Source organism: Candidatus Polarisedimenticolaceae bacterium (genome assembly GCA_036376135.1).
Taxonomy (GTDB): domain Bacteria; phylum Acidobacteriota; class Polarisedimenticolia; order Polarisedimenticolales; family DASRJG01; genus DASVAW01.
On record DASVAW010000044.1, the window covers coordinates 1 to 57109 of the forward strand.

Annotated in this window: 47 protein-coding genes (1 of these 47 cut by a window edge); 19 read left to right on the forward strand and 28 right to left on the reverse strand. The window is 71.6% G+C overall.

Going from position 1 to position 57109, the window contains the following annotated elements:
• On the reverse strand, positions 1–725 hold a 725-nt coding region (locus VF139_03620; GenBank protein ID HEX6850469.1), incomplete at its 3' end, for a hypothetical protein.
• Between the two features lie 53 nt (positions 726–778).
• Between VF139_03620 and VF139_03625 the strand changes: the two genes are divergently transcribed.
• Positions 779–2953, forward strand: a complete 2175-nt coding sequence (locus tag VF139_03625; GenBank protein ID HEX6850470.1) for a DUF5916 domain-containing protein — start codon at positions 779–781, stop codon at positions 2951–2953.
• Here the strand turns inward: VF139_03625 and VF139_03630 are convergent, their stop codons facing one another.
• Both VF139_03630 and VF139_03635 read right to left on the reverse strand, forming a co-directional pair.
• The gene (locus tag VF139_03630; protein HEX6850471.1) at positions 2954–4021 is read right to left on the reverse strand and encodes an alanine--glyoxylate aminotransferase family protein; all 1068 of its coding nucleotides are present in this window, start codon (positions 4019–4021) and stop codon (positions 2954–2956) included.
• A 22-nt stretch (positions 4022–4043) separates the two neighbouring features.
• Positions 4044–4886, reverse strand: a complete 843-nt coding sequence (locus VF139_03635) for a thioredoxin fold domain-containing protein (GenBank protein ID HEX6850472.1) — start codon at positions 4884–4886, stop codon at positions 4044–4046.
• A 14-nt stretch (positions 4887–4900) separates the two neighbouring features.
• Here VF139_03635 and VF139_03640 point away from each other — a divergent pair, with 14 nt between their 5' ends.
• Positions 4901–5758 carry a M23 family metallopeptidase gene (locus tag VF139_03640; protein HEX6850473.1) on the forward strand — a complete coding sequence of 286 codons (858 nt, stop codon included), beginning with the start codon at positions 4901–4903 and terminating at the stop codon, positions 5756–5758.
• Between the two features lie 13 nt (positions 5759–5771).
• Here VF139_03640 and VF139_03645 read toward each other — a convergent pair whose 3' ends face one another.
• The 4 genes from VF139_03645 to VF139_03660 form a co-directional block, all read right to left on the reverse strand.
• Complete coding sequence (locus tag VF139_03645) at positions 5772–6962, reverse strand: HEXXH motif-containing putative peptide modification protein (protein HEX6850474.1); 1191 nt, start codon at positions 6960–6962, stop codon at positions 5772–5774.
• Positions 6963–6967: 5 nt separating this feature from the next.
• Positions 6968–9331, reverse strand: a complete 2364-nt coding sequence (locus tag VF139_03650; protein ID HEX6850475.1) for a hypothetical protein — start codon at positions 9329–9331, stop codon at positions 6968–6970.
• A gap of 3 nt (positions 9332–9334) precedes the next feature.
• Positions 9335–10537 (reverse strand): pyridoxal phosphate-dependent aminotransferase, encoded by a 1203-nt coding sequence (locus tag VF139_03655; GenBank protein HEX6850476.1) that lies wholly within the window; start codon positions 10535–10537, stop codon positions 9335–9337.
• A 121-nt stretch (positions 10538–10658) separates the two neighbouring features.
• On the reverse strand, positions 10659–11714 hold the full coding sequence (locus VF139_03660) for a PDZ domain-containing protein (protein HEX6850477.1): 1056 nt from the start codon (positions 11712–11714) through the stop codon (positions 10659–10661).
• Positions 11715–11776: 62 nt separating this feature from the next.
• Between VF139_03660 and VF139_03665 the strand changes: the two genes are divergently transcribed.
• The 3 genes from VF139_03665 to VF139_03675 all read left to right on the forward strand — a co-directional run bounded on the left by VF139_03665 (position 11777) and on the right by VF139_03675 (position 14583).
• A complete protein-coding gene (locus tag VF139_03665) occupies positions 11777–12595 on the forward strand; it encodes an SDR family oxidoreductase (GenBank protein HEX6850478.1) in 819 nt (272 codons plus the stop codon).
• Complete coding sequence (gene ggt / locus VF139_03670) at positions 12592–14286, forward strand: gamma-glutamyltransferase (GenBank protein ID HEX6850479.1); 1695 nt, start codon at positions 12592–12594, stop codon at positions 14284–14286. The genes VF139_03665 and ggt overlap by 4 nt, the downstream gene beginning before the upstream one ends.
• Before the next feature lie 78 nt (positions 14287–14364).
• Positions 14365–14583, forward strand: a complete 219-nt coding sequence (locus VF139_03675) for a hypothetical protein (protein ID HEX6850480.1) — start codon at positions 14365–14367, stop codon at positions 14581–14583.
• Here the strand turns inward: VF139_03675 and VF139_03680 are convergent.
• The 5 genes from VF139_03680 to VF139_03700 are packed head-to-tail and all read right to left on the reverse strand — an operon-like array spanning position 14546 to position 20727.
• Positions 14546–16336, reverse strand: coding sequence for a TRAP transporter large permease subunit (locus tag VF139_03680; protein ID HEX6850481.1), 1791 nt, complete (start codon positions 16334–16336; stop codon positions 14546–14548). The two genes, VF139_03675 and VF139_03680, sit on opposite strands and share 38 nt — an antisense overlap.
• Positions 16333–17343: a TRAP transporter substrate-binding protein DctP gene (dctP, locus tag VF139_03685; GenBank protein ID HEX6850482.1), complete on the reverse strand. Its 1011-nt coding sequence runs from the start codon at positions 17341–17343 to the stop codon at positions 16333–16335. Before dctP ends, VF139_03680 begins: the two co-directional genes overlap by 4 nt.
• Positions 17344–17354: 11 nt before the next feature.
• Positions 17355–18215, reverse strand: coding sequence for a TRAP transporter TatT component family protein (locus tag VF139_03690; GenBank protein HEX6850483.1), 861 nt, complete (start codon positions 18213–18215; stop codon positions 17355–17357).
• Positions 18197–18712, reverse strand: coding sequence for a superoxide dismutase family protein (locus tag VF139_03695; GenBank protein ID HEX6850484.1), 516 nt, complete (start codon positions 18710–18712; stop codon positions 18197–18199). Before VF139_03695 ends, VF139_03690 begins: the two co-directional genes overlap by 19 nt.
• On the reverse strand, positions 18709–20727 hold the full coding sequence (locus VF139_03700; protein ID HEX6850485.1) for a urocanate hydratase: 2019 nt from the start codon (positions 20725–20727) through the stop codon (positions 18709–18711). The genes VF139_03695 and VF139_03700 overlap by 4 nt, the downstream gene beginning before the upstream one ends.
• 107 nt (positions 20728–20834) lie before the next feature.
• Here VF139_03700 and hemN point away from each other — a divergent pair, with 107 nt between their 5' ends.
• Entirely contained in the window at positions 20835–22226 is a 1392-nt protein-coding gene (gene hemN / locus VF139_03705) for an oxygen-independent coproporphyrinogen III oxidase (protein ID HEX6850486.1), read from the forward strand.
• Positions 22227–22252: 26 nt separating this feature from the next.
• On the opposite strand, the gene VF139_03710 is transcribed toward hemN, so the two are convergent.
• Positions 22253–23494: an insulinase family protein gene (locus VF139_03710; protein ID HEX6850487.1), complete on the reverse strand. Its 1242-nt coding sequence runs from the start codon at positions 23492–23494 to the stop codon at positions 22253–22255.
• Positions 23494–24819, reverse strand: a complete 1326-nt coding sequence (locus tag VF139_03715) for a pitrilysin family protein (GenBank protein HEX6850488.1) — start codon at positions 24817–24819, stop codon at positions 23494–23496. Before VF139_03715 ends, VF139_03710 begins: the two co-directional genes overlap by 1 nt.
• Positions 24820–24857: 38 nt before the next feature.
• On the opposite strand from VF139_03715, the gene VF139_03720 reads away from it, so the two are divergent.
• Positions 24858–25331: a hypothetical protein gene (locus VF139_03720; protein ID HEX6850489.1), complete on the forward strand. Its 474-nt coding sequence runs from the start codon at positions 24858–24860 to the stop codon at positions 25329–25331.
• Here VF139_03720 and VF139_03725 read toward each other — a convergent pair.
• Genes VF139_03725 through VF139_03740 form a run of 4 tightly spaced genes read right to left on the reverse strand, consistent with a single transcriptional unit; the run spans position 25328 to position 29199 of the window.
• Complete coding sequence (locus VF139_03725; GenBank protein HEX6850490.1) at positions 25328–26665, reverse strand: TIGR01777 family oxidoreductase; 1338 nt, start codon at positions 26663–26665, stop codon at positions 25328–25330. The two genes, VF139_03720 and VF139_03725, sit on opposite strands and share 4 nt — an antisense overlap.
• Before the next feature lie 2 nt (positions 26666–26667).
• On the reverse strand, positions 26668–27267 hold the full coding sequence (locus VF139_03730) for a pyridoxamine 5'-phosphate oxidase family protein (protein ID HEX6850491.1): 600 nt from the start codon (positions 27265–27267) through the stop codon (positions 26668–26670).
• A 10-nt stretch (positions 27268–27277) separates the two neighbouring features.
• Positions 27278–28078: a M48 family metallopeptidase gene (locus VF139_03735; protein HEX6850492.1), complete on the reverse strand. Its 801-nt coding sequence runs from the start codon at positions 28076–28078 to the stop codon at positions 27278–27280.
• Between the two features lie 23 nt (positions 28079–28101).
• Positions 28102–29199: a lipocalin-like domain-containing protein gene (locus VF139_03740; GenBank protein ID HEX6850493.1), complete on the reverse strand. Its 1098-nt coding sequence runs from the start codon at positions 29197–29199 to the stop codon at positions 28102–28104.
• A gap of 98 nt (positions 29200–29297) precedes the next feature.
• Here VF139_03740 and VF139_03745 point away from each other — a divergent pair, with 98 nt between their 5' ends.
• Positions 29298–31340 (forward strand): sulfatase-like hydrolase/transferase, encoded by a 2043-nt coding sequence (locus tag VF139_03745; GenBank protein HEX6850494.1) that lies wholly within the window; start codon positions 29298–29300, stop codon positions 31338–31340.
• A 951-nt stretch (positions 31341–32291) separates the two neighbouring features.
• Here VF139_03745 and VF139_03750 read toward each other — a convergent pair.
• Together VF139_03750 and VF139_03755 are read right to left on the reverse strand one after the other, a co-directional pair.
• On the reverse strand, positions 32292–34520 hold the full coding sequence (locus VF139_03750) for a sulfatase-like hydrolase/transferase (protein ID HEX6850495.1): 2229 nt from the start codon (positions 34518–34520) through the stop codon (positions 32292–32294).
• A 50-nt stretch (positions 34521–34570) separates the two neighbouring features.
• Positions 34571–37519: a carboxypeptidase regulatory-like domain-containing protein gene (locus tag VF139_03755; GenBank protein ID HEX6850496.1), complete on the reverse strand. Its 2949-nt coding sequence runs from the start codon at positions 37517–37519 to the stop codon at positions 34571–34573.
• Between the two features lie 214 nt (positions 37520–37733).
• Here VF139_03755 and VF139_03760 point away from each other — a divergent pair, with 214 nt between their 5' ends.
• The 3 genes from VF139_03760 to VF139_03770 are packed head-to-tail and all read left to right on the forward strand — an operon-like array spanning position 37734 to position 41970.
• A complete protein-coding gene (locus VF139_03760; GenBank protein ID HEX6850497.1) occupies positions 37734–39755 on the forward strand; it encodes a sulfatase-like hydrolase/transferase in 2022 nt (673 codons plus the stop codon).
• The gene (locus VF139_03765; GenBank protein ID HEX6850498.1) at positions 39752–40324 is read left to right on the forward strand and encodes a hypothetical protein; all 573 of its coding nucleotides are present in this window, start codon (positions 39752–39754) and stop codon (positions 40322–40324) included. Before VF139_03760 ends, VF139_03765 begins: the two co-directional genes overlap by 4 nt.
• Complete coding sequence (locus tag VF139_03770) at positions 40321–41970, forward strand: VWA domain-containing protein (GenBank protein ID HEX6850499.1); 1650 nt, start codon at positions 40321–40323, stop codon at positions 41968–41970. Before VF139_03765 ends, VF139_03770 begins: the two co-directional genes overlap by 4 nt.
• Here the strand turns inward: VF139_03770 and VF139_03775 are convergent.
• The 3 genes from VF139_03775 to VF139_03785 are packed head-to-tail and all read right to left on the reverse strand — an operon-like array spanning position 41965 to position 45974.
• The gene (locus tag VF139_03775) at positions 41965–44496 is read right to left on the reverse strand and encodes an FtsX-like permease family protein (GenBank protein HEX6850500.1); all 2532 of its coding nucleotides are present in this window, start codon (positions 44494–44496) and stop codon (positions 41965–41967) included. The two genes, VF139_03770 and VF139_03775, sit on opposite strands and share 6 nt — an antisense overlap.
• A 1-nt stretch (position 44497) precedes the next feature.
• On the reverse strand, positions 44498–45181 hold the full coding sequence (locus VF139_03780; protein HEX6850501.1) for an ABC transporter ATP-binding protein: 684 nt from the start codon (positions 45179–45181) through the stop codon (positions 44498–44500).
• A 40-nt stretch (positions 45182–45221) separates the two neighbouring features.
• Positions 45222–45974 carry a DUF4328 domain-containing protein gene (locus tag VF139_03785; protein HEX6850502.1) on the reverse strand — a complete coding sequence of 251 codons (753 nt, stop codon included), beginning with the start codon at positions 45972–45974 and terminating at the stop codon, positions 45222–45224.
• Between the two features lie 65 nt (positions 45975–46039).
• Between VF139_03785 and VF139_03790 the strand changes: the two genes are divergently transcribed.
• Genes VF139_03790 through VF139_03800 form a run of 3 tightly spaced genes read left to right on the forward strand, consistent with a single transcriptional unit; the run spans position 46040 to position 49422 of the window.
• Entirely contained in the window at positions 46040–46717 is a 678-nt protein-coding gene (locus VF139_03790; protein HEX6850503.1) for a succinate dehydrogenase cytochrome b subunit, read from the forward strand.
• 12 nt (positions 46718–46729) lie between these two features.
• A complete protein-coding gene (locus VF139_03795) occupies positions 46730–48643 on the forward strand; it encodes a fumarate reductase/succinate dehydrogenase flavoprotein subunit (GenBank protein HEX6850504.1) in 1914 nt (637 codons plus the stop codon).
• The gene (locus VF139_03800) at positions 48643–49422 is read left to right on the forward strand and encodes a succinate dehydrogenase/fumarate reductase iron-sulfur subunit (GenBank protein HEX6850505.1); all 780 of its coding nucleotides are present in this window, start codon (positions 48643–48645) and stop codon (positions 49420–49422) included. The genes VF139_03795 and VF139_03800 overlap by 1 nt, the downstream gene beginning before the upstream one ends.
• Before the next feature lie 7 nt (positions 49423–49429).
• On the opposite strand, the gene VF139_03805 is transcribed toward VF139_03800, so the two are convergent.
• Positions 49430–50929 (reverse strand): radical SAM protein, encoded by a 1500-nt coding sequence (locus tag VF139_03805; protein ID HEX6850506.1) that lies wholly within the window; start codon positions 50927–50929, stop codon positions 49430–49432.
• 75 nt (positions 50930–51004) lie between these two features.
• Here VF139_03805 and VF139_03810 point away from each other — a divergent pair, with 75 nt between their 5' ends.
• Positions 51005–51478 carry a GNAT family N-acetyltransferase gene (locus VF139_03810; protein ID HEX6850507.1) on the forward strand — a complete coding sequence of 158 codons (474 nt, stop codon included), beginning with the start codon at positions 51005–51007 and terminating at the stop codon, positions 51476–51478.
• Here the strand turns inward: VF139_03810 and VF139_03815 are convergent, their stop codons facing one another.
• The gene (locus tag VF139_03815) at positions 51479–51889 is read right to left on the reverse strand and encodes a type II toxin-antitoxin system VapC family toxin (protein ID HEX6850508.1); all 411 of its coding nucleotides are present in this window, start codon (positions 51887–51889) and stop codon (positions 51479–51481) included.
• Positions 51886–52137, reverse strand: coding sequence for a hypothetical protein (locus VF139_03820; GenBank protein HEX6850509.1), 252 nt, complete (start codon positions 52135–52137; stop codon positions 51886–51888). The genes VF139_03815 and VF139_03820 overlap by 4 nt, the downstream gene beginning before the upstream one ends.
• Positions 52138–52240: 103 nt before the next feature.
• Between VF139_03820 and VF139_03825 the strand changes: the two genes are divergently transcribed.
• A complete protein-coding gene (locus tag VF139_03825; protein ID HEX6850510.1) occupies positions 52241–53056 on the forward strand; it encodes an AraC family transcriptional regulator in 816 nt (271 codons plus the stop codon).
• Between the two features lie 46 nt (positions 53057–53102).
• Positions 53103–53555, forward strand: coding sequence for a nuclear transport factor 2 family protein (locus tag VF139_03830; GenBank protein ID HEX6850511.1), 453 nt, complete (start codon positions 53103–53105; stop codon positions 53553–53555).
• On the opposite strand, the gene VF139_03835 is transcribed toward VF139_03830, so the two are convergent.
• Positions 53552–54382 carry an amidohydrolase family protein gene (locus tag VF139_03835; protein HEX6850512.1) on the reverse strand — a complete coding sequence of 277 codons (831 nt, stop codon included), beginning with the start codon at positions 54380–54382 and terminating at the stop codon, positions 53552–53554. The two genes, VF139_03830 and VF139_03835, sit on opposite strands and share 4 nt — an antisense overlap.
• Positions 54379–55239: a 3-hydroxyacyl-CoA dehydrogenase family protein gene (locus tag VF139_03840; protein ID HEX6850513.1), complete on the reverse strand. Its 861-nt coding sequence runs from the start codon at positions 55237–55239 to the stop codon at positions 54379–54381. The genes VF139_03835 and VF139_03840 overlap by 4 nt, the downstream gene beginning before the upstream one ends.
• Before the next feature lie 44 nt (positions 55240–55283).
• On the opposite strand from VF139_03840, the gene VF139_03845 reads away from it, so the two are divergent.
• Positions 55284–55586 carry a hypothetical protein gene (locus tag VF139_03845; protein ID HEX6850514.1) on the forward strand — a complete coding sequence of 101 codons (303 nt, stop codon included), beginning with the start codon at positions 55284–55286 and terminating at the stop codon, positions 55584–55586.
• Positions 55583–57109 carry the 5' portion of a protein kinase gene (locus VF139_03850; protein HEX6850515.1) on the forward strand. The gene runs 96 nt beyond the window's last position, so 1527 of the gene's 1623 nt are visible here — the first part of the coding sequence; its start codon is at positions 55583–55585; the stop codon falls past the right edge of the window. The genes VF139_03845 and VF139_03850 overlap by 4 nt, the downstream gene beginning before the upstream one ends.

The window sequence follows — 57109 nt, forward strand, 5'->3', positions numbered from 1 at the left end:
GACAGGCGCCGCACGAACCTCCGCGTGGCCCGCGTGGGCACGCCGGCCATCGACACGAGGATGCAGCTCGACTTCTGCCAGAACTTGTGGCTCTGCAGGCGCTGGAACATGCCGCCCGTCTCGATGCACAGGATGAACTTCGCGCTGGTCTCGAAGGTGAGGTGCTCCACGAGCGACGGGATCGAATAGGCCCCCGACCCGAACCGCGTGCAGTCGATCGTCTCGACGCGGCCGGTCTCGAGGTCCTGGTCGTAGACGATGAGCTCCCCCGCCACCGCGCCGCCGTGCTCGTCGGGGATGTAGCGCAGCTGCTCGCGGCTCACCCCGTGGGTGGAGAACATCGCCTCGATGTCGTCCATGACCATGTCCGACTCGCCCTGCTCGTCGAACTTCGCCTCGCCCCAGTTCTTCGACTGGTAATACGCATCTCGCTTGGTGGCGAAGTCGTTGGTCTCCACGAGCTCCTTCGACAGCGCCATCATTTTCAGCGTCTGCGCGAAGGTCTTCGCCGTGTTGACCGTGAGGGTGCGGATCGACTTCCCCTTGCCGATCTCGAACCAGCCCTTCCTGGGGTCGTAGCGGACGTTCGAGAGGGACCGCACCGGGAACGCGACCTCGGGCTTCCCGTGTTTTTCGACGCGCTTCTCGATGCCGTCGGCGACCGATCGGATCGCCTCGACGGTGACCTTGTCCAGCCGGGCCTTCTCGGCTTTCGGCGACTTCATCGCTGCAGTTCCTCCGGACGAACGCGGGGCGGGAAGATACCATGCGCGGCTCGATGATCGCGGCCGCCCTCCTCCTCGCCACGACCCTCGCCGCCTCCCGCCCGGAGGTCGTCATCCCGCGCGTTCCCCGCGAGCCGGGGCTCGAGGAATTCGCCGCGATGGAGCCTCCCGCGGACCTCCGCGACCACCTGCTGCGCATCGACGGGTTCGTGCAGCGTTACCCCGACGACGGCGCCCCGTCGACCAAACGCACCGACGTCTGGCTGGGGTACGACGACGCGAACCTCTACGCCGTCTTCGTGGCGTTCGACCCGGAGCCCGAGAAGATCCGCGCCCGCTGGTCGCGTCGGGAGCAGATCTTCGGCGACGACATCGTCCAGATCATGGTCGACACCTTCCGGGACGAGCGGCGGGCGTATTCGTTCATCTGCAATCCGCTCGGCGTCCAGTTCGACGCCATCTGGACCGAGCAGGCCGAGTTCGACGACTCCTTCGACACCGTCTGGCGATCGGAGGGACGCCTCACCGACGCCGGCTACGTCGTGAAGATGGCGATCCCGTTCCGGAGCCTGCGGTTCCCCGCGACGCAGGAGCAGACCTGGGGTCTGCTCCTCAACCGGGACATCCCGCGGGACAACGAGGAGACCTTCTTCCCCCGCTACACCCCGAAGATCCAGGGTCGCCTCAACCAGACGGCGACCCTGAAGGGGCTCGCGGGGATCTCGCCGGGGCGCAACTTCCAGTTCATCCCCTACGCCACCGCGCGGCGTTACCGCGTCCTCGACGAGGACCAGGCGGCCTTCGTCGAGGACCGCGGCGACCTGGATGGAGGGGTCGACGCGAAGTTCGTCGTCCGGGACGCCCTCGTCTTCGACGTGACCGCGAACCCCGACTTCAGCCAGGTCGAGTCCGACGCCCCGCAGATCACCGCGAACCGTCGCTTCGAGGTCTTCTACCCCGAGAAGCGTCCCTTCTTCCTCGAGAACGCCGACGCCTTCGACACCCCGCTCGACCTGGTCTTCACGCGGCGCATCGCCGATCCCTCGTGGGGCGGGCGGGCCACCGGCAAACGCGACCGGTTCGGGTACGGCGCCCTCGTCACCGACGACGACGCCCCCGACGCGAGGACCCGGGCCGTGATCGCCCGCGCGAGGCGCGACCTGGGCCGTCAGTCGAGCGTGGGACTGCTGGTGACGGACCGGGTCGAGGGGGACGCCCGCAATACCGTGGTCGCCGTCGATTCGCGCATCAAGTGGAACGACGCGTGGGTCGCGGACCTCCAGGCCGTGCGCTCCGACGACGCGGCGAGCGACGAGGCCTTCCTCGTCGACGTGAGGCGCGGGGCGGAGCCGTTCCTCCTGCGCCTGCGCGCGAAGGACATCGGCCCCGAGTTCGTCACCCGGATGGGGTTCGTCCCGCGCGTGGACGTGCGGGAGGGGCTCGCGAACGGCGAGTGGGTCTTCCGCCCGGGAACCCGCCTGCTCTCCGTCACGCCGCAGGTCGGGTTCTGGGGCGTGGAGGACCACGAGGGGCTCCGGCTCGACCGGACGACGACGGCGGGGATCGAGCTCGAGTTCCCGCGTCAGACGCGCCTCGAGGTCTTCGCCGACCGCGGCCGCACGCGGCTTCGCCCCGTCGACTTCCCCGCCCTCGATGCTCCCGCCGACTTCCCCACCTCCTGGAACTTCCTCGAGATCGCCTCCGAGCCCTCGCCCCGGGGGAACTTCGAGGTCTCGTGGCAGTTCGGCGACGGGGTCAACTACGTGCCCCCGGAGGGGGTTCCCCCCTCTTCGGCGCGTTACGACGAGCTCTCCGCGTTCGCGCGGTTCTACCCGAGCCGCAAGCTGCGTTTCGACGTGACGTGGCTCGACTCGACCCTCGACGACGCCGCCACCGGGGAGCGGGTCTTCTCGAACCGGATCGTCCGGCTGAAGGGGAACCTGCAGCTCGACGCGCGCCTGTCGCTCCGCCTGATCGCGCAGCGCGACACGCTCCGGCCGAACGCCGCGCGCACGTCCCTCGAGCCGCTGCGGAAGACCAACGTCGACCTGCTCGCGAGCTACATCGTCAACCCCTGGACCGCGCTCTACGTCGGCTGGAACTCCGACTGGGAGAACGTGGCGCTCGAGGACGGCGGCTCGGGCCCGACGGTGGTCCGCACCCCCACGGGCACGCGCAACGACGGCCGGCAGCTGTTCGTGAAGCTCTCGTACCTGATCCGGCCCTGATCAGCCGCACGCGATCCGGTCGATCACCTCGAGCAGGCCCCGGACCTCCCACTCCTGCGTGTCGCCCATGTGCGCGATGCGGAAGGTCTTCTCCTTCAGATCCCCGTAGCCGTTGGAGATGGCGACCCACTGCCGCCCGAGCTCCCGGTTGAGCTCCGCGACCGAGATGCCGCGCGTGTTCGCGACGCAGGTCACCGTCGGCGAGTGGAACCCCTCCTCGGAGAACAGCGCGAAGCGTTCACGCGCCCACTCCTGCACGATCGCGGCGAGCGCGGCGTGTCGCGCGTAGCGCGCCTCGAGCCCCTCCGCGGCGATGGAGTCCAGCTGCGCGTCGAGGGCCTGGATCTGCGGGGTCGCCGGCGTCGCGGGGGTCTGCCCCTTGTCGTGGTGTTTTTTCATCTCGAGGAAGTCGAAGTAGTAGCCCCGGTTCGGGACCGAACGCGCCTTCTCGAGCGCCCGCTCCGAGACCGCGGCGATCGCGAGCCCCGGCGGGAGCGCGAACGCCTTCTGCGTCCCCGAGAGGCAGACGTCGATCCCCCACGCGTCGAACGGAATCGGCGTCGCCGACATCGACGAGACCGCGTCGACGAGGAGCGTCACCCCCGGATGGCGACGCACCACCCCGGCGATCGCGCCGAGGTCGTTCATCACCCCGGTCGAGGTCTCGTTGTGGACGACGGTGACCGCGTCGTAACGTCCGCCGGCGAGCGCCGCGTCCACGGCCTCGGGGCGGATCGCCTTCCCCCACGGCACGCGCAGGGCGTCCGCGGCCTTCCCGTTGCGTCCGGCGACCTCGAACCAACGGTCGGAGAAGGCGCCTTGCATGCAGCACAACACCCGGTCGCGCACCGCGTTGCGGATCGCCGCCTCCCAGACCCCGGTGGAGGAGCAGGTGAACAGGAAGACCGGGGCGGTCGTGCCGAGCATCCCCTGCAGGCGGGCGACCACGCGGCGGTGCAGCTCCGCGTATTCGGGGGAGCGGTGGCCGATCTGGGGTCGGGCGAGGGCGGCGAGGTTCTCGGCCGCGACCTCGACGGGTCCGGGTACGAACAGGCGCTTGTGCGGCATCGGCTCCCTCGGGCCGCGCAGTTTACGCCTTGCCCCCCGCGGCGGGCTTCCCCGACTTCGATTCGAGCTGATCGAGCCACTCGAGGAACCCGCGCGGTCCGCGGAAGCCGCGCATCCGCGCCACGACGTTTCCGTCCCCGTCGAGGGCGATCACCGTCGGGTAGGTCTGCACGTCGTACTTCTCGCCGAGGTCGAGCCCCTTGACGCCGTGGCGCTCGACCTCCTCCTCGGCGTCGACCTTGACCGGGATGAAGTCCTTGAACCGCTCGACCACCCGCGGGTCGCGGAACGTCACGCGGTCCAGCTCCTTGCACGGGCCGCACCACGTCGCGTAGAAGTCGGCGACGACGATCTTCCCCTCGGCCTTCGCCTTCTCGAGGCCGGGCCTGAAGTCGTGCCACTCGACGTTCGTCGCGCCCGACGCCGGGGACGAGGCGCGCACCGGCGCGGAGGCGACGTTCACGCCGACCATCGTGAGCATGGCGCCGGCGGCGCCGACCGCGAGGACACGGCCGGACCAGACGCGCAGCGGTCCTTCGTACGCGAGCGGGAGGAACCGTCCCGTCGGAGGGATCAGCAGCAGGACGAAGAGGAGGACGCAGGCGAGCAATCCGACGAGTCCCAAGACCCCTCCGCGGAAATGCAGCTCGAGGCACCCCAGCGAGGCGAGGACCGCCCCCGCGAGGCCGGCCCACCGCGCCCACGACCGACGCAGGCAAAGCCCCCCGGCAAGGCACAGGGAAAGGAGCAGGAGCGCGGCGGCGCTCCACCGGACGTCCGGCGCCGGGACGGCGAGCAGGCGCCACGAGACCCAAGGGACCACGATCCCGAAGGTGAGCATCCCGAACACGGCGCCGAAGGGCATGGTACGGTTTCTCCGTGAAGCGACCGACTATTCGTACCGCGCGGATCCTCCTCCCGCAAGCGCTCCTGCTCCTTCACGCCTCGACCGCCGCGGCCTTCGAGGTGAAGGTCCACGCAAGGGAAGTCGCTCCCGGAGAGCCGATTCGGGTCGTGGTGGCCGGCGTCGACGCCGCGCCGACCGGGTCCTTCCGCGGCGCGCCGGTCGCCTTTTCCCGGGGCGAGGCGGGCTGGGTCGGCTGGGCGGCGGTTCCCCTGGACGCGAAGGCCGGGCCCGTCGCGCTCGAGGTGCGCTCCGGCGGGGCCACCGAGCGGAAGGAGCTCCGGATCACGGCGAAGAAGTTCCCCGAGCAACGCCTGAAGGTGGAGGAGAAATACGTCTCCCCCTCGAAGGCGCAGCAGGAGCGGATCGCCCGGGAGAAAAAGCGCCTGGACGCGATCTACGCCAGACGCACCGACGCCCCAGCCCCGTCCGATCCGTTCGTCCGTCCGGTACCCGGAGAGCCGACGTCCGCCTTCGGACTGAGACGTCTGTTCAACGGGCAGCCCCGCGCCCCGCACGCCGGCCTCGACCTCAAGGCCGCGACGGGGACCCCCGTGCGCAACGCCGGCGCCGGTCTCGTCGTCCTCGCCGACGACCTCTATTTCGCCGGCAAGACCGTCATCGTCGATCACGGAGCGGGACTCTTCACGATCTACGCCCACCTCTCCCGGATCGACGTGAAGGAAGGGGACGAGGTCGCGGCGGGGAACGTCGTCGGCCTTTCGGGGGCGACCGGACGCGTCACCGGCCCGCACCTCCACTGGGGAGCGCGGGTGGGCGAGACGATCTTCGATCCGCGCGCCCTCCTGGACGCGCGACTGTTCGGCCGGTGAGAAGGGTCCCGGGTCAGTCCCAGTTCCAGCGCACGGGTCGGGCCGCGAGCCGCCCGCGAAGGCGTTCGTAGCGGGCGAGTTGCGCGCGGCCCGCGGGGGTGGCCTCGAGCGTGCGCGCCGCACGCGCCGCCGCGCCCCGCAACGCCCGATGCTCCCGCTCGATCGCCGACGCGACGCGGCGCCCCGCCGCGGTGAACCACTTCGCCCGCCCCGCCGCCCGGAGGACCGGAAGCGACGACGCCACCATCGCCTGCTCCTCGAGAAGGCGGCGCGCCAACCAGAGGCGGCGCGCGGCGGGAAACGCCTCGTCCGAGGCGAGCATCCGCTCGAAGAAGCGCGCGCCGACGGTGAACGTCGTGCACGCGTGCAGCAGGCCGCGCAACGGCCGCCACTCCCGACGCCAGGGGGAATAGAAACGGGGACCGTCCTCGGCGAGCGCCTTCGCCGCGAGCAGGGGGTGCACCGCCTCGATCTCGTGGAGGCGCACGTGGGAGGTCTCGTGGACGAGGTCCTCCGCCACGCGCACGAGCGGGGACGAGTCGACGTGGATGTAGACGATCCCGGGCTTGCGCGGCGACGAGTAGGAGACCGTCGCCCACTCCGCGACCGGCACCACGCACCACACCCGGCCCGCGAGCAGGTTCCGCCCTTCCGGCCACGCCCTCGCGAGCAGCTCGAGCGCCGAGGCCACCCTCGTCTCGAACGTCGCGACGGGTCGACCGATCCGGACCTCGAGCCCCTTGGATTCGAGCAGACGACCCACCACGATCGGCGCGTGCTCGACGGGGTCGCCGAGGCGGCGTCCCCGGTCGGCGTCGTCGTCGAGGTGGACCGCGTCGATCCCCAGGATCCGCCGCAGGGACCGGCTGGCGCGCTTAAGCTCCTCCCGGACCGCCTTGCGGACGCGATCGGGGAAGTTCCTCGGAATCCGCCCCGTCGGCGCGAGGCGCGCGAGCCATCCCGCGTCCGCGACCTTCTCCACGAGCGCCGACTTGGGCCCGATGGTCGCCCGCTCGAGGTCGAGGGCGTCCTCGACCGACGCGAGCCACGTGCGGAAGTCCCCGGAGGCGAGGATCTCGGGAGGGACGTCGGAGACCTTTCCCGCGATCCGGCGCAGTCTCGACGCGGCGTCCCTCGCGATCGCCCTGCGGAGCGGAGCGTCGACGTGGGGGTCGGGCGGAACGAGCCGGTCGAGGTAACGCAAGGAGATCAGGCGAGCGCCCCCGCCGCCTCCTTCAGCCGCGCGATGCGGCGGTCGCGCTCGCGGACGAATCTCTCGATCCCCTCGAGGATGTGTTGGGTCCCCAGTCGAGCCTCGTCGATGACCTCGTCGACGGTCCCGCCGGTCCTCCAGCGCTCGTCCCAGTCGGCCGCGAGCGAATACTCCTTGGCCCACGGGTGCGCGATCCACTCCTTCATCCAGCGGATCGAGCGGTTGGTGATCGCCATGGAGTCCCAGCGGTCGGCCGAGGAGACGATCGACGCCTGCACGTCCGCGTCCTGGAGCCGGAACAGCTGCGGGCTGATCACGGCGACGATCTTGACGTTGAGCCCGGCCCGGTCGAGCTCGGGGAGGACCTTGACGAGGTTGGCCGTGGGCATCGTCCCCTGGACGAAGACGCAGCCGCCCTTCGGCCTTCCGGGAGCATAGTCGCGCAGGACGTAACACCCGCGGGCCGCCTCGAAGTGGGACGCCATCCCCAGCGCCGCGCGATCTGGGATCTCGACGGCGGGACGGGTGAGGTGAAGCGCGACGATCGGAGCCTGAGCCCGCAGCGCCGCCGCGAGGACGACGGGAACCTCGTTGTACTCCCAGGGGTGCAGGTCGATGACGTATCCCTCGGGGAACAGCTGCGTGACCGCGGTCTCGAAGATCCCGAAGTGCGTCCGCGAGTCCTCGGCGGTCTCGGGCCCGGAGTGTCCCGCGACCCAGAGGACCTTGCCGAGCTTGAGCTGGCAGTCCTGCGCGAGCTGGCTGAACAGCCGCATCGCGCCGTACTTGAGGTACGAGAACGACCCGTAGGTCGAGCACGCCCCCCAGAACCCGTTGAACGTCCGCATCGGGTCGTCGGCGAGGTTGACCGAGGCCATGCCCACCATCAGCCCCGCGTTGGTGAACTCGGTGATCTCTTGGGGAAGGAGCGTGCCGCGCGGGTTCGTCGTCCGGTGGTACCAGCCCCAGCCGGTCTCGCCGCCGAAGTCCTTGGCGAAACCGGCGATGTTGGTCGACTCCGCGAGGTCGGCGGAGCACGCGACGAACAGCGGACGCCCGTACTTCCGCTTCGCGGTCGTGTTGATCCACGCGCCCCACGTCGCGAGCGCCGCGCGGTTGGGTTGCTTGTCCCCGGGTTTTCTCCACATCGACTCGGGATAGGCCTTCGCGTCGAGAAGCTCCGGGTCGCCGAAGACCGCGGCGCCCTTGCCGCCGAGGTTGAATCCGGGAACCGACTCGGGCACCTCCTCGGCGATCTCGACGAGGCGCGTGGCGATCGCGTCGGCGAGCGCGGGATCGCGCGCCAGAACCGACATCGCCGCCTCGAAGTTGGCGCGCGCCTGCTGCAGGCGCTCCGCGTCGCCCGCCGGCGCCGCGGCGTCGACGCCGACGTACTGGACGCCGTATTTCTCCATGAACGCCTTGCGGACCGCCCAGAACTCGGGGGCGTTCATCGGCCACGGCGTGCCGTGCGACTTCTCGTCGTATTTGCCGTACCCGCGCCCCTTGCGCGTCTTGAACCACGCCATGGTCGGGAGCTTGCCGAGGTTCTCGCCGCGCGCGGCCTCGAGCGCCACGCGCGTGACCTCCGCCCAGTCCATCCCCTGCTCCGTGCCGACGACCCGCCAGCCGTACGGCTCGAACCAGTCGCGGGGCGTCCCGTGCACGACCGACGAACAGGCGTTCACGTCGATGCCGTAGTCGTTCCAGTCGATCAGGAAGACGAGGTTGGAGAGACCCAGTCCCCAGGCGGAGTTCTTGGTCTCGTGGGAGGCCCCGGGGGTGAGGCCGCCCTCCCCTTCGACGACGAAGACCTTGACCTCCTCGCAGCCGGCCATCTTGAGCGCGAGGGCCTGCCCCGCGGCGGGCGGCATCCCGTGCCCCGACGGACCGGTGTTCCACTTGAGGAACAGCGTCTTCCCCTCCATCTCGGCGTGGCCCGCGAGCCCGTGGCGGCGGCGAAGGACCAGGAGGTCCTCCCACGTCACGGCCCACTTCCCGCCGTCGGGGAAGGCGAAACGCTGCTCCCCTCCCGCCGCGTGGCGGACGCGCATCGACTCGTTGAGCACGGCGAGGATCGAGTAGATGAGGGGCACCGTGTGCCCCGCCGAGAGCACGAACCGGTCGGAGAACGGGCGCCACGGCCGCAGCAGGTCCCATCGCATCGCGCCGGACAGGAGGGTCGCGAGCGTGAGGTGAGCCTTCGACCGGGATCCGCCGGGGTGGCCGCTCTGCCGGTAGTTCAGGCTGAGGTCGATCACCTCGTCGACGAGGTCCTTCACGACCTCCCAGTGGGGGAACTGCTTCTCGGCGGAGGCCAGGAGGGCGGCGACGTCCGCGACGTTGGTCTTCGTGCTCAACGGCTACCTCGTGTTCTTCTTCATGAAATCGGCGATCCGCGCCAGACCCTCGTCGATGGCCTCGAACGAGGAGGCGTACGAGAAGCGGACGTGTTGCCCCTCGCCGGGGATGAGGCTCCCGAAGTGGACGTCGGAGAGCGTCGCCACGCCGGCGTCGTACAGCAGGCGCTTGCGGAGGTCCTCGCTGTCCGGCGAGCCGACCATCCGGCACGCCTCGTCGACGTTCGGCCAGACGTAGAAGGCGCCCCCCGGCTTCAGGCAGCGGAAGCCCGGGATCGCGTTCAGTCCGGCGACGATCCTGTCGCGCCGCTTCAGGAAGATCTCGCGCATGTCCTCCGCGGGCTTCTGGCTGGAGTTGAGCGCCTCGACGACCGCCCACTGGTTCGGGTGCGGCGGGCACGAGTCGGTGTTGGTGACCCAACGGGTGAACGCGGGCGCGAGCGCCTTGTTCGCCGCATAACCGATCCGCCAGCCGGTCATCGCGTAGGTCTTCGAGGCCGAGTCCGCGAGGATGGTCCGGTCCTGCATGCCGGCGCAGGCGGCGATCGAGGCGAACGCACCGTCGTAGACCAGCGCGGAGTACACCTCGTCGGAGTAGATCCAGAGGTTCTCGTAGTCCGATGCGATGCGGGCGATCTCCTGCAGCTCCTCGCGGCTCAGGAGATTCCCCGTCGGGTTCCCGGGGCTGCACAGGATCAGCAGGCGCGTGTGCTTGGTGATCTTCCTCCGCAGCTCGTCGACGTCGAAGTTGTACCCGCGCGCCTCGCGCAGCGGGAGCGGAACGGGCACGGCCCCGTGGGCCTTGATCTGCGCCTCGTAGATCGGGAACCCCGGGTTGGGATAGATCACCTCGTGGCCGGCGCCGTAGTCGGTGACCGACAACACGCTGTAGCCGATGAACGGCTTCCCGCCGCAGCCGCAGACGACGTCGTCCGGGGCCACTTCGATGCCGCGCGTGCGGGTGAAGTAGCGGGCGACCGCCTCGCGCAGCGGCGCGATTCCCGGGGACGGCGTGTAGCCGTGTTTCCCCTCGTCGATGGCGCGTTTGGCGGCCTCCTGGATGTGCGTCGGGGTCGGGAAATCGGGCTGGCCGATGCAAAAGGACACGACCCGCTTGCCCGCGGCCTCGAGCTTGGCGACCTCCGCGAGGACGACGAACGCGTTTTCGGTTCCGAGGTTTCGTGCGCGGTCGGAGATGGGAAGCATGGTCCCCCGCTTTCCGGCGCTGGTGAGGATCAAAGGACGCCGGAAAGCGGATTGTAGGAGGCGGGCGACGAAACGGGCAAGGGGCCGGAAGGCGAGCTTCCGGCCCCGCGATAGGCAAAGGTCAGATCGAGCTCCAGGACGACGCCCGGATCGCCGGTGCGGGCGCCCCGGGCGGCAGCGGCGCCACGGGCGGAACCGGCGGCACGGGCGGAACCGCCAGCCGGTAGGCGCGCGGCCCGGCCGCCTCGTCCTCCTCGATCTTCGGGAGGTCGGCGCGCAGCTTCACGACCTTGCGGTCGCGCACGACCTCGAGGTCGATGCTCTGGCCGGACTTGCCTCCGATCGCCTCGAGGATCTCGCCCGCCGAGGAGACCTCCGATCCGTCCACGCGCGTGATCACGTCGCCGACCTTGACCCCGGCCTTCTCCGCGACGCTGCCGGGGAGGACCTTGCCGACGAGAACGCCGTGTTCCTCGGGGGCGCCGAGGTGCTCGCGCAGCTCGGGGGTCGTGCGCACGAGCTCGACGCCCAGGCGCGGGCCTCCGCCGGCGAGTCGGATCCTCAGATGATCGAGCTGCGGCAGTCGCTCGAGCTCGAGCTGGCGGTACTGCTCGGCCATCGCGCGCGCGTCCTCCGCCATCGCGCGCGCGTCCTCCGCCGCCGCCCACGAGCCCTCGAATCCGGGGGCGAGCACGCGGAACTTGTTCTTGCGCTCGGCGAGCTGCGCCGAGAGGGTCTGCTTCTGCCCGTCCCGCAGGACGTCGAACCTCACGGTGTCGCCGGCCTTCGAGGCATGGATCATCTCGGTCAACGTCGCGGGACCGTGCACCTTGTCGCCGTTCATGGCGACCACGACGTCGCCTTTCTTCAGGCCGGCCTTCTCGGCCGGGGAGTCCTTGATGACGCTCGTGACCTTCGCGCCGCTCCCGGCCTCCTGCCCGGCGAGCGTCACGCCCAGCCACGGGCCGATCGTGACCGCGATCGCTTCGGGCGCCTCGGAGTCGCCGTCCCACTCGAAGACCTGCACCGGCTCGTCGCCCTGCTGGATCACGATCTTCCGCTTCTCGGCCTTGGGGGCCTCCTGCTCGGCGGCCCAGGTGATTCCCGCGACGAGCGCCGAGAACGCGAGCCCCGCGATCCCGACCCCGCGCAGCCACCGATTCGAGTCCATCTTCATCGTTTCGATCCTCCGCCCCCTGCTACGCCCGGGGGTGCGCGAAAGTCGACTACCATCCCGCCGTGATCGACGAACACGCCTTCCGCGGCCGGATCGCCCTCGTCACCGGCGGGGGGACGGGGCTCGGCCTCGAGATCTCCCGCTCCCTCGCCCGGCGCGGGGCGAAAGTCACCCTCGCGAGCCGGAGCGCGGAGCATCTGGAGGCGGGGCGGCGGACCCTGGCCGAGGGCGGCGCCGAGGCCGCCGCCATCCCGTGCGACGTGCGCGACCCCCATGCGGTGCGTCGCCTCGTCGCCGCGGTCCGGGAGCGCTTCGGCGGACTCGACGTCGTCGTGAACAACGCCGCGGGGAACTTCGTCCGCCCCGCCGAGCGCCTCCCCGAAAAGGCGTTCGCCAACGTCGTGGACATCGTCCTCAACGGGACCTTCAACGTCTCCCGCGCCGCCGGGAACGCGATGATCGCGCAGGGACGCGGCGGGGTCATCCTGAACGTCGTCGCGACCTACGCCTGGACGGGAGGCCCCGGCACCGTCCACTCCGCGTGCGCGAAGGCGGGCGTCCTCGCGATGACCCGGACCCTGGCCGTCGAGTGGGCGCGTCACGGGATCCGCGTCGTCGCGGTCGCCCCGGGACCGTTCGACTCGTCGGGGGCGGCGGACCGGTTGTGGCCGTCGTCGGAGCTCGAGGAGCGGGTCCGCGCCGCGATCCCCCTCGGGCGATTCGCGAAACGGGAGGAGGTCGCGGAGGCCGCCGCCTGGTTGTGCTCCGACTCCGCCGCGTACGTCACGGGCGATTGCCTGACGATCGACGGCGGCGCCTGGCTGGGGCGAGGAATCCTCGGCGCGGACGAGCCGATCCCGGTGGTGAGGAGGCGGCGATGAAACGGGCCCTGGTCCTGGCGGCGGCGCTCGCGACGATCCCGGGGAGCCATGCCTCCCGCGGAGAAGGAAAGATGTTCGCCACGCGCTCGGTGGTGCACGCCCGTCACGGAATGGTCGCCTCGTCCCATCCCCTGGCGACGCAGATCGGCCTCGACGTCCTGAAGGCCGGAGGAACCGCCGTCGATGCGGCGATCGCGGTGAACGCGGCGCTGGGGTTTCTCGAGCCGGTCGCCTGCGGCATCGGGGGCGATCTCTTCGCCCTCGTGTGGGACGCGAAGACCGGGACCCTGCACGGGCTCAACGCCTCCGGTCGCGCCCCCGCCGCCGTCCGTGCGGACGCGATCCCCGCGGAACCCGACGGCACGATTCCGCTCTTCTCCCCCTACGCCTGGACGGTCCCCGGAGCCGTGGACGGCTGGTTCGCCCTGCACGCGAAGTTCGGCCGCCTTCCGATGAAGGAGGTCCTCGCCGGACCGATCCGCTCCGCGCGCGAAGGGGAGCCGGTTCCGCAGGTGATCGCCGCCGCCTGGGCGCGCGGCGGCGCGCTGCACCGGGACAAGCCGGGGTTCGCGGCGGTCTTCCTTCCCGAGGGGCGCGCCCCGCGCGACGGGGAGGTCTTCCGGAATCCCGCGCTCGCGAAGGCTTACGAGCTTCTCGCGGAACAGGGACGCGACGGGTATTACCGCGGCCCGATCGCCGACGCGCTCGACGCGTATTCCCGGGAGGTCGGCGGGTTCCTGCGCAAGGAGGACCTCGCCGCCAACCGTCCGACCTGGGTCGAGCCGATCGCGACGACCTATCGCGGGGTCACCCTCTACGAGATCCCGCCCAACGGGCAGGGGCTCGCCGCCCTCGAGATGCTCAACCTCCTCGAGGGATTCGACCTCGCGTCGATGGGGCGCGACTCTGCGGAGTTCTGGCACGTGATGATCGAGGCGAAGAAGCTCGCCTTCGAGGACCGCGCCCGTTTCATCGCCGATCCGGAGTTCGCGAAGGTGCCGATCGAGGGGCTCCTCTCGAAAGCGTACGCCCGGGAGCGCGCGAAGCTCCTCGACCGCAAGCGCGCCACGGCGCGTCTCGAGCCGGGCTCGCCGCGATTCGGCTCGGGGGACACGACGATCCTCGTGACCGCGGACGCCGCGGGGAACATGGTCTCCCTCATCCAGAGCAACTACGCCGGGTTCGGCTCGGGGTACGCGCTCGCCCCCTACGGCTTCGGCCTGCACAACCGCGGCGCGCAGTTCGACCTGAAGCCCGGGCGCGCCAACTCCCTGCAGCCCGGCAAGCGCCCCTTCCACACGATCATCCCCGCGTTCGCGATGCGCGACGGGAAGCCCTGGCTCGCCTTCGGTCTCATGGGGGGCGACATGCAGCCCCAGGGGCACGTGCAGGTCCTCGTGAACCTCGTCGACTTCGGGATGAACCTGCAGGAGGCGGGCGACGCGCCGCGCTTCTACCATACCGACTCGTCGGAGCCGACGGGCACGCTCATGACCGACGGCGGCGTGCTCGCCCTCGAGCCCGGGGTCCCCGCCGAGGTGCGGCGCGAGCTCGCCCGGCGCGGGCACAGGATCCAGGAGCAACCCGCGGGGGCGTTCGGCGGGTACCAGGCGATCGCGCGGGACCCCGCGACCGGGATCCTCTCGGGGGCCAGCGAGTCCCGGAAGGACGGGTGCGCGGCCGGGTATTAGGGGCGAGTGGACGCGGAGTTCACGAGGACCTAACTTCGGGGGCGTACATTCGAGAACGTAAGTAAGGATGGGTCCCCGATGACGAAGTTCGTGTTCCTCACCGACGAGCCCGAGAAAGTACGCCGCGCCTGGGGCGCCGCATGCGAATGGACCGTGACCGCCTTCGAGTCCGCGGCCGACGCGTTGTTCTGGGAGCGCCAGATGTGCCGCGCCGGTGCCGTGGCGCTCGAGGGCCAGGGCTTCCACTTCGGCGTGGTCGCTATCGCAGCGCCGACGTCAACCACGGGACGTAGGTGATCAGCAGCACCGACGCCAGCAGGACCGCCAGCATCGGCACCGTCGCCCGGTAGACCTCCGGCAGGGGCTTCTCGAACCGGTACGAGGCCAGGAAGAGGTTCATTCCGACGGGCGGGGTGAGGTAGCCGAGCTCCATGTTCGCGAGGAAGATCACGCCGAGGTGGACGGGATCGATCCCGTACGCCGCACCGATCGGCGCGATCAGGGGCACGACCACGACGATCGCCGAGAAGATGTCCATCAGGCAGCCGACCACGAGCAGGAAGGCGTTGAGCAGGAGCAGGAACATCGCCGGCGACGCGACGATCCCCTGGACCCACGCGACGCCGCGGGTCGGGATCTCCGCGTCGATCAGGTAGTTGGTGAAGCCGAGGGCGACGCCGAGGATCAGCAGGACGCCCCCCATCAACACGCCGCACTTCGCCGCGACCCGACGCAGGTCCCCGCGCACCCTCAGGTCGCGGTAGACGAACGTCTCGACGACGAAGGCGTACAGCGCCGTCGCGGCGGCGACCTCGACGAGGGTCGCGAAGCCGCCGAACAACCCGACCAGGACCACGACCGGGAGGGCAAGCTCCCACTTCGCCTGCCACACCGCGTCCGCCGCGGCGCGCGGATCGAACGGCGGCCGCGAGGCGGCCCCTCCGCCCTGCAGGATCACGCCGAACACCCCGGCGAAGCCGAGCATCACGAAGCCCGGGAGCAGGCCCCCGAGGAACATCTCGTCGACGGGGGTCTTCGCGGTGATGCCGTACAGGATCACGGGGAGGCTCGGCGGGAAGAGCAGTCCCAGCGACCCCGCTCCCGTCAGAAGCCCGAGGGCCCTTCGCTCCGAGTACCGCGCCGCGACGAGGACCGGCATCAGCAGTCCGCCCAGGGCGAGGATCGTCACCCCCGAGGCCCCGGTGAACGACGTGAAGAAGGCGCAGACGAGCACGGTCGCGATCGCGGGGCCGCCGCGCATCCATCCGGTGAGCTCCTGGAACACGCGGACGAGGCGCTGCGACGCGCCCCCCTCCGCGAGGAAGTACCCCGCGAGGGTGAAGAGCGGAATCGTGGGGAGCATCGCCTGACGCGTCATCCGGTACGTCTCGACCGGAACCGCGGCGATCGGGACGTCGGCCTGGCGGAACAGCAGCAGCGCCGCCCCGCCGAGCGTCGTGAAGACCGGGGCGCCGAGCGCGGTCGCGATCGCGAGCGTCGCCATCCCCGGCCAGAAGAGCGTCGTCGGGGAGGCCCGGAGGAGCGCGACGAAGACGCCGATCCCGATCCCCGCGGCGAGGAGCCGACCCCGCGTCGACTCCGAGGCGCCGGTCGCGAGGCGCACCGCGACGATCGCGAAGCCGGTCGGGAGGGCGAGCTGGACGACCCAGACGGGAACTCCGAAGGCGACGATGGCGGGCGAGCCTCGCTCCGCCAGGACGACGTCCGCCGCCGCGCGGGCGAGCGCCGCCGAGATCCCCGCGGCGACGCCGCCCGCGATCCCGTTCGCGGTCGCGCGGGCGCGCGGGGGAAACAGGTCCACCCCCGTCGACAGCGACAGCAGCTTTCCTTCGCGGGCGGCGAGGGCGCCGCCGAACATGGCGGCGACGAGGGTGAGATGCTGCACGATCGGCGTCGCGCCCGTGATCCCGGTCCCCGTGGCCTTGCGAAGGACGATCTCCGCGAGGGGAATCGCGGCCATCAGGAGCAGGCACGCCGCGACGAGGCCGTCCTCGAAGGCGTGAAGCGCGCGCAGGACCCTCGCGATCATCGAGCGTTCGCGCGATACGCCTCGACGTCCTTGCGCACGGCGTCGAAGACGTCGGCGGGGACGATCCTCCCGCGGATGTCCCCCCAGTTCGCCTCGGCGATCGCCTGCCACGCCGCGAGGTCCGCCGCCGACGGGGTCACGACCTTGAGACCTCGTTCCTTCATGCGCGCGATCGCCTCCTCGTTCGACCCGCGGATCTCGGCCTTCAGCCTCTCCCCCGCCTCGCGGGCCGCCTCGAGCAGCGCGGGCTTCGCCGCCTCGGGGATCTGGTCCCACGCGCGTTTCGTGACGACGGTCGCGCCGATGAGCGGCGCCCAACGGACCTCGGTCATGTTCGGAGCGAGCGCGAACCACTGCGAGGCCAGTGCGAGCAGCGGCGTCGTCGGAACCGCGCGGATCAGCCCGGTCTGCAGCGACGGGAGAATCTCGTTCGAGGCGAGCGGGACGGGACGAAACCCGGCCTTCTTGTAGAGCTCCACCCCGGCGTTGTCGCCCCCCCACACGAAGATCGGCTGCGGGCGCAGCGCCGCGGGGTTCGGCGCGGGGTCCTTCGTGAAGAAGCAGACCCAGCCGCCGTCCCCCCAGTTGAGGACGAGGAACCCCCGGTCCGCGAGCCGTTTCTCGAGCAGCGGCCGGAGCGCCGCGCGCGCGTGGTCGAGCTCCTCGTACGACCGGAACATCATCGGAATCTGGAACGCCCGCAACGACGGGTCGATCTGCGCGAGCCCTTCGGTGGAGAGCGACGCCGCATGGAACTGGCCGATCCTCAGCTTCGACACGGCGTCGGGCTCGTCCCCCGCGATGCCGCCGGCGAAGATCCTCAGCTTCACCCCGCCGGCGGGCGCCGATTTCCACTTCTCGCCCATGTCCTGGAGGATCCGGTGCCAGGACGACCCCTCGGGGATCACGGTCGCCAGCTTGATTTCGACCGACCGGTTCGCGGGGGCCTGGCCGAGCCCGAGGGCGCCCGCGCCGAGAATCAGAGCCAAGACGATCGGTCGTCGCATCCCGGACCTCCTCAGTAGAACAGCGCCTCGGTGCGCGAGAGCAACCAGCGCGCGCGCCGCTGGGCCACCAGGTTGGCCAGGCGCCACTCCGGGCGCCGATCCACGTCGACGGCGAGGGCCTTCGCGAGCAGCGCGTCGAACTCGCTCCGGTTCTGCTCGGGCACGCTCACGCTCTCGGCGAGCCCGACGAAGGCGGAGGCACGGTCGCCCCCCGAAAGCTCCGCGGCACGCGCGTAGGCGGCCCGGGCCCGCGCGCGCGAGCCGCCGGCGGCCTCGGAGCGTCCGGCGTCGAAGGCGGCCCGCAGCTCGAGGAGCGATCCCTCCCCCCAGTCCGGGTCGATCGCCTCCGCGCGGCGCAGCAGCTCCTCGACTTTCCCCTGGTCGGCCACGAGACCGAGATCGTCCTTGCCGTTCGCGATCGCGGCGCCCCACGCGGCCGCGGTCCAGTAGAGCAGCGGCACCGACTCCCGGCCTCCGCCCTCGAGCCCCCGCAGTCCGTACCCCCGCGCGCGCAGGAAGAGCTTCTTCGCGCGGACGCGCTGCGCGCGTGCGGCCTCGAGGTCGACGTCCTCGAGGGCGTCGGCGTCCTGCTGCACGAAGGCGTACGCGTACTGCGTGAACCCGCTCGCGGCGGCGAGCAGGAGCCCCGGGTGATCGGGGACCTCCGCGAGCAGCCCTTCGATCGTCTTCAGCGCGAACGGCACGGCGTCGCGGACGAGCTCGGGGTCGTCGTCGGAGGCGTAGGTCGTGCCCGAGCTCGCGAGCGCGTCGCCGAGCTTGCGGATCGCGAACGTGCGCACCGAGCACCCCGGCGCGACGAGTGTCGCGACCAGCGCCGCGGCGCACGCGACCTTCAGCGGATCACGCCGCATCCGATTCGCGCGCCGGCGGCTCCGGTGGGTTGCGTCGTGAAGTCGTCGACCTTCTCGTGGATCACGACGGACTTCCCGACGACGTTCGTCCCCGGATCGCCGCCGATCGTCCAGAGCGTCGTCTCGAACTCGAGCTCGGCCTCGCCCTGGGCGTTCGCGACGAGGTTGCCGATGTCGCCGTGGTGGAACTTCGACTCGTGCCCCCACTTCCCGTGGGGCGCCCCGGTGGGATTCCAGTGTCCGCCCGCCGTCGCGGCATCGGGGGCGGAGCAGTCTCCCTTCTCGTGGAGGTGGACGGCGTGCGGGCCCGGCGTGAGCCCCGTCACGCGGATCTTCATCTCCACCCCGCCGTCGTCGACCTTGAAATGGGCCTCTCCCTTCACCGCGCTGCCGCTTCGCGCCTCGATCGTCGCCTTGGCGTGCGGCGGCTTCTCCTTCGCGAGCGCCGCGGGCGAGGCGGCGAGCATCGCGGCGCAGAACAGGACGGTCGTTCTCATCGGGAGCCTCCTTCGGCATCGATCGCGCGGCGGACCAGATCCGCGTCCGCGACGTGCGGCAGCGTGACCCTCAGGCGGGATTCGTTCTCCATCGCGCGGCGGATCGCGAAGCCGGCCCCCTCGTGGCGGGCCCAGGCGCGCCGTGCGATTCCGTTGTTCACGTCCCAGTGGAGCATCGCGCGGATCCGGCGGTCGGCGTCGTCGGTGCCGTCGATCACCATGCCGAAGCCGCCGTTGATCGCCTCGCCCCATCCGACCCCGCCGCCGTTGTGCAGGCTCACCCACGTGGCGCCGCGGAAGGCGTCGCCGAGGACGTTGTGGACCGCCATGTCGGCGGTGAGGCTCGAGCCGTCGCGCAGGTGCGAGGTCTCGCGGTAAGGGGAATCGGTCCCCGAGACGTCGTGGTGGTCCCGGCCGAGCACGATCGGCGCCTTCACCCGCCCGTCCCGGATCGCGCGGTTCATCGCGAGGGCGATCCGCGTCCTCCCCTCCGCGTCGGCGTAGAGGATGCGCGCCTGCGAGCCGACGACGAGGCGGTTGCGCTTCGCCTCGCGGATCCAGCGCAGGTTGTCGAGCATCTGCTCCCGGATCTCTCCCGGGGCCTGGGCGGCCATCGCGGCGAGGACGTCGCCCGCGATCGCGTCGGTGGCGTCGAGGTCCGACGCCTCGCCGCTCGTGCATACCCAGCGGTAGGGGCCGAACCCGTAATCGAAGCAGATCGGCCCCATGATGTCCTCGACGTACGAGGGGTAACGGAAGGAGCCGTCCTCGCGCAGGACCGGCGCTCCGGCGCGCGAGGCCTCGAGCAGGAACGCGTTCCCGTAGTCCCAGAAGTACATGCCTCGCGCGGCGAGCACGTCGACCGCCTCGACGTGACGGCGCAGCGACGCGTGCACGCGCTCGCGGAACCCCGCGGGATCGTCCTTCATCATGGCGTTCGACGCCTCGAACGAGAGCCCCGCCGGGTAATACCCGCCCCCGTAGGGGTTGTGCAGCGAGGTCTGGTCGGAGCCGAGCTCGACGGCGACGCCCGCCGCGGCGAGGCGTTCCCACAGGTCCACGACGTTCCCGAGGAATCCGATCGAGGCGGCCTCCTTCGCCCCGCGCGCGCGCTCGACCCGGGCGAGAAGGCGATCGAGGTCGGTCTCGACCTCCGAGACCCACCCCTGCTCGTGGCGCAGCTTCAGCGGCTTCGGGTTCACCTCGGCGACGACCCCGACCGCGCCGGCGATCACCGCCGCCTTCGCCTGCGCGCCGCTCATCCCGCCGAGGCCGGAGGTCACGAAGACGCGCCCGGCGAGTCCCGCCTCGCCGGTGCCGAGGATCTTCCTCCCCGCGTTGAGCAGGGTGATCGTCGTCCCGTGCACGATCCCCTGCGGCCCGATGTACATGAACGACCCGGCGGTCATCTGGCCGTACGAGGTCACCCCGAGCGCGGCGAGGCGCTCGTAGTCGTCCGGGGTCGAGTGGTTCGGGATCACCATCCCGCACGTGACCACGACCCTGGGCGCCTCGGGACTCGAGGGAAACAGGCCGAGCGGATGGCCGGAGTAGAGGACGAGCGTCTGCTCGTCGGTCATCTCCGAGAGGTACTTCATCACGAGCCGGTACTGCGCCCAGTTCTGGAAGACCGTCCCGTTCCCACCGTAGGTCACGAGCTCGTGGGGGTGCTGCGCGACGGCGGGGTCGAGGTTGTTCTGGATCATCAGCATGATCGCCGCCGCCTTCCGCGAGCGCGCGGGGTAGGCGTCGATCGGGTGCGCCTTCATCGGATAGGAGGTCGGCCGGTACCGGTACATGTAGATCCGGCCCCGGTCGGCGAGCTCGCCCGCGAACTCGGGGGCCAGCGCCTCGTGCAGGTGCGGGGGGAAGTAGCGCAGGGCGTTGCGCAGCGCGAGCTCGCGTTCGGCCGCCGTGAGGACCTGGCGGCGGGCGGGGGCGTGATTGACCTCCGGGTCCCAGGCGGGCATCGGAGGGAGCGTGTCCGGAATCCCTTCGGCGATCCGATCCAGCATGGAGGTTCCTCGACGCCGCGTATCGTAGCTTAACGCAAGCTTTCGGTTGATCTTCGTCAACTCCCGGGGCGCGGTTGCTGGTACCTTGAGCCGTCGAGGGCCCCTCGATGAGCCAGACGCCCCGGATCACGCTCGACATCCTCCGGAAATACGACCGCCCCGGACCCCGATACACCTCCTACCCGACCGCGGTCGAGTTCCACGAGGGGTTCGACGCGCCGGCCTACCTCGAGCGCCTCGCCGGGGCGAACCGCCAGAACGCACCCCTTTCCCTGTACGCGCACCTTCCGTTCTGCGAGCACCGGTGCGCCTTCTGCGGCTGCCACGTGGTGATCACGAAGGAGCGGGCGGTCGTCGACAAGTATCTCGAGCGCCTCCACCGCGAGATCGACATGCTCGCGGAGCACCTCCCGGACCGACGCAGGGTCACCCAGCACCACTGGGGCGGCGGCACCCCGACCCACCTCGAGCCCGACCAGATCGAGGCCCTCTACCGGAAGATCACCGGCCACTTCGAGCTCGACCCCACGGGGGAGATCGCGATCGAGGCCGACCCGCGCGTCACCACGCGCGCGCAGATCGACCTTCTCCGCGCGATCGGCTTCAACCGCGTCTCCATGGGCGTGCAGGACTTCGACCCCGAGGTCCAGGTCGCCATCGACCGGAATCAGTCCGAGGCGCAGTCGCGCGAGCTCTACGACTACTGCCGCTCGAAGGACTTCCACTCGATCAACATCGACCTGATCTACGGCCTGCCGAAACAGACGATCGAGCACTTCTCCGACACCATCCGCTCGGTCATCCGGATGCGCCCCGACCGCGTGGCGCTCTACTCCTTCGCGCACATCCCCTGGAAGAGCGCGCAGCAGAAGTGGATCGACCCGAGCGATCTTCCCGCCCCCGAGCTGAAGCTCGCCCTGTTCGTCGCGGCGCGCGACCTTTTCCTCGACGCCGGCTACGCCGAGATCGGCATGGACCACTTCGCGGTCCCCGAGGACGAGCTCGCGACCGCCCGGCGCGACCGCCGCCTCCACCGGAACTTCATGGGGTACACGGTCAAGATGGGCACGGACATGCTGGCGGTCGGCGTCTCCGGGATCGGCGACGTGCAGGGGGCCTTCGCGCAGAATGAGAAGAAGCTCTCGAGCTACTACGCCGCCCTGGACGCCGGGAAGTTCCCGATCGAGCGCGGATACGCTCTCGACGCGGACGACCTCCTCCGTCGCGAGTTCATCACCCGCCTGATGTGCAACCTCTGGGTGGACGTGCGCGAGATCGAACGCGAGTTCGGGATCTCGTTCGCGGAGTATTTCGCCGCCGAGCTCGCGGAGCTCAACCGCCCGGACGGCCCGGTGGAGCACGGCTTCGTCGAGATCGCGCCCGACCACGTCGAGGTCCTGGGCCTCGGGCGCTTCTTCGTCCGGAACATCGCGATGACCTTCGACCGTTACCTGAAATCGAAGCTCGGCGAAAAGCCGATGTTCTCCCGAACGGTGTAGAAAAGGGGTCAGGCCCCTTTTTCTTCTCAATTCGAGGGGACGATCCGCACCAGCCCCCAGTCCTTCGGGTCGTAGAAGCGCCGGACGAAGCGCTGGATCTCTTCCAGAGGGATCGACGCCGCGCGCTGCGCCCTCGCGTCGAAAAACCCCACGGGCAACCCCAGGGTCCGCTCGTTCATCCACGTGGTGAGCACCTGCTCGGGGGACTGCTTCGCGAATGCGCGCCGCCCGAGGAGGTACCCCGCGGCCGCCGCGCGCTCCTCCTCGCTGATCCCCTGCTCGTGAAGCCGCTTCACCACCTCGCGCAGGTGAGCCTCGGTCGCCTCGGCGTTCCCGGCGCGCGTGAAGGTCTTCGCGACGACCCACCCTGCGACGGCTCCGGTCGAGTCTTCCGTCCACGCCCCGTAGGTGTCGCCGCGCTGGTGGCGCAGCGCCACCGACAGCCGCGAGTAGAAATGCCCGCCGAGGACGTGGTCGGCGATCTGGAACGCCGCGTCGTCGGGGTCGGTCCACGCGGGCGCGGCGCGCCCGTAGCCGAAATAGACCTGGGTGAGCTTGCGGACGGGGATGCTCGCCACCTCCGGCCCGGGCGCGCGCATCGGCCGGTATTCGGGATGCATCCCGGAAGGCGCCTCGCCGACGTCCGGCAACCCCAGCCGGCCGAACTGCAGCTCGGCCTCCTCGCGAGAGAGCGCCCCCGCGAAACCGACGATCCGCCCCGGGAGCCTCAGCGCGGCGTCGCGGGCGGCGACGAGGCGCCCGGCGTCGGCCGAGGGCGTCAACGGGTCGTCCCACTCGGCCCGCCGCGGATCGCCGGGCTCGTAGAGCCGCTTCGCGAGCTCGAGGCCGATGCGGAAATCGGTCGTGCGCTCGACGGCCTCGCGCTCGAACCGGAAGGCGCGCCGACGCGTCTTCAACTCCTCCTCGTCGAGGGCGCGATTCGACAACACGTCCCGCAGCAGGGCGACGGCGTCGTCGAGGTCGTCCCGCAGGAACGTCGCGCGCAGGGTCGCGCTCCTCGGACCGACGCCGAGCGAAAGGTCCACCGCCAGCGCGTCGGCGCGGGCGCGCAGCGCCCCCTCGGGGTCGCGGGACTGGCTCGTCCAGGCCGTCTCGAGGTCGCGCTCGCGCGCCCAGGGGAGGTGCGTCCCCGCCGGAACCTGCACGACGAGCGTGACGATCGGGGCGCGCCGGTCCTCGAGGAACGCGACGGTCGTCCCAGGACCGACTCCCCAGGAGGAGACGGCGAGCAGCAGCGGCGCGAGCATCAGCGCACCACCGGGTAGAGCCAGCCGAACAGGCGGACCCACAACGGCACGCGCTCGGGCCTCGCGTAGAGACGGATCGGCTCCTTCCCGCCCACGTACCTCCGGAACGCCGCCGCGACGTCCTCGCGCGTGACGGCGGCGAGGCGGGCGTCCTCGTCCAGGGCGAGGGCGGCGTCGCCGAGCCACCAGCGCGCGCGCCCGATCGCATCGGCCCGCTCGTCGACGAAGTAGGAACGGCGCAGCCGGTCGCGGCGAAGCGAGCGCTTCGCGGCGTCCACCGATGCGTCGGTCAGCCAGTCGAGCGAGGCGAGCGTCGCTCGGGCGCGGTCGAGATCGCGGAACGCGGTCTTCTCCCGGCGGTACGGGAGGTTCGCCCCGTAGAAGACGACCGCGCCCCCGCGCCTCAGGCGGAGGGACTCCGTGCCCCCTTCCAACGCCCGCTTTCCGTCGACCACGAGCGTCTCGCGGAACCGGTCGACGGCCCCCCCGTCGAGCAGCTGCAGCATCACGTCGATCGCCGGCCCGTCGGGGCTCCCCGCCGGGGGCAACACGAACCCCGCGATCGCGACCTCGACCGGGGGGATGTCCTCCTTCACCGCGACCTTCGCGGGGAACGTCCATCCGTCGAGCGCAGGGACCTCCGGGACGGGAACGGCCCCCGCCGGGATCGTTCCGAACCTCGCCTTCACCTCGGCGAGCGTCGCTTCCGGATCCACCGGGCCGACGATCACCAGGTGCGCGCGGTCGGCGCGGTAGTGACGGTCGCGGAACTCCCGCGCGCGCTCGACCGTCGCCGCGGCGACCTCGTCCTTGTTCCCGCTGGCGTCGTAGGCGTACGGGTGGCCGCCGAGCAGCTGCCGCTGCGCCGCGACGAACGCCCGGGCGAGGGGGTCGTTCTCCGTGCGCATCCGCAGCTCCTCGAGCACGATCCGCTTCTCGTTCTCGAGGTTGGCCGGGGTCACGTCGAGCGAGCGGAACCGGTCGGCCTCCATTTCGAGCACCGCGTCGAACGCTCCGGGGGCGATCGTCGAAACGTAGACCGTCTCGTCCGGAGTCGTCATCGCGTTCTGGTACCCGCCGTGGCGGTGATGGAGCGCCGCGTAGTCCTCCCGGGGATGCGCCGCCGTCCCGCCGAACATCAGGTGCTCGAACAGGTGCGCGAGCCCGCGCTCCCCCTCGCGCTCGTCGGCGGCTCCGGCGTGGATCCACACCTGGGTGGCGACGACGGGAGCCTCGGGGTCGCGGAGGATCGACACCTCGAGGCCGTTCTCCAGGCGCGCCTGCACGAGGGCGGCGGCGAGCAGGCATCCGGCGGGGAACCCCATGGGCGCAAGGCTACCAGAGCGGTATTCTCGTGTCGGGCATGGTCACGACCTATCGCTGCTCCACCGAGGGGATCCTCGCCTCGCGCCGTTTCGCGTGCGGCGTCGGAGGTCTGCTCGGCGGGACCGTCGCCCTCGCGTGGGGGGAGATCGCGACCTCGCCCGCGTCGATGGGGGCGGGAGCGCTGCTCCTGCTGGCGGGGGGCGTCTCGCTGTGGCTCGCGATCGCCACCCGCTACGTGATCTCCCCGTTCGACCTCGTCGTGCGGTTCGGCCCGCTGAAGCGCCGCATCCCCCTCGAGTGCATCGAGGGGGCGATTCCCGCCCGGCGCCGCGTCGTCGGTCCCCGAGGCGAGATCGAGGTCCTCTCGGTCGCCTACCGGCTCGCGGGCCGCCCGCGGATGGCCCACCTCGTCCCCGAGGAGCGCGACCGGTTTCTCCGGGAGCTCGCGGCGAAGGCGCCGTTCCTCGAGCTGCGGGGCGAGTCGCTCGTGCGCGTGCCGACCCTCGGCTAGCGCCCCAGCTCGAATCGCAGCGCCGCGTCCAGCTCCGGATGGCGAAACGCGAACCCCGCCCGCTCGAGCGCGCGGGGCACGACGAACGCCCCTCCCAGCAGCATCGCCTCCCCCATCTCCCCGAAGGCCAGCTGCACGACGGCGGCGGGGAGCGGGAGGAACGAAGGGCGCCGCACCACGCGGCCGAGCGCGTGCGCGAAGTCCCGCTGCGAGACCGGATTCGGGGCGGTGACGTTGACCGGTCCCGACAGCGTCTCGTTCATCAGGACGAAGTGGATCGCCCCGACCACGTCGTCGAGCGCGATCCAGGAGAACCCCTGGCGTCCGGACCCGATCGGCCCTCCGCCGCCGAGGAGGAACGGCGTCAGCATCTTCTGCAGCGCCCCGCCGGAGGGCGACAACACGACGCCGAAGCGCGCGAGCACGGTCCTTATCCCGCGCCCTGGCGCGGGCGCGGCCGCATCCTCCCAGGCCGTCGTCGTTTCGGCGAGGAACCCCGCCCCCCGGGGGGCGCTCTCGTCGATCTCCCGGGACGCGCTGTCGCCGTAGAACCCGATCGCGGACGCCGACACGAAGACGCGAGGCGGGGTCGAAAGCGACGCCGCCGCGCGTGCGAGCCGCCCGGTCCCCTCGACGCGGCTTCCGACGATGCGGCGTTTGTGCTCCTCGGTCCAGCGGCCGCCCGCGATGTTCTCCCCGGCGAGGTGCACGACCGCGTCGACACCGTCGAGCGGGGCGAGGTCGAAGTCGACGCCGCCGCCGGGGCGGCGCGTCAGCCGCCGCACCTCGTGCCCTCCGCTCTCGAGGAAGGCGCACAACGCGGACCCGACGAGCCCCGACGCGCCGCTCACCGCGACCCGCAGGCGCGGGCGGTCGGCGTACGCCGCGTGGCGCTCGAGATCGGCGAGGGTCACGGCGTGGCGGCGCGCGAACAGGCGCTCGAGCTGCGAGGCCGCGAAGCCGGCCCCGATCGGTCCGGTCGGAAGGCGCCACGTGACGCGATCGACGAGCGTCGAGGCCGAAGGGCCGTCGTCCTCGAAGCGGTGCTCGTGTTCCCAGAAGGCGAAGGGCCCTTCGCGCTGGACGTCGACGAAACGGCGCGGGGGCTCGCAGACGGTGTGCTCGGCGACCCAGCGCGTGCGGATCGGGCCGACGGGCGTCTCGATCACGAGCCGGCTCCCGGCCGCGAGCCCCCGTCCGCGGCGCTCGAGGACGCGAACCCGCCTCCACGGCGGCGTCAGGCGCTCGAACGCCCCGGGCCGGGCGTGCCAGGCGAAGACCTGCTCGGCGGAGACGGGCAGGCGCAGCCGGCGTTCGAAGACGCGGTCGGCCATGGCTACGGGACGACCCAGGTCGCCGTCCATTCCCCCGCGTCGTCCCAGCGGAACTTCGCCCGCCGGTGGCCGCGCGCGTCGAGGTAAAGCCAGTCGAACGCGTGCACCGTGCAGCGCAGCACCGCGAAGTTCGCGCGTCCGGCCTCGGCTTCCTTGAGGTCGGGATCGTCGGCCGAGAGCTCGGGAGGAAGCCCCGAGCCGGGCGCGTCGAGGGGCGTCCCGGGCGCCAGCGACGCGTAGCCGCGGCGGCTCCAAACCATCGACGCCGCCCACTGCCGCTGCGCGAGATCGTCGGTCGCGCGAATCTCCGCGATCCCCGAGGCCCGGACCTGCACCTTGCGTCGCGCGTCGTAGAAGACCCAGGTCACGCGAGGCTCGGCCTCGATCTCCGCGATCTTGGACGCGCGGCGGTCGGAGTGCGCGAGCAGGACCCGCTCCGCGCGGAAGACCTTGCGGAGGATGACCGTCCGCACCGACGGCCCCGACGTCCCTGCGGTCGCGAGCGCGGGGCAGTGGAAGGGCTCGCGACGGTCCGAAGCGCCGCGCTCGAGGAGCGTCCAGATCGACTCGACGATCTCTTCGAAGCTCTCCGGGCGACTCATCCCCGTAACCCTAGTCCTGCGGCCGGTACGACTTCAAGGCCTCCGGCACAAGTTCCTGGAGCCTTCGGATCCTCGTGTCGTCGGAGGGGTGGGTGCTGAGGAACTCGGGGGGAGCGCCGCCTTGCTTCGCGGCCGCCATCCGTCGCCAGAAGTCGGGGGCCTGCCGCGGGTCGTACCCGGCCATCGCCATGAAGATCAGGCCCAGGCGATCCGCCTCGGACTCCTGCACGCGGCTGAAGGGGAGCAGGGCGCCCACCTGCGCCCCGACGCCGTACGCCTGCCGCCACAACGCGCGCGTCTCCCCGGGCTTCTCCTGCAGCGCCACGTCGAGGGCCACGCCGCCGAGCTCCGCGAGCATCTGCTGGCTCATCCGCTCCGAGCCGTGCTCGGCGATCGCGTGCGCGATCTCGTGCCCCATGACGACGGCGAGCCCCGTGTCGTCCTGGGCGACCGGCAGCAGCCCCGAGTAGACGACGACGCGCCCGCCGGGCATGCACCATGCGTTGACCTGCTTGTTGTCGACGAGGTTGAATTGCCACTGGTAACCGGCGAGTCGCGAAGCGAGCTTCGCCTCGGTCATGTAGCTCTCGACGGCGCGTCGGATCCGCTCGCCGACGCGGCGCACGCGCTCGCTCGACGCCGCGTCCTTGCTCGGCGGGTTCTCCTCGAGGAACCGGCCGTACTCCTGCGCGGCGAGCGCGGTCATCTCCGAGCTCGACACGAGGTTGACCTGACGGCGGCCGGTGATGGGCACCGTCGAGCATGCCGCGAACAGGACGAGGACGACCAGGGACCCGAGGATGCGGCGCATCGCGACCTCCGCAGGAAATTATGTCAGACGGGCGGCCGGCTCCCCTTCCCGTACCCGGTCAGCTCCACGTACCCCGAGCCCACCCGCTCCCCCTCGGCATCGCGGATCTCGACGGCCCCCTCCCAGTAGAAGACCCCGCCGGACGCCAAGCCCGCGTTCTCCTGCTCGCGGAGGAGCGGCACGACCGCGAGGCGCAGCCCTTCCGAGGGAAGCTCGACGATCCATCCCGAGGGGTAGGTCGCCCCGGTCGCGGGACTGGTCCACGAGCCGGTCGCCCGGACCGACCAGGCCGACGGGTCGAGGCCGCGCGGCGTGCCGTCCGCCGCGATCACGGTGCCGTTGCGGAAGTCGGCGGTCCCGTCGGCCCGGCGCAGGGCGTAGAGCATCACGTCGCGGCCGTCGGCGAGCTTCAGGCTGAACCAATCCCACCCGACCTGTTCCTTCGAGAGCTGGGAGGACCCGAACTCCTTGTCCATCCAGCTCGAGCCGCGCACCTTCCAGCTTCGGCCTCCGACGGTGAGCGTCCCCTCGGTCCTCAGGCGCGTGAAGGAGTAGTACTGGCTCGCGGCGGTGGGCCCCTCCCCCTTGCGGCTGAAGCCGTTGGGCCCCTGCAGCACGAGCGGCTTCTCCGGCCGCGTCGTGAGGTCGAAGGCGATCCCTTTCGCGTCGTCGCGCATCGAGGCGTCGAACCCCGCGCCGTTCCAGCGCAGCTCCCACTTCCCGTCGGTGCCGGCGGGAGCGACGATCCAACCGATCGGGTTCTCGGGAAACGGCCGGAAGCCGCCGAGCAGCGGCATCGCGCGGTGGAGGACGTCGCTGAAGACGTGGCGACTCCCCGCGACGTCGGTGACCGACGCGTGCCCCATCGCGAGATTCGCCGCCGACCAGGCCGAATCGAGCGACGGCCGCTCCGGCGCGACGCCGATCCGGAAGAGGGTGAACTGGTAGCCGAACGTCCGGCCCGGATCGTCGACCGCCTCGAGCTCCCCGGTCAGATACCACCACTCGGTCCGATAACCGTCGTGCGCCCAGTGGTCGCGGGGGAACGACCATGCGAAATCGGGGACGGCGGCCTTCCAGGCCGCCAGGGTCAGGACGAGAGCGAGCGGAGCGACGAGCACGCGCTCACTGTAGAGACCGCGAGCCGGCGGCGCGAGCGGTCCGCCCGGCTGCACGCGGGGCCCGCGGCGGGGCCGATCGACGCACGATGTCCCGGTCGATGCGGCGCGGAATGGGCACCTGGTTCCCGATATTGGCGCTCGCCGGCGCGAGCGCCCCCTCCTGCCCTGCCCCACGCCGCATCGACGCCCCCATCGTGATCGTGTCCATCGACACCTTGCGGGCCGATCACCTCGCCGCGTGGGGAGGCCGGGGGGTCGCGACCCCCGCGCTCGACCTCCTGCGTCGCGAGTCGATCCTCTTCGAGCGCGCGTACACCCACGCCCCGCTGACGCTGCCCTCGCACGCGTCGCTGTTCACCGGGCTCCTCCCCGCCGATCACGGCGTGCGCGACAACGTCGGCTACGCGCTCGACGCGGCGAGGGCGCCCACCCTCGCCGCCGCGCTGCGGGCGCGGGGGTACGCGACGGCCGGCTTCGTCTCCTCGTTCGTGCTCCGGCGCAAGACCGGGATCGGCGACGGATTCGACGTCTGGGACGACGCGATCGACCCCTCCGCCTCGCGCCTGGCCGAGGCGAGCCGCGACGGCGCCGAGACGGTGCGACGCGCCCTGACGTGGCTGCGCCGGCGCGACGGGAGGCCGTTCCTGCTCTTCGTGCACCTCTACGAGCCGCATGCGCCGTACGCCCCTCCGGAGCCGTTCCGCACCCGCTACGCCGGGCGGCCGTACGACGGCGAGATCGCCTACGCCGATGCGCTCGTCGGCCGGCTGTTCGACGCCCTGCGCGAGGACGGGACCTGGGACCGCGCGACGATCGTCCTCCTCTCCGATCACGGCGAGGGCCTCGGCGAACACGGCGAGGAGGAGCACGGCGTCTTCCTCTACCGGTCGACCCTTCACGTCCCGCTGATGGTGAAGCTCCCCGGCGGCGAGCGCGCCGGAACGACCCTGGCGCGACCCTGCGGGCTCGCCGAGGTCGCGCCGGCCCTCCTCGGTCGCGGCGACCTGCTCGATCCGTCGTCGCGGGGGCGCACGATCGTTTCGGAGACGGCCTACCCGCGACTGCACTTCGGCTGGAGCGACCTCACGAGCGCGATCGAAGGAGACCTGCAGGCGATCGCGGCTCCGGAGCCCGAGGTGTACGACCTCACGCGCGATCCCCGGCAGGAACACAACCTCGCCCCCGGATTCGGCGCCGAGCTGCTCGCGGCGGCCCACCGCGCCCGCTCCCTCCCCGAGCGACCGGAACCCGTCGACGGCGAGACGCTCGCCAAGCTCGCCTCCCTCGGTTACCTCGGCGGCGTCGCCGCCGCGGGCCCCGACGACGCGGACCTTCCGGACCCCAAACACCGGATCGGCGACCTCGCCGGCCTCCGGCGCGGGTGGAGCGCCCTCGCCGAGGGGCGGCCGGCGGAGGTGGTCGCGGACCTTCCCCCGCTGCTCGCGCGGAACCCGCGCCTGCTCGACGGCTGGGAGCTACTGGCACGCGCCCTCGACGCCGTGGGAGACGTGGAGGCGGCCCGCCGTGCGTGGGACCGGGCGGTCGAGATCTCCGGCGGCGCGCCGCCGATCACCCTCGGCGCCGCGGCGGCGAACCTCCGGCAGGGGCGGATCCCCGAAGCCCGCGCCCTCGGGGAGGTCGCGCTCGCCGCCGGGATCCCCGGCTCGCGCGAGGTCCTGGCAAGGGCGGCGATCCTCGAGCGACGGGGGGACGAGGCGGAGGCGCTCGCGCGCGCCGCGATCGCCGACGACGGCTCGCGCATCGCGCCGCGCATCGTCCTCGCCGAAGCCCTCCTCGCCCAGGGGAAGTTCGCGGAGGCGCTCGCGGAGACCGACCGCCTCCTCGAGGTCTACCGGGCCCTCGCGACCCCGGATCCCGCCGCGCTTCGCGGAGCCGCCCTCGTGCGCGGCCGCGCCTTCGCCTCGCTCGGCGACGCCGACCGCGCGACCGCGGCGCTCGAGCAGGAGATCGAGCTCTTCCCCGACCAGGTCGCCGCCTACGCGCACCTCGCCGTCGTCCGCCGCCTCGCGGGCGACGCCGCGGGGGCCGGCGACGTCGTCCGGCGCCTGCGCTCGGCGCCGTCCGTCCGCGCCGCGCAGGAAGCCGATCGCCTCTCGGCGATGTTCCGGAGGCCGTCATGAACATCCGCGCGCTCGCGCTAGCCCTCGCGCTCCTGTCCGTGTCGTCCGCCGCAGCCGACGGAGGTCGCGCCACCGGCACCGTGAAGGACCTCGCGGGGCGACCCGCCGACGGCCTCGAGTTGCACCTCGTCGCGGAGGACGGCACGCCGGCGAGCGTCCCCCCCGTCCGCGTCACGAAGGGGCGGTTCGTCATCCCGGCCTTCCCGCCGGGCTCGTTCCGGCTCGTCGTCGTGGACGGCACCGTCGCCGTGCGACGCTTCGAGATCGCGATCCGCGGGTCGGACGGCGCGAGGCTCGGGGCGACCGCCGTGGACGTGCCGCCGGGAGCCGCGCCCCCCGCATTCGCCGTGGGCGGCACGCAACGCGCGGAGATCGTCTTGACGATCGGTCCCGCGGGCGGCCCCTCTCCGTCCGACATCCGCGCGGCGCGACAGACCTCGGCGAAGCTCGAGCGGCTCAACGCGCTCCTCTCGGAGGGTGCGTTCGAGGAGCTCCTGCGCGCCTGCGACGACACGCTCGCCGCCGATCCGACGCTCGCGGGCGCGGTGTACCTGCGGGCGGTGGCGTTGTGGAAGACGGGGCGCCTGCCGGAGGCCGCGGAGGCGATCCGGCGCGCGCTGCAGGCCGATCCGGAGCAATCGGGGATCGACGCCGTCGCCGCCGCGATCCTGCTCGACGCCGCCGCCGCGACGCCCGCGTCCGCCCCCGCGCTCGTCGCCGAAGCCGCGGCGCGGCTGGCCTCGCGCGACCCCTCCGACCGGGCCCGGCGCGCGGCGACGCGGCGGGGCGCCGAGATCCTCCTCGACGCCGGCCGCGCGGACGAGGCGCTCGACGTCCTGCTGGGGGATCCCGCACCCGACGCCGAGACGGCGCTCGCCGCCTACAACGCCGCGGTCCCCCTCTACAACGCCGGGAAGATGGAGCGCGTGCGCGACGCCATGCGACGGATCGTCACCGCGGTCCCCGATTCCGCCCCGCCCCATCGCCTGCTCGGGCGCGCGCTGCTCGCCCTGGGAGAGATCGACGCGGCGGCCCGGGAGATCGAGACCTTCCTTCGCCTCGCCCCGGACGACCCGGAGGCCGGGAACGAACGCGCGATCCTCGAGGGGATCCGCTGACCCCTGCGCTGCGCCGCGCGCGCGCCAGCAACGCCTGCGCCCGGGGGTCGTCCGGAGAAGTCGCGACCAGGCGCTCGAAGGTGCGGATCCCTTCGAGACCCCGGCCCGCCTGCATGTGCAGGATCCCGAGGTTGGTGAGCGCCTCCACGTTGTCGGGGAACGAGGCGAGCTCCGCTTCGTATTCCCGGCGCGCCCCCTCGCGATCGCCCCGCGCGTCGGCAAGGAGGGCGAGGTTGAAGTGCGCGCTGCGCTGCCGCGGCTGGACGGCGAGCGCGCGCCGGATCTGCGCCTCGGCTTCCGGGAGGCGACCCGCCGCGAGCAGCACCCTGGCGATCTCGTACGCGGTTCCCGTGGCGTCGGGTCGCTCGCGTTCCAGGCGTCGGAGGCGCTCGATCGCCGCGTCGAACCGACCGACGGCGACGAGGGACTCCACCGCGGCGTGGTAGGCGGCGACGTAGCGGGGATTCGCCGCGAGGACGGAGTCGGCGAGGTCGACGGCGACGGCGTGTTCCCCCTTCGCCGCGTGCGCCCGGGCGAGCCCCATCCGCGCCTGCACGGCGTCGGGATTCGCCTCGAGGACCCGTCGCAAGGCACGGACGGCGTCGTCGGGACGGCCGAGCCGCGTGTAGATCGTTCCCAGGAACTGCCAGCCGTCGACGTAGTTCGGCTCCACCTCGAGGGCTCGCTCCACGACCGCGGCCGCGTCGCCGTACCTCCCCGAACGCATCGCCTGGGACGTCGCGCGGGCCGCGCGGACCAGCAGGTCGAGCTCCTCACCCTTGTCCTTGGGATCGGGAAGCTCCGACCCCGCCGTCTTCGCGACGCCCCCCACGTACCCCAGGGCCTGCAGGCGCGCGAGCGCCTCCGGGTCGATCGCCTGCGGCGCCGGGGTCGAGGCGGAGGCCATCCCCCGCAACGTCGCGCGCATCTCGGCGACGCGCTCGGGGTGGACGTCGGCGACGTTGCGGGTCTCGCCGGGATCGCGCTCGAGGTCGTAGAGCTCCACCGTCGGAAGGTCGACGAGCTTGAAGCGCCCCTCGCGCAGCGCCGTCACCTCCCGCCACCCGTAGTGGAACCGGACGTAGAACGACTCCGCGTAGGCCGTGCGTTCGGCCGGACGGAGCAGGCTCGCGCCGCGCACCGCCGCGGGGGGCTGGATCGCGAGGACGTCGAGGATCGTGGGCATCACGTCGAGGTCCCGGGCCACGTCGTCCACCACTCCCCGGCGGGACGCCCCCGGCAGGCGCACGACGAGCGGGACGTGGAGGGTCGAGTCGTAGGCGTAGATGCCGTGGTCGGGCTCGCCGTGCTCGCCGAGTCCCTCGCCGTGATCGGCGGTCACGACGATCACGGTGTTCTCGTAGAGGCCGAGCTCGCGCAGCCGGTCGAGCACGCGGCCCAGCTGCGCGTCGGCGTAGGCGATCTCGCCGTCGTACGGGGCCGACGCGAAGGCGGTCGCGAGCTCCCCCTTCGGCTCGTACGGCCAGTGCGGGTCGTAGAAGTGGAGCCACGCGAAGAAGGGCCGGGCCCGGTTCGCCTCGAGCCAGGCGATCGCCCGGTCGGCGACCTCGGCGCCGTCGCGCTGCTGGTGGAGGTCGGCGGCGGCGACCGGGTCGTCCGGGCCGAACGCGTCGTCGTAATGGTCGAACCCCTGCGCGATCCCCCAGTGATGGTTGAGGACGAAGGCACCGACGAACGCCGCGGTCGCGCGGCCGCTCGCGCGCAGGATCTCCGCGAGCGTCTCGTGCCCGTCCGCGAGGAAGAACCCCCCGTTGTCGCGCACGCCGTGCACCGGCGGGGGGGTTCCGGTCATCAGCGCCGCGTGCGCGGGGAGGGTCAGCGGGACCGACGAATAGGCGCGGGAGAAGCGGAGCCCCTCGCGCGCGAGCCCGTCGAGGGTCGGGGTGCGCGCGGTGGCGTGCCCCCAGGCGCCGATCCGGTCGGCGCGCGTGGTGTCGAGGGTCACCAGGAGGACGTTCGCGTCCGGGCGGCGGAGCTCGCGCTCCCCGCCGCAGGCCGCGACGGCCAGGGCGACGACGAGTACCGACGAACGGATCCGCATCCCGCCCCCGAGCAGGGCCCCGGAGGGAAGTCCCCCCCGGGGCCCGTCGATCAGAAGTTCAGACTCGCGCCCACACGGATGATCCTCGGGCTGAGGGTCTCCGTGATCGCGTTGGTGTTCCCCGCCGAGTTCACGCGCGGCTTCTGCGAGAGCACCGTGTTGCGGTCGAAGACGTTGAACATGTCCGCCCGCAGCTCCAGCACGCCCCCTTTCTGGAGCTTCACGTTCTTCGCGAAGCCGAGGTCGAACGTCCAGAGGGTGTCGTACCTCGCGTCCCCGATCTCGCCGATCTGGACGTCCTTCCCGCTCGCGCGATGCATGTACGGGATGCCGTACCCCTGGCGAACGTAGAGGTTCCCGGAGAGCGTCATGTCCCGCGGAAGCTGGTAGAGGCCGTTGACGTTCGCCTGCCAGCGGCTCGTGCCGAGCCAGACGCCGTCCTTGGTCCCCGAGCCGACCGACGGGATCGAGACCTCTCCGCCGGGCTCGGTGGTGCCGCCCTGGAAGTTGGTCGGGTCGGAGATCCCCTGGGTCCCGCTGAACTCCTGGGTCCAGTCGTTCACCGCCACGTATCCGCGCAGCATCCACCGGTTCGACAGCCGTTTGGTGGCGGTGATCTCGAGCCCCTTGTAACGCTGCTCGTACCCGGGGCGGTTGGTCAGGAAGCTGGGGCTTCCGTCGTTGGTGAGAAGCTCCCCCGCCGGGCTGAGGGTGCAGAACGGCTCGCTGTAGGGGGTCCCGTCCGGGAAGGTTCCCGACACGGTGGCGGAACAGTCGTAGAAGCTCGCGTCGATCGGCCGAAGCTCCCCGGTCGCCTCGAAGTGGGGGACGTCGTAGAGCGGTCCCGCGGCCGCGACCGGCCTGCCGTCGAGGTTCCCTTCGATCCACCGGTCCCGGTCCCGGTTCCTCCAGAGGATGTTCGCCGCGATCGTGAAGTCGCGCGCGAGCTCGACCTCGGCGCCGAAGATGAACTCGCGGACGCGCGGCGCCTCGTAGTCGGGGTCGATCCTGTCCGCGAACAACGTCGGGTCGCACGCCACCACCGAGCCGCCGAGCGCATCGGCGCAATCGGTCGAGAACTCCCCGGGATCGACCTTGCGGTTGTCGTTCGCGTCGGCGAACGCGTGCACGAGGTACGCGTACGAGGCCGCGGGGTTGTCGTAGTTGATGTCGCTCACGTAGAGCTGGTCGACGTACTGGGCGTAGTTGGCCCGGAGGAGCAGGCGCTTGCGGGTGTCGAAGGTGTAGGTCGCGCCGACCCTCGGGCTCACGTCCTTCCACGTGAAGACCTCGCTCCCGCCCGCGTAGGAGACGCCCGGAAGGCACGTCGGGCACAGCCCCACCGCCGCGACGTCGGCGGGGGTGTTCTTCCCCTGCTGCTCGGTGTACGAGAGGCCGGCGGTGACCGCCCAGTTCCCCTTCGTCACGGTGTCGCCGACCCACGCGTTGACGTGTTCCATGTCCACGGCGTAGTCCCGCTCGCGGTAGAGATAGACGTAGCTGGCGGAGTAGACGAAGTTGTCGAGATTGCTCCACTTCGAGAGCGACTCGACCGTCGTCTTCTTGTAGCGGTAGCCGTACTTGACCTCGTGCTCCCATCCCGCCGTGTCGAAGAAGTTCGACCCGCGGACGACGAACTGGTCCTGGGGGCGCACGGTGTCGTAGAGCAGGTAGGACCCGCTCCACACGTTGTTCTCGTCGTTGAAGATCTGCGCGTCGAGTCCCCCCTTCGGCGTCAGGCTGAACTTGCCGTCGACGTGCCCCGCCTGGAGGGACAGGTCCCAGTTCGGGTTGATCAGCGCGCTCGCGTAGGCGGTGTAGATCGGTGTGGGCCCCTTCTGGATCCACGTGGTCTCCGCGGGGCGCGTCACCGCGGCGCCGCGGCCGTCCTTGGCCTTGTTGCCGTTCGAGTAGAACAGCTTCCAGTTCCACCGCGCGCCGACCTGCCCGTGGATCTTCGCGGTCGTGTTCTTCAACTTCGTCTTGTCCGAGACGTTGGCGACCTGGTTGTCGATGTCGTTCTGCCCGAACCCGACCCAGTACCAGATCTTGTCCTTCAGGATCGGCCCGCCGAACGAGACGTTCTTCTCGAAGACCTCGTTCACCTGGTTGTTCGGCGGCAGGTTGTTCCCCGGGAAGAAGGTCTCCGGGTCGGGGGGCGTGACCACGACCCCCTCGGGTTGCGTGATCGTCTTCACGTCGGACTGCAGTCCCTTCGAGGTGTACCAGAGCCTCAGGTTCCCGGAGAACTCGTTCGTCCCCTGCTTCGTCGTGAAGTTGAGGCGGGCCCCGCCGTTGGCCTGGTCGACGTCGGCCCCGCCCGTCACGAACCCGATCTCCTCGAAGGTGTTGAAGTCGAAGTAGGTCGGCGACGAGCCGACGGCGCCGAGGTCGGTGAATTCGACCCCGTCCATGACCCACGTCGTGTTCGTGCCGTCGTCGCCGTTGCCGACGAAGTTGGATTGCTGTCCGGCCTCGTTCCCGGCCACGTTCACGCGGTCGGTCGTCACGCCGGGGACGGTCGAGAGGACCGCCCACGGATCGCGCGAGGTCGGGATCTGGCTCACCTCGTCTTGGGTGAGCACGGTCGCGGTGCCCATGCGCCGCTGGTCGAGCAGCGGGGACTCGGCGGTGACGGTGACGGTCTGGCTCAACTGCGACTCCGGCGTGAGCCGCACCTGCAGGGACGCGCTCTGGAAGGTGGCGACGTCGACCTGCTCGACCGTCACCTTCGCGAACCCCTTGGCCGAGGCCGTGAGCCGGTAGGCCCCCGGCTCGAGTCGCACGAATCGGGCCTTCCCGTCCGCACCGGTCGTCGAGGCGCGCGAGAAATCGCCCCCCGCGAGCGTCAGCTCCGCCCCCGCCACCGGCTTCCCCGCGTCGTCCTTCACCTCGACGAACAGGTTGCCGCGGTACTCCTGCGCGGCGACGGGTGCCGCCGCGAGAAGGACCGCCGCCGCGGCGAATCGCCATCGGTTCCATCGTCGTATCCGGTTCATGCTTCCTCCTTGCTCGACGGCGAATGGAGCGCGCGCCGAGTGCGCCGCCTTCCACGCAACGGCTCTGCCACCGAGGGGTCCGCCGGGACGGCGGCGACGGCCTGCTCGCCGCACGCATCGTCCGATTCGCCGATTCGACGTTCCGGCGCGTCCGGTTTCCCGTAGACCTCCAAGAATCCGGGGCGCATGCCGCGCCGCCGGGGGAGGTGTCGCCGTGCGCTTCGCCCTCGTGCTCGCACTGGTCGCGCTGTCCGCCGGGTGCGGCGCCGCGAGCTCGCCTCGCCCGCGCGACGTGGTCGTGATCACCGTCGACACCTGGCGCCACGACGCCGCGGGGTTCGCGGGGAACGCGCGGATCCGAACCCCCGCGATCGACCGCCTCGCCGCCGAGGGGATCGTCTTCTCGAACGCCCGGGCGCACGCGGTGGTCACGCTCCCGTCCCACGCGTCGCTGCTGACCGGACGCCTGCCGTTCGAGCACGGCGCCCGGGACAACGGAGGGTTCGCGCTGAACGAACGGAGCCCCACGCTCGCGAGCTGGCTCCGGGCGCGCGGGTTCCGGACGGCGGCGTTCGTGTCGGCGTTCCCTCTGGATGGGCGGTTCGGGCTCGATGCCGGGTTCGACCTCTACGACGATGCCGTCGGCGCGGCGGGCTCGGGCGCCGCCGATGCCCTCGCGCAGCGCGACGGGGCCGCCACCGTCGCTCTCGCCCTGGCGTGGTGGCGCGCGAACCCGTCGCCGAGATTCCTATGGGTGCACGTCTTCACCCCCCACTTCCCCTACGACGCTCCCGAGCCGTTCGCCTCGCGGTGGCCCGACCAGCCGTACTTCGCGGAGGTCGAGCGGACCGACGCCGAGCTCGCTCCGCTGCTCGAGGCCCTGCGCGCGGAGCCCGGCCCGGGTCCCCTCGTCGTGCTGACCGCCGACCACGGCGAGTCCCTCGGCGAACACGGCGAGGCGACGCACGGCCTGTTCGCCTACGACGCCACGGCGAAGGTGCCGCTGGTCGTCTGGGAGCGCGGCACGCTCGCCCCCGCCGCCGTCGATCGCCCGGTCGGCCACGTCGACGTCGTGCCCACGGTCTGCGCGCGGCTGGGGATCGCCGCACCCGACGGACTTCCCGGCCGCTCGCTTCTCGACGGCGGCGAGGTCGCCGACACGTACGTCGAGGCGATGGCGGCCCACCTGCACCGCGGGGCCGCCCCCCTCGCGGCGGTCGTGCGCGGGCGCTACAAGGCGATCCGGCTCCCCGAGCCCGAGCTGTACGACCTCGAGGCCGACCCCGGAGAGCGCCGCAATCTCGCCCCGGTGGAGACCTCGCGTTACGAGGCCCTGGTCGCCGACCTCCCGAAGGAGGCGTACGGCGGTCTCGCCGCCGCTCCCGTCGACGACGACGCCGCGGCGCGCCTTCGCTCCCTCGGGTATCTCGTCGGAACCTCCGATCGCGCCGGCGTCGAGGACCCCAAGCACCTCGTCGAGGAGGACCGTGCGATCGACGCGGCGCTCGGAGCGTGGCGGCGCGGGGACCGGGACGCGGCCGTCACCGGGCTGCGCCGGCTCCTCGAGCGCCGCCCCCGCTGCGCCCCCGCGCGCTCGCACCTCGCGGGATTCCTCACGGACCTCGGCCGCCTCGACGAGGCCGCCGAGGCGCTCGCGCCGGCCACGGACGAGACGAGCCGGGTGCGGCGCGCGCTTCTGATGCTGCGCCGGGGCGACACCGCCGCGGCATCGGCGCTCCTCGCCCCGTTCGGCGATTCGGCCGACCCGGAGACGCAGAGCGCTCTCGGTCGCGTCGCGGCGGTCCTCGGAAACCGGGTCGAGGCGCGCGGTCGTTTCGAGCGGGCGCTCGCCCTCGATCCGACCTACCCGGAGGGTCTCGCCGATCTCGGCACGTTGCTGCTCGACACGGGGGACGTGGACGGCGCGCGCGCGCGACTCGAGGCGGCCGTGGCGGCCGCACCGTCGCTCGCGGAGGCCTGGAACGGGCTCGGCGTCGTCCGCGCCCGGTCGGCCGACGACGCCGGCGCGATCGATGCGTGGGACCGCGCGGTCGAAGCGGACCCGACCCTCGCCGACGCCTGGTTCAACCTGGCCGCGGCTTCGGCACGGGGACGGGCCTGGGGGCGCGCGGCCGCGGCGCTCGAGCGATACGCCGCGCTCGTCGACGGCGAGGACCGCGCGCGAGCCCTCGAGCTGCTGCGCCGCGTGCGCGCGGGGGAAGGAGGGCGCGGATGACCGCGACGGCGCTTGTCGCGATCGTGCTCGCCGCCTCGATCGGCGACGATTCGACGACCTTCTTCAGCGAAGGGGGCGACGTCCTCCTCGGCGCGGACACCCGCGCGGCCGCGAACACACCCGCGGATGCGGAGCTCGTCCCGCTGCTCGTCGTGGTGCTCCAGCGGGGGAAGGGGTCGCTGACGCTGACGCGGGAGAGCTTCGAGCTCTTCTTCCCCGACGGGACGCGCCTGCCCGCGGCGGGGACGGAGGAGTTCTGGCGCGAGCACCGGAGAGCGCGCGCCGACCGGCGCCTGGGATCGCGATTCCTCGAGGCCGTGTTCGGGCGATGGCCCTCGCCGCCCTGGCGATGGGCGTCGCTCGACTTCTTCCCGCAGCGGAACGGGCCCACACCCCGGGACGGCCTCGACCTCCGGCTGTCGGAAGGAGCGTTCGGCTATCTCTACTTCCGCATTCCGGGCGGCCTCCGGACGCGACGAGGGGCGTCGGCCCAGCTGCTCGTCCGCCCGCGCGGCTCCCCCGCCGCGATGGTCCTCGACCTGCGCCTCCCCGGCCCGGAGGCGCGATGATCGCGCTCGTGCTCGCCGCGGTGGTCGCGCTGCAGGAGAAGGTCGAGGTGACCCTGGTCGAGGTCGTCGTCCGGGCGACCGACCGCGACGGCGCTCCGGTCCGGACCCTGCTCCCGGAGGACCTGCGGGTCACCGAAGGGCGCGAGCCGAGGAACGTCGCCTTCGTCGAGCCGTTCCTCGGGACCGGCCGGAGCGCAGCCCCCCCGACGGCGCTCTACGACGCCGCCGGGAGCGCGGTCGCGCCGACGACGGTCCCGGTCGCAGCACCGCTCCCGGCCCGTCGATTCGTGCTCGCCTTCGACGTCGCGAACAGCCGCGCCCGCGCACGCACGGCCTGGAAGGAAGCGGCCGCCGGCTGGCTGCGCGACGGGGCGCGGCCGGGAGACCGGTTCGCGGTGGTCCTTCTCGGCTCGGGACCGGAGTGGGTCCGGACGTTCACCGCGGACCCTCGGAAGGCGCTCGAGGCCCTCGAAGCGGTCGATCTCGCGGGCCGGGGCGGAGAGCGCGATCGCCGTCGCGAAACGACGGCGCTCTGGAACGAGATCGAGTCGTGCGCCTCCGCCGCCGAGAGCGGGTCGAGGCGGGTCGGCGGCGACGGGAGCGACTGCGCGACCGCGATCCTGGAGCCGGCCGTCGCGCAGTGGAACGCGGAATCGAGAGAGACGCTCGGCGCGCTGCGCTCGCTCGTCGGGCAACTCGCCGCCGTCCCCGAGCGCAAGCAGGTGCTCCTGTTCTCGGACGGCTGGTACGCCGATCCCCCGGCGCAGGCCGCAAGCCTCCATCTCGCGCTGTTCGGCGCGGGATCGCGCACCCCTCTCACCGGGATCGGCCGGGACCTCGGCCCCGACGTCGCCCTCGAGGCGACCGCGCTGCACGAGGCGGCGGCACGCGCGGGGGTCGCGGTCTACTCCTTCGACACGCGATCCCCCGCCGAGCGCGGGCACCACGACGGCGTCGAGGTCGAGCGCGGCACGGCCTCGGGGGCTTTGGGCGCGCACCCCTGGACCGACGCGTACGCGGCGACGAGCGGCGCCCTCGAGGCGCTCGCGAACGAAACCGGCGGCGAGGCGTATTTCGGAGCGAAGGACCTCGCCGGCAAGATCCTCCGCGCGCAGGGCGCCTACGACGCCCTCCACGTGGTCGGTTTCTACCGGCCCCAGGGGGCCGATCCCGGCGCGCGGCTGCGGATCGAGCCGGGACGCCGCGGACTCCGACTCGACCACGCGCGGCGCGCACGCGGCCCGGGCGACGAGCCCCGCTCGGCGGGAATCGACCTGTCGATCCGGGCGCCGGAAACGGGGAGCGCGGAGGACCGGCGCCGTCTCCCGATCACCCTCGACCTCGGGGTGAACGAGCTTCCCCTCCGCAACGTGGACGGGACCTGGGGATGCCGCGTCGGCTACTTCGTCCAGGCCTTCCGGCCCGACGGCACCGTGATCGCGGAGGCGTTCGACGAGGCGACGATCGCCCTCGAGACGCGGCCGGCGCGCGACGAGGCGCGCCGTTTCCGCCGGCTGGTGACCCTCGACCTCCCGCTCGGCCCCGCCCGGATCCGCGTGCGCGCCGCCGACGACCGGAGGCTCGTCCTCGCCGATCGCGCGGTGGACGTCACGTTGACCCGGGACGGCGTGCGAGCCGGCTTATAGGTCGTCGCGGCTCAGCTCCGTCGCCGGGGTCCCGCTCGCGCGGACCGCCGGATAGACGCTCGCCGCGATCGCCGCGAGGAGGATCGTCCCGGTCTGGGCGGCGAGGGCCCCCCACGGCCAGTGCATCGCGATCGTCCACCCGAACCAGGCGCGGTTGATGACGAGCACGAGCACGAGCGCGAGCAGCACCCCGGCGACGCTTCCGACCGCGAGGCCGAGAACCCCCATGCCCAGTCCTTTCCCGAGGAAGACGCGGAAGATCTGCGCGCGCGTCGCGCCCAGGGCGCGATACAAGGCGAGCTCGGAGACCCGCTCGCGCGCGAGGATCAGCAGGGTGAGGGTGATCCCGCAGGCCGCGATCAGGAGACTCATCGCCTGGAGCAGCCGCGTGACCGCGAAGGTCTGGTCGAAGATCCGGTAGACCTCCTCCCGCAGCGTGCGGTTGCTTCGCGCCTGCAGCCCCGCGTCGGGGAACTCCGCGCGGATCCGGTCCACGATCGATTCGGGATCGACGCCCGGCGCGAGGTAGAGGGCGATATTCGACACCGGTCGCGGCCCGAAGATCCCATCGAGGGTCGCGAGGTCGACGAGCGCCCCTCCCGACTCCGAGCTGTAGTCGTAGAAGATCCCGGCGACCTCCAGGGAGACGTCCCCGTCCGGCCCGGTGACCGGGAACCGGTCGCCGACGGCGAGCCCCGCCTTCCGCGCGAACGGCTCCGAGATCAGCGCCGCCCCGTGGTCGATCACCCGGCGCATCGCGACGACGGGATCGCCGGAGAGCAGCTCCACGCGGGCGAGGTCGGGGGCGCGTCCGAGCTCGGCGCCGCCGACGGTGATCCGGCGCTCGCCGCTGCGGACGACGACCTGACGCAGGCGATCGACGGCGACGACTCCCGGCATCGACGCGAGCCCCCGCTCGAGCGCCGGGTCGAGGACCGCCGCGCGCCGGGAGCGCTCCCACGACGCGGTGGTGACGTAGACGTCCGCCGCGAGGGTCTTGCCGATCCACAGCTCGACCGTGCGACGGAAGCTCCCGATCATCAGCGTGATCCCGACGAGCATCGCCACCGCGACCGCCAGCGCCGCCACCGCGAACGCCGTCGAGCCGAGGCGCGCTCCCAGCGCCCGCGCGCCGTACAGGAACGAGAAGCCGCCGGCGCGAAGGCGCGCCGCCGAGCGCGACAGCAGCCACGGGACGACGAGGGGGATCGCGACGACGATCGCGACCGCGAGCACGAAGCCCCCCGGCCGCCACGCGTCTCGCACGACCGCTCCGAACACCCCCGCGCCGGCGAGGACGGCGAGCCCCGCGACGAACAGGCCTTTCGACGCGCCGCCGAGCGACTCGTGCAGGTCGAACGCCGCGAGCAGGCGTCGCGGATCGCGGCGCGCGGTCTCGAGCGCGGGGCCGAGGGCCCCCGCGAGGACGCCCCCCGCCCCCACCGCCGCGGCGAGCGGGACCATCCACCACGGGAAATCGAGGCGCTCGATCTCCTCGAGCATGTACAGGTTCGAGATCGTGCGGCTGACCGTCTCGACGTTCGACTGCGCCGCCGCCCAGCCGAGCGGCACGCCGATCACGGTCCCGAGCGTGCCGAGGACGGCGACCTCCGCGAGGATCAGGCGGAGCACCAGCGCCGGCGACGCCCCCAGCGAGCGAAGCAGGCCGAACTCGGAGCGGCGGCGCACGAGCGCGGCCCGCGTCGAGGCGTGGATCAGGAACCCGCCGACGAACAGGCTGATCAGGGACAGGGCGGTGAGGTTCAGCCGGAACGCGCCGAGAAGCCCCGTGGCCTGGCTTCGCCGTTGCTCGGGGGAGACGACCTCCACTCCGGGGCCCAGCCGCGCTCGAAGTCCTCGCGCCGCCGCGTCGCGCTCTCCCGGGCTCGCCTTCACGTCGATCTGCCCGAGCTCCCCGCGCGCCCCGAAACGGTCCTGCGCCTGCGCGAGGTCCATCACGACGAGCCGGCGGCTCGCCAGCGGCGTGAGCTTCCGGAAGTCGACGAGCGCCCCGACGTGCAGGCGCACGCGCCGCGTGCCGAGGCTCACCTCGAAGGTGCTTCCGGGTTTCCACCCCTTCTCGGCGGCGAGCTCGGGGGTCACCGCGACCCAGCCGGGTTTCACCAGCGCCTCGCCCAGGTCGCCGGGAGGGGCTTCCCCGTCCCACGGGATCCGTGCCGCCGCGAAGAGATCGACGCCGACGACCTGGAGGAACCGCGGCTCGGGCTCCCCGGCGAGCGCGACCTCCACCCGCCAGAGCGGCCACGCCGCCGCGACCCCCGGCGTCGCGAGCACCCGCGGGAGCAGGGTCTCGTCGAGGACGTCGGCGCGCGGGAGCACCGAGAGATCGGCCTCGCCGCTGACCGCCTGCAGGCTCCCCTCGAAGGCGCCGAGGGCCGAGCGGTTGAGGATCTGGATGCCGACGACCGAGGCGACGCCCAGCGCCACCCCCGCGAGGGTCAGGAGGAACAGCACCTTCCCCGCGCGGAAGTGCGCGACGAAGGCGAGGAGGAGCAGCCGGCCCATCTCAGGCGGTCTCGAGAGTCCCGCTGTGCAGGCGCCAGCGCGCCGAGGCGAGCGCGGCGAGCTCGAGGCTGTGGGTCACGTAGAGGAGGGTCGATCCCTCTTCCGCGGCCAGGCGGAGCAGGAGGTCCATGACGACGCGGCTGTTGTCGTCGTCGAGGTTGCCGGTCGGCTCGTCGGCGAGAAGCAGCCGCGGCTTGCGGACGAGGGCCCGACAGATCGCCACGCGCTGCATCTCGCCGCCGCTCAACTTCTGCACCGGGTCTCCCGCCCGGTCGGCGAGCCCGACACGCTCGAGCAGCTCGAGGGCCCGGCGCCTGGGGCCGTCGCCGCGGTCCCCCGCGATCCAGCACGGGAGCATCACGTTGTCGACGACCGAGAGGTGGCCGAGCAGGTGGAAGAACTGGAACACGAACCCGACCGCGTCGCGACGCAGTCGCGTGCGCTGCGCCTCGGAGAGGGACGCGAGGTCGTGCCCTTCCAGCTCGACGCGCCCTTCGGTGGGGCTGTCGATCCCGGCGGCGAGGTGGAGGAAGGTGCTCTTGCCGCTGCCGCTGCGGCCGATCACCGCGATCCTCGATCTCTCGGGGACCTCCGCGGTGGCGTTATGGAGCGCGTGGTGGAGCCGCCCGTCGGCGAGACGGTAGGTCTTCGAGACGCCGGTGAACCGGAGGACCGGGGGTGTCACGCCGGGAGGCTAACAGCGCCCCCCGCACACGGCCACGGCCTCAGCGCGCGTCGACGCCGAGCTTCGCCGCGGCTTTCCGCTGGCGGCCCGTGAGGCCGAGCACCATCGCGATCGCCGCCGTCGTCGCAGCGGTCGTGAGCAGCACCCCGACCAACTGGACCGACCGAAGGAACGCGGCGTCGGCGGCGCCGCCGGAGGTCGCGGGCGCCATGTTCTCGAAGTTCGACACGAGGTTCATCGCGATCCACAGCGCCCACCACACGCCGACGAGCCCCGCGCCGCGCTCGACCGCGAACCCACCGGTGTCCCCGGCGAGCGCGTCCTCGGTGCGGATCCAGGCCTCCCGCGCCGCCTGGTAGGGACGGAAGAGGTTCAGGATCGGGATGAAGAAATAGCCGACCGCCCACCCCGGAGTGAAACGCGGGGTGGCGTGCCCGAGGGCGGGAAGGTTGGCGTAAACGCGGTGGAACCACATGCAGAACGCCACGACGGCACCGATCGAGAGTACGGCGACGATCACGAGCAGGGCGAAGAGGGTCATGGCATGCGCGAGGTCGTTGGGGTTCAGGGCGGTCGGATTCGCGAAGTACACCGCGATCGCGAAGGCCGTGCTGGCCGCAAGCCCGGCGACGGCCCATCGGGCCCGGATGCCGGGATCGCGATACGGCGGCACGGGGACTCCCGCCCGCAAGCCGGGCGTCGTCGTGAGGTCGGCCGCCGGCGGTGCGTAGACGTTGTCGTCGCCGTTCAACGAGGACCCCTCCGAAGGTGCCGCGAGTCTAACGCGGATCACGTCGGCACCCTCCTGTCAGGGTGCTACCATCCCGCTCCTTCGACCGATCCACGCACGGAGAACCGATGGAAAGGTTGCAATCCCTACCCCAAAGCTCGGTCGGGAAGAAGATCCTCATGGCCGCGACGGGGATCGTGCTGGTCGCGTTCGTCGTCGTGCACATGCTGGGGAACCTCAAGGCCTACCTCGGCGCCGAGCACTTCAACGAATACGCGCGCTTCCTCCGGACCGCCGGCGCCCCCGCGATCCCCCAGAACGGGGTGTTGTGGATCGCGCGCGTGGTCCTCCTCGCGTGCGTGGGCGTGCACATCTGGGCGGCGATCGCGCTGACCCGGGCGAGCTGGGCGGCGAGGCCCGGGAAATACGCGAAGGGGAACGACCTCTCCTTCAGCTACGCCTCGCGCACGATGCGCTGGGGGGGCGTTATCCTCACCGCCTTCGTCGTCTTCCACCTGCTCCACCTGACGACCGGGAACGTGCACCCGGACTTCCGCCCCGAGGACCCGTACCACAACTTCGTGGTCGGCTTCTCGAGCGTGCCGGTGGCGCTCGCCTACGTCGTCGCGATGGCGGCGCTGGCCTTCCACCTCTACCACGGCATCTGGAGTGCGACGCAGACGCTGGGGATCGACAACCCGCGCTTCGAGCGGCTCCGGCGCCCCGCGGCGCTCGCGATCGGCCTCGTCGTCTTTCTCGGCAACGTCTCGTTTCCGCTGGCGGTCCTCGCCGGCGTGATCAAGTAAGGAGGGGATGCGATGAACCTCGACGCGAAGATCCCCTCCGGCCCGGTCCAGAACAAGTGGGACAAGCACCGCTTCGAGATGAAGCTGGTGAATCCCGCGAACAAGCGGAAGTACAAGGTCATCGTCGTCGGCACCGGCCTCGCCGGAGCGTCGGCGGCCGCGACCCTCGGCGAGCTCGGCTACAAGGTCGAGGCGTTCACCTACAACGACAGCCCGCGGCGCGCCCACTCGATCTCGGCGCAGGGGGGGATCAACGCCGCCAAGAACTACCAGAACGACGGCGACTCGGTCTGGCGCCTGTTCTACGACACCGTGAAGGGGGGCGACTTCCGCGCCCGCGAGGCGAACGTCTACCGCCTCGCCCAGGTGAGCGGCGCCATCATCGACCAGTGCGTCGCGCAGGGCGTCCCCTTCGCGCGAGAGTACGGCGGCACCCTCGCCAACCGCTCCTTCGGCGGCGCCCAGGTGTCGCGGACCTTCTACGCCCGGGGCCAGACCGGCCAGCAGCTCCTGCTCGGCGCCTACCAGGCACTCTCCCGCCAGATCGCCGCGGGAACCGTCGCCATGCACGTCCGGGAGGAGATGCTCGACCTGATCGTGATCGACGGGAAGGCGCGGGGGATCGTCACCCGCAACCTCGTCACCGGGAAGATCCGGAGCTTCGTGGCCGACGACGTCGTGCTCGCCACCGGCGGGTACAGCAACGTCTTCTTCCTCTCGACCAACGCCAAGGCCTGCAACGTCACCGCAATCTGGCGCGCGTACCGTCGCGGGGCCCTCTTCGCGAACCCCTGCTACACGCAGATCCATCCCACGTGCATCCCGCAGTCGGGGGAATGGCAGTCCAAGCTCACCCTGATGTCGGAGTCGCTGCGCAACGACGGCCGCATCTGGGTCCCGAAGAACCCGGGCGAGACCCGCGCCCCCGGCCAGATCCCCGAGTCCGACCGCGACTACTACCTCGAGCGCCTCTATCCCTCCTTCGGCAACCTCTCCCCCCGCGACATCGCCTCGCGCCGCGCCAAGGAGCAGGTGGACCAGGGGCGCGGCGTCGGTCCGCGCAAGAACGGCGTGTACCTCGACTTCGCCGACGCGATCGCGCGCCTCGGAAAGTCGGTCGTGGCGGAGCGTTACGGCAACCTCTTCGAGATGTACGAGCGGATCAACGGGGAAAACCCCTACGAGACGCCGATGCGCATCTACCCCGCCCCGCACTACACGATGGGCGGGTTGTGGGTCGACTACAACCTCATGTCGACGATCCCGGGGCTCCACGTGATCGGCGAGGCCAACTTCTCCGACCACGGCGCCAACCGCCTCGGCGCGTCGGCGCTGATGCAGGGGCTCGCGGACGGATACTTCGTGCTCCCGTACACGATCGGCGACTACCTCGCGCAGTCGAAGCTCGAGAAGATCGGGACCGACCACCCCGCCTGCAAGGCCGTCGAGACGGAGGCGGCCGAGCGGACCGCGAAGCTCCTGACCGCCAAGGGCAGGCGCACGGTCGACTCGTTCCACCGCGAGCTCGGCCAGATCATGTGGAACAAGTGCGGGATGGGGCGCAATGCGGCCGGCCTGAAGGAGGCGATCGCCGCGATCCCGGCCCTTCGCGAGCAGTACCACGCCGAGGTCAAGGTCGTCGGCGACGGCGAGGACGTGAACCAGTCCCTCGAGAAGGCGGGACGTCTCGCCGACTTTTTCGAGCTGGCCGAGCTCATGTGCCGCGACGCGCTGGTACGCGACGAGTCTTGCGGCGGCCACTTCCGCGAGGAGCACCAGACGCAAGACGGCGAGGCCAGGCGCGACGACGACCGGTTCTGCCACGTCGCCGCGTGGGAGTGGAGGGGCCCGGCCGCCGAGCCCGCGAGGCACGTCGAACCGCTCGAGTTCGAGAACGTGCACCTGACGCAGAGGAGCTACAAGTAATGAACCTCATCCTGAACGTCTGGCGCCAGGCGGGTCCGAAGGCCCCCGGGAAGTTCGAGCGGCTCGAGGCGAAGGACATCTCCGACCACGCGTCGTTCCTCGAGATGCTCGACATCGTCAACGAGCGGCTCGAGGAGAAAGGCGAGCGACCGATCGCCTTCGAGCACGACTGCCGCGAGGGGATCTGCGGCGCCTGCGGGGTCGTGATCAGCGGGACGCCGCACGGGCCGCACAAGGCGACGACGACCTGCCAGCTGCACATGCGCTCGTTCAAGGACGGCGACGAGTTGTGGATCGAGCCGTGGCGCGCGACCGCTTTCCCGGTCCTGAAGGACCTGATCGTGGATCGCTCGGCGTTCGACCGGATCATGCAGGCGGGAGGGTACGTCTCCGTCAACACCGGCAACGCCCCCGACGGGAACGCGATCCCGATCGGCAAGGACGTCGCCGCCAAGGCGATGGACGCGGCCGCGTGCATCGGGTGCGGCGCTTGCGTCGCGGCGTGCCCGAACGCCTCGGCGATGTTGTTCGTCTCGGCGAAGGTCTCCCAGCTGGGCCTGCTCCCGCAGGGTCAGCCCGAGCGTTACGACCGCGTCAACGCGATGGTCGCGCAGATGGACCAGGAGGGGTTCGGCTCGTGCACGAACCACGGCGCCTGCCAGAACGCCTGCCCGAAGGAGATCGGCGTCAACTTCATCGCGATGCTCAACCGCGATCTGCGCAGCTCGATCCTGTGCCCTTCGCCCAAGCCGAAGCCCTCGACGGGCGAAGGCGCGTGAGCGGCGCCTAGACCCCGCCGTAGACGGGCGCCGCGCCGGGTACCTCGACGACCTGGCGCGCGAGTCCGCGGCGGAACCGCAGGTGCCGCCACCGCGCGGCCTCGACGATCGGCCGCCACGCGGCGTGGGTGAAGCGCGCGCGGATCAGCCAGGGCCAGAGGCGGTTCGACTTCTTGTAGAGGTAGCTCATCGCGAGGTACCCGGGGATCTCCCCCGCCCGGCGCGGGCGCCGTTTCCAGATCGAGCGCGCGGAGAACAACCTCCGGTAGCAGCGGTCGTACCCTTCGAGCAGTTCCTCCGGGCTCATGTGCCTGGGCCGGAAGACCACGTGCCCGGTGTCGTAGAGGTCCCAGTCGCGGTGAAGCAGCCGCCCCTCCGCCTCGAGCTGCCGGAAGAACGGCGTCCCGGGATACGGCGTCAGGATGTGGAACGTCGCGCAGGCGAGCCGGTTCTCCTCGACCCACTCGGCGGTACGGTCGAAGACGTCGGGGCGGTCGTGGTCGAACCCGAAGACGAAGCTCGCGTTGACCGCGATCCCGTTCCGGTGGAAGACCTCGACGCGACGGGCGTAGTCCTCGGGACGCGGCGATTTCTTCCGCGCGTCGTCGAGGTTCTCCCCGGTGAGCGTCTCGAGGCCCACGAAGACCGCCGTGCACCCCGCGAGCGCCATCCCGCGGACGAGCGAGGGGTCGTCGGTGACGTCGATCGTGACCGCGGCGCTCCAGATCTTGCCGAGGGGCGCGAGCGCGCGGCAGAGCGACCGGAGGTAATCCGGGCGCGAGCCGAGGTTGTTGTCGGTGAAGACGAAGTAGGGCTCGTCGTTCGCGACGACCTCGGCCGCCACCTGCTCGACGTCGCGCATCTGGTAGGGCATGTGCAGGCCGTCGGTTGCGAGGTAGCAGAACCCGCAGCGGTTGTGGCACCCGCGGGTCGCGTTGACGCTCGAGGTCGTCAGGAAGTCCCGCCTCGGGAGGAGCGATCGTCGCGGCGCGGGCTCGTCGCGGTACGGCGTTCGATAACTCCCCACATAGCGCGGCTGAAGCCGTCCGGCCGCGGCGTCCTCCAGGATCCTCGGCCAGAGTTGCACCCCCTCGCCGATCGCGAGGGCGTCGGCGTGGGGCGCCGCCTCGTCGGGACAGCTCATGACGTGCAGGCCGCCGAAGACGATCTTCGCGCCGCGGTCCCGATACCAGCGCGCCAGGGCATAAGCCCGCTTCGCGAAGGTGAGATGAACGGAGATCCCCACCACGCTCGGGAAGGGATCCGTGGGGGGGAGTCCCTGCAGGAGGTTCTCGTCCCAGTACTCGACCTCCCAGTCGGGAGGCGTGGCCCCGGCGATCGAGGTGAGGGCGAGCGTGGGGGTGAGGACGTGTTTGCCGAAACTGCCGTGCGGGTCCTTCGGGTAGAAGGGATTCAGGAGGAGCGCGCGCCGTGGGGTCGGCGGAGGCGTCTCGAGGGACGGGTCGAGCCGGGGGGCTTCCCGCATCGCACGGGGCAGAGGGCGCATGGGGACCTCCGTTCGCCTGGAAGCATGACCGACGGAGGTGCCGACGACGTGGAGCGTTCGTGCAAAACTCCCGTCATGAACATCCAGTGGGCCCGCGAGCACGACGTTCCCCTGCTCCTCCGCTTCATCCGTGACCTCGCCACCTACGAGAAGCTCGAGCACGAGGTCACGGCGACGGAGGAGGGGCTGCGGCGCACCCTCTTCGGCGAGAAGCGGTACGCCGAGGCCCTGATCGCGCGCCTCGACGGCGAGCCGGTCGGGTTCGCCCTGTTCTTCCACAACTACTCGACCTTCGTGGGGAAGCCCGGGCTCTACCTGGAGGACCTGTTCGTGGAGCCCGACCATCGCGGGAAGGGGGTCGGCAAGGCGCTGCTTCAACGCCTCGCGGCGATCGCGATCGAACGGGACTGCGGGCGAATGGAGTGGGCCGTTCTCGACTGGAATGCGCCGTCCATCGCCTTCTACCGGTCGCTCGGGGCGGTGCCGATGGACGACTGGACGGTTTTCCGGCTGGCGGGGCCTGCGCTTCGGGAGTTGGCCGACCGCTGATCAGTCCTTGGACTCGGGCTCGACGACGATCGACCCCACTCGCCCGATGTTCCGGAAGTGCGCATCACATGTCAGGACCGTCGCGGCGGTCCGGGCCGCCGACGCCGCGATCCAGATGTCGTTGGTGGGAACGGGGCGTCCAGCCCGTCGAAGGCCCACGACGATCTCCGCGAAGATCCGGGCGGTATCGGCGTCGGTCTCCACGACCTCGACAAGGGGATGGGCGAGGAATTCGCGAAGCTCGGCGGCGTTGCGCTCCGCGCGACCCCCGAGGAGGAAGCCGACCCAGAGTTCGCCGAGTACCGTCACCGGAACACCCACCCAGTCTGCGGCATCGACGAGATCCGCAACCCGCGTGTCCCCCGCCTTGAAACGGCTGTAGGCGGAGGTGTCCAGGCAGTAGCGGCTCACCGCCAGAGGTCCTCGTCGATCTGTTCCACGACGGCGACGCTGGCGTCGAAGCGCTTCCGCTCCGCCTCGGTCCAGGTGCCGGCGAGCCGTCCGAGGCCGTTGCTTCGGCTCGCGCCGGGGAGGACCCCCAACCCCTCCCGGAGCACGTCGAGGACGGTCTGGTTCAGCGAAGCGCCCCGGCGCTTCTTCTCTTTCTCCAGGGCCTTGCCGAGGTCGGTCGGGACGTTCCGAATGGTCAGGTGGCGCATGCATTCAACCTCTTGCGTTCGATGAACTATATACGTGAATGCATATCGTCGCGCAAGCGCCGGGGTCGTTCCCCGCCGCGGGAGACGGCGTTACCCTTGGCGCATGCCTCACTCCCTCGACGTCCGCCTGCTCCACCGCGAGCGGTCGTTCGCGATCGTGGACGTCCGTTGCCGTGCCCACGCGCACGTGCGGGGAAACGAGGAGGAAGCGGGAGGGTACGAAGTGATCTTCCCGCGGCGGGGGCAGTTCGTCCGCGAGGTCGAGGGGGAGGCGACGTACGCCGACGCGAACGCCGTCCTCTTCGTGGGCCCCGGCGAGGTGCAACGGATCACGCATCCCACGGAAGGGGGCGACGCCTGTACCGTCCTCGGATTCGACCGCAGGACGATCGAGGATGCCGGCCGGCCGTTCCCTCGTCGGAGCGGCGTGGCAGAGGCCGCGACCCACGCGCTCGCCGAGCGGCTGCGGCGCCACGCCCTCGCCGATGCGCCGGATCCAATGGCCCTTCACGAGGGGGCCCTTCGCCTGCTGGGAGCGCTTCTCGACGTCGACGCTCCGTTCGAAACGGAGCGGACCCTGGCGGTGAAGGTCGTGCTCGCCAGGAACCTCGCGTCGGGGATCTCCCTCGACGCGCTTTCGCGTGAGGTCGCCTGCTCTCCGTTCCATCTCGCGCGCTCCTTCCGGCGCACGACGGGAATCCCGATCCACCGTTACCTCAACCGGCTTCGCCTGCGCGTCGTGCTCGAGCGACTCGGCGACGCGGACGGGTTGACCGCGCTCGCGCACGACGTGGGGTTCTCCTCCCACGCCCACCTGACCGACGCCTTCCGCCGCGAGTTCGGCGTTCCCCCGTCCGCGTGGCGGAAGCCTCCCACCGCGCGCGAGATCCGCGGAATGAGCAAGATCCTGGAAGCGTGAGCGACGCCGCACCTCGTAGCCTCCTGCGCGAAAGGAGGCCTCCCTTGTGCTCCATGAACTTCTGCTCGCCGCGGTCCTGCTCGACGGGACGATCCCGGTGAACCGCCCCGGCCCCGAGGAGGACCGGCAGGCGATCCTCGCCCACATCGACGGCCTGTTCCGGGCCTACTTCCGCGGCGATCGCGAAGCGATCCGCCGCGGCCACACCTCGGACTGGACGGGGTTCCAGATCGGAAGCCGCGAGATCGTGCGAGGGATCGACGCGTACATGAAAAACGCCGAAGCCGTGCTCGCCCGGTTCAGGGGCGTCCGGTACGTCCTGGAGGACGTGCAGATCGATCTCCAGGGAGATCGGGCGATCGTCTTCTACGTCGCGCGGGAGTGGATCCTCGACGAAAACGGGCGCGAGAAGGAGATCCGCCTGCGCTCGATCGACCTCTACCGGCGGGAGACCGACGGGTGGAACCAATACGGTTCGCACATCGGGCTCGTCCCCTAGGGAAGGAGCCGCCGCGAATTCCCGTCCAAGATCGCCCGCTTGACGCCTTCGTCGAGCGGAAGATCGAGGAACGCCTCGACGTTGGCCTTCGGGTCGCGCACCCCGGGCCCCGGCCAATCGGTCCCCCACAACGTCTTGGGGGCAAGATCGGCCAGGCGCGGGATCCACTCCATCAGCCGCCTCGGCGGGATCCCCGAGATCTCGAGCCACACGTTCGCATGGCGACGAGCGAGGAACACCGCCGTCTCGACGTGGAGCGGCCTGCCGACGTGGGCGAGGATCAGCTTCAGGTCGGGGAAGTCGACGGCGACGTCGTCACACGGCATCGGGTCCGCGAAGACGTTGCGCGCGCCGGGGAACACGGAGGTCCCCGTGTGCACCATCACCGGGACGCCGCGCTCCTGCGCGACGGCATACATGTCGCCGAGCCCCGAGTCGTAGTCGTTCACCCGCAGGTGCTGGTGGGGCGGGTGGATCTTGAGAATCCGCGCGCCGAGGTCAAGGACGCGCTCGGTTTCCTCGCGGGCGCTCTTCGAGAAGCGCGGGTGGACCGAACCGAAGGGGATCAGCCGGTCCGGCGCGGCACCGCAGTACCGCGCGCACCAGTCGTTGATCTCCGGCGGGTAGCCCATCACGTCGGGGGCGACGTAGTTCACGATTCCCGCGCGCTCGATCCCCCAGACGTCGAGGGCGCGCAGCAGCGCGGCCGGGGAGTCGGCGAGGACGTGGTGCTCGGTCCCCTCCATGAGCGCGTGGGCGGCCGCCCGCTGCATCGAGGCCGGGTGGACGTGCAGGTGCAGGTCGGTCACCGCGAAGCCGCGGATCATGACGCCTTGTCCCCTTCCCACGTGTAGAACCCTCGGCCCGACTTCTTCCCGAGTTTCCCCTCCGCGACCATGCGTCTCAGGATCTCCGGCGGCCGGAAGGCCTCGGAGGCGAGCTCGCGGTGGAGGTGCTCGGCGATCGCGAGGCGTACGTCCAGGCCGACGAGGTCGGTGAGCTGGAGCGGCCCCATCGGATGGCGATACCCGAGGGTCATCGCCTTGTCGATGTCGGAGGCGTTGGCGACCCCCTGCTCGAGCATCCGCATCGCCTCGAGTCCGAGTAGGACACCCAGCCGGCTCGTCGCGAACCCCGGCATGTCCCGGACGACGATCGGCTCCTTCCCCATCGCCAGTCCGGTCGCGACGGCGAAGGCGACGGTTTCCTCCGAGGTCTCCTTCGCGCGGACGACCTCGAGGAGCGCCATGACGGGAACCGGGTTGAAGAAATGCATGCCGACGACCCGGTCGCGCCGCGAGACCGCCTCCGCGATCGACGCGATCGACAGGGACGACGTGTTCGACGCGAGAACGGCATGCGCGGGGGCCGCCCCGTCGATCGCCTCGAAGATCCGGCGCTTGAGGTCGATCGACTCGGGGACCGCCTCGACGACGAGGTCCGCGTTGCCGACGGCCGTCTCGATCGCCGCGGTGGTGCGGATGCGGTCCCAGATCGTCGGCGGCGCCTCCGCGAGCTTCCCCTTCTCGGCTAGGCGCTCGAGGCTCTTCTTGATCGTGCCGAGGGCTTTCTGCAGGGCCTCCGGGTTCGCGTCGCACAACGCGACCGACCAACCCGCCTGCGCCGCGACCTGGGCGATGCCGTTCCCCATCGTTCCCGAGCCGATGACCGCGATGACCTTCAAGGGAGCCTCCGTCGGAAGAACCCCGAACGGTATCATCGGGATCGATGCCCCGGGACACCCTCCGCTTCGTCGCCCTCACGGCCCAGGGGGTCGGTCTCACGATGCTGCTGCGCGCCGGGCGCGCGTACCTCGCGGGGCGGGAACCCTCCTCGGCCCGCCTGGGCGGGGGGATCGCGTTCGGGGCCTCCCTCGCGGTCGCGGCGACGGGCCTCGACGCCCCCGCGCTGGCCGCCCTCGCGTCGGGAACGACCGCCGGGCTCGGCGCGCTCGCGCGCAAACCTGTCCCCGCGGCCTGGTTCGCGCTCGGGTGGTTCGTCCTCGCCGTCGCCTTCGCGGTGCTGCGGTGAGCGACGCCCCGGCTCCCGGCGACCGTCTCGGACACTTCCGTCTCGTGTCGGAGCTGGGCCGCGGCGGGTTCGGCGTCGTGTTCCTCGCCGACGACGTGGACATCCCCGGACGTCAGGTGGCGGTCAAGACGCTCCGGCCGGGGGTCGTCGACGCCGAAGCGCTCCGGCGCGAGGCGTCCGCGCTCGCGGTCCTGCGTCATCCGAACATCCTGGTGGTGCACGAGGTCGGCGAATCCCCGTTCGGCCTCCACCTCGCCGCGGAATTCGCCCCGGGCGGGACGCTCGCCGCGCGGATCGCCCGCCGCGAGCTCGCGCGGGAGGAGGTGCTGCCGATCGCGCGGGCGTGCGCCGACGCGCTCGCCTCGGCCCATGCGCGCGGGGTCGTCCACCGCGACTTCAAGCCCGGAAACGTGCTGATCGACGAGCACGGGATCCCGAAGGTCGCCGACTTCGGGATCGCGCTTCGCTCGGGACCGGGGACGGCGTCGGGGGGGCCGGACGAGGGAACGATCACGCTGGCGTGGGAGGGGGGCTCGACGATCGTCGGCACGCCGTTCTACCTGGCCCCGGAGGTCCTCGAGGGCTCCGGGGCGTCCCCCGCCTCCGACCAGTTCTCCTTCGGCGTCGCGTTGCACGAGATGCTCGCCGGGCGACGGCCCTTCGACCCCGCGGGGGGGATCCGGGCGACGCTCGCGGACCCTTCGATCGACGCGTCGATCCCCGCGGACCTGCGCCGGATCGTCGCGCGTTGCCTGGCGAAGGACCCTCGGGCGCGTTTCCCCGACCTCCATGCGGTCGTCGAGGCCCTCGACGCCGCGATCCGCCGCCGATCGCGGGAAAGGCGACGTCTGCGGCGCTTGGCGATCGCATTCGCGGCGACGCTTTGCGTGCTCGCCGGCGGGTTCTTCGGGATGCGGGCGTGGCGGACCGCCTCGGCCCGGCACCTCAACGAGACCGGGAGCGCCGCGATGGTGCGCGGCGACCGCGATGCCGCGCGGGAGGCCTTCGTCGCGGCGCACTCCGCCGATCCGCGCTACCTCCCCGCGTGCGCCAACGTCGGGACGTTGGCCTCGCTCGAGGCGTCGCCGACGTGGGCGGTGACGCTCCTGCGGGACTGCGCGGCGACGTTTCCGGAGGCCGACGTGGTGCACTACAACCTCGGCGCGGCCCTGAGGGCGACCGGCGACCTCGCCGGAGCGGAGGCGAGCCTCGCCCGCGCGCTCGACCTCGCGGGGCGCGGCCCGCTGCGCTCGCTCGTCGTCAACGAGATCGCGCGGATCGAAGTGGCGCGCGGGCGGGCGGCGCAGGCCCTCGCGCGCCTCGAGGGAGAGCGGCCGTTCCCGGCGACGGCCGAGGGGACGATCCTCGAGAAGACCGTGGGGCTCGCCGCGCTCGAGTCGGGGGATCCCGCTCGCGCGACGAGGGCGCTGTCGCGGGCGATCGATGCGGGGCTTCCCGAGGCGCAGCGCCCGGAGGCCTGGGTCCTGCTCGGCCGTGCGCACGAGGCGCTCGGCCGGCTCGAC

What these genes read in the sequence shown, in the direction of transcription:
- VF139_03655 (HEX6850476.1), bottom strand. Translation starts at nt 10,537, where the DNA reads ATGCTTCCCATCTCCGACCGCGCACGAAACCTCGGAACCGAAAACGCG.
- VF139_03845 (HEX6850514.1), top strand. Translation starts at nt 55,284, where the DNA reads ATGCCCCGGGACACCCTCCGCTTCGTCGCCCTCACGGCCCAGGGGGTC.
- VF139_03715 (HEX6850488.1), bottom strand. Translation starts at nt 24,819, where the DNA reads ATGGGGTTCCCCGCCGGATGCCTGCTCGCCGCCGCCCTCGTGCAGGCG.
- VF139_03765 (HEX6850498.1), top strand. Translation starts at nt 39,752, where the DNA reads ATGACCGCGACGGCGCTTGTCGCGATCGTGCTCGCCGCCTCGATCGGC.
- VF139_03805 (HEX6850506.1), bottom strand. Translation starts at nt 50,929, where the DNA reads ATGCGCCCTCTGCCCCGTGCGATGCGGGAAGCCCCCCGGCTCGACCCG.
- VF139_03775 (HEX6850500.1), bottom strand. Translation starts at nt 44,496, where the DNA reads ATGGGCCGGCTGCTCCTCCTCGCCTTCGTCGCGCACTTCCGCGCGGGG.
- ggt (HEX6850479.1), top strand. Translation starts at nt 12,592, where the DNA reads ATGAAACGGGCCCTGGTCCTGGCGGCGGCGCTCGCGACGATCCCGGGG.
- VF139_03820 (HEX6850509.1), bottom strand. Translation starts at nt 52,137, where the DNA reads ATGCGCCACCTGACCATTCGGAACGTCCCGACCGACCTCGGCAAGGCC.
- VF139_03730 (HEX6850491.1), bottom strand. Translation starts at nt 27,267, where the DNA reads ATGAGTCGCCCGGAGAGCTTCGAAGAGATCGTCGAGTCGATCTGGACG.
- VF139_03795 (HEX6850504.1), top strand. Translation starts at nt 46,730, where the DNA reads ATGAACCTCGACGCGAAGATCCCCTCCGGCCCGGTCCAGAACAAGTGG.
- VF139_03695 (HEX6850484.1), bottom strand. Translation starts at nt 18,712, where the DNA reads ATGAGAACGACCGTCCTGTTCTGCGCCGCGATGCTCGCCGCCTCGCCC.
- VF139_03770 (HEX6850499.1), top strand. Translation starts at nt 40,321, where the DNA reads ATGATCGCGCTCGTGCTCGCCGCGGTGGTCGCGCTGCAGGAGAAGGTC.
- VF139_03680 (HEX6850481.1), bottom strand. Translation starts at nt 16,336, where the DNA reads ATGATCGCGAGGGTCCTGCGCGCGCTTCACGCCTTCGAGGACGGCCTC.
- VF139_03800 (HEX6850505.1), top strand. Translation starts at nt 48,643, where the DNA reads ATGAACCTCATCCTGAACGTCTGGCGCCAGGCGGGTCCGAAGGCCCCC.
- VF139_03750 (HEX6850495.1), bottom strand. Translation starts at nt 34,520, where the DNA reads ATGCGGATCCGTTCGTCGGTACTCGTCGTCGCCCTGGCCGTCGCGGCC.
- VF139_03660 (HEX6850477.1), bottom strand. Translation starts at nt 11,714, where the DNA reads ATGAAGATGGACTCGAATCGGTGGCTGCGCGGGGTCGGGATCGCGGGG.
- VF139_03790 (HEX6850503.1), top strand. Translation starts at nt 46,040, where the DNA reads ATGGAAAGGTTGCAATCCCTACCCCAAAGCTCGGTCGGGAAGAAGATC.
- VF139_03825 (HEX6850510.1), top strand. Translation starts at nt 52,241, where the DNA reads ATGCCTCACTCCCTCGACGTCCGCCTGCTCCACCGCGAGCGGTCGTTC.
- VF139_03735 (HEX6850492.1), bottom strand. Translation starts at nt 28,078, where the DNA reads ATGCGCCGCATCCTCGGGTCCCTGGTCGTCCTCGTCCTGTTCGCGGCA.
- dctP (HEX6850482.1), bottom strand. Translation starts at nt 17,343, where the DNA reads ATGCGACGACCGATCGTCTTGGCTCTGATTCTCGGCGCGGGCGCCCTC.
- VF139_03810 (HEX6850507.1), top strand. Translation starts at nt 51,005, where the DNA reads ATGAACATCCAGTGGGCCCGCGAGCACGACGTTCCCCTGCTCCTCCGC.
- hemN (HEX6850486.1), top strand. Translation starts at nt 20,835, where the DNA reads ATGAGCCAGACGCCCCGGATCACGCTCGACATCCTCCGGAAATACGAC.
- VF139_03630 (HEX6850471.1), bottom strand. Translation starts at nt 4,021, where the DNA reads ATGCCGCACAAGCGCCTGTTCGTACCCGGACCCGTCGAGGTCGCGGCC.
- VF139_03720 (HEX6850489.1), top strand. Translation starts at nt 24,858, where the DNA reads ATGGTCACGACCTATCGCTGCTCCACCGAGGGGATCCTCGCCTCGCGC.
- VF139_03675 (HEX6850480.1), top strand. Translation starts at nt 14,365, where the DNA reads ATGACGAAGTTCGTGTTCCTCACCGACGAGCCCGAGAAAGTACGCCGC.
- VF139_03710 (HEX6850487.1), bottom strand. Translation starts at nt 23,494, where the DNA reads ATGCTCGCGCCGCTGCTGCTCGCCGTCTCCTCCTGGGGAGTCGGTCCT.
- VF139_03725 (HEX6850490.1), bottom strand. Translation starts at nt 26,665, where the DNA reads ATGGCCGACCGCGTCTTCGAACGCCGGCTGCGCCTGCCCGTCTCCGCC.
- VF139_03625 (HEX6850470.1), top strand. Translation starts at nt 779, where the DNA reads ATGATCGCGGCCGCCCTCCTCCTCGCCACGACCCTCGCCGCCTCCCGC.
- VF139_03690 (HEX6850483.1), bottom strand. Translation starts at nt 18,215, where the DNA reads ATGCGGCGTGATCCGCTGAAGGTCGCGTGCGCCGCGGCGCTGGTCGCG.
- VF139_03700 (HEX6850485.1), bottom strand. Translation starts at nt 20,727, where the DNA reads ATGCTGGATCGGATCGCCGAAGGGATTCCGGACACGCTCCCTCCGATG.
- VF139_03635 (HEX6850472.1), bottom strand. Translation starts at nt 4,886, where the DNA reads ATGCCCTTCGGCGCCGTGTTCGGGATGCTCACCTTCGGGATCGTGGTC.
- VF139_03755 (HEX6850496.1), bottom strand. Translation starts at nt 37,519, where the DNA reads ATGAACCGGATACGACGATGGAACCGATGGCGATTCGCCGCGGCGGCG.
- VF139_03835 (HEX6850512.1), bottom strand. Translation starts at nt 54,382, where the DNA reads ATGATCCGCGGCTTCGCGGTGACCGACCTGCACCTGCACGTCCACCCG.
- VF139_03745 (HEX6850494.1), top strand. Translation starts at nt 29,298, where the DNA reads ATGCGGCGCGGAATGGGCACCTGGTTCCCGATATTGGCGCTCGCCGGC.